The sequence below is a fragment of the Bifidobacterium pullorum subsp. gallinarum genome (genome assembly GCF_000741215.1).
Classification (GTDB): Bacteria; Actinomycetota; Actinomycetes; order Actinomycetales; family Bifidobacteriaceae; genus Bifidobacterium; species Bifidobacterium pullorum_B.
On the sequence record NZ_JGYX01000001.1, the window covers coordinates 286,299 to 343,969 of the forward strand.

Consider the following 57,671-nt stretch of genomic DNA (forward strand, 5'->3'; position numbering starts at 1 on the left):
AAACGGCGGGAGGCCTCGGACGGGGTCTTGTGACGGCGGGCGGAGCGCGCGATCGACACCTGGTCGAAGTGCGCGGCCTCCAGCAGGATGTTCTTGGTCTCGGCCGTCACCTCGCCGTACAGGCCGCCCATCACGCCGGCCAGACCGATGATGCGCGATCCGCGCTCACCGTTCGGGGAGTCGGTGATCAGCAGGTCCTCCACGCTCAGCTCGTGGTCCTTGCCGTCCAGGGTGACCAGATGCTCGCCTTCGCGGGCGCGTCGCACCACGATCGGGCCTTCGAGCTTGTCCATATCATAGGCGTGCATCGGCTGGCCCAGATCGAGCATGACGTAGTTGGTCACGTCCACGGCCAGCGAGATCGAACGCACGCCGGCGCGGATCAGGCGGCGGCGCATCCAGTTCGGCGTCTTGGCGGACGGGTCGAAGCCGCGGATGGCGCGGGCGTAGTAGCGGTCGCAGCCGGGCACGCCGTGAATCGGGTTGTCGTCCTCGATCGACACCTCGATGTCCGTGGGGGTGCCGGGTTCCAGACCCTCGGCGAGCGGGGTCTTCCCGTCCAGCGCACTCACCGGATCGACGTAGGCGGCGCCGGTGGAATGGTGGTATTCGCGGGCCACGCCGCGGTACGAGAGCGCATAGCCGCGATCCGGCGTGATGTTGATCTCCAGCAGCGGCTGGTCCAGATGCAGCAGGTGCATCGCGTCGTCGCCGGGCTTCAGGGCCTCGTATTCGGCGGGGGTGAAGCCGTACTCGCGCAGCAGGATGATGCCGTCATGGCTGTCGCCCAGACCCAGCTCGCGTTCGGAGGCGCACATGCCGTTGGAGATATGGCCGTAGGTCTTGCGCGGTTCGATGCGGAAGTCACCGGGCAGCACGGCGCCCGGCAGCGTGACGACGACCTTCTCCCCGGCCTTCATGTTCGGGGCGCCGCACACGATGCCGCGGGGCACCTTGTTGCCGTTCTCGTCGACCTCGTTGTACTCGTCGCCGACGTCCACGTGGCACCAGTTGATGGTCTTGCCGTTCTTCTGCGGCTCGGGCGTGGCGTCCACCACGTAGCCGACCACAATCGGACCGGTCACCTGGGAGGCGTGGATCTCCTCCTCCTCCAGGCCGACCTTGACCAGGTCCCTGGCCAGCTGCTCGTACGTCAGATCCTCGGGGACCTCGACATGGTCCTTGAGCCAATCAATATCAACCATAGGCATGGGCTTCTCACTCTCCCATCACGAATTGCTTGCTGAATCGCACGTCGCCCTCGACCAGGTCGTGCATGTCGTTGATGTCATGGCGCAGCAGCAGCGTGCGCTCGATGCCCATGCCGAACGCGAAGCCGGTGTACACGTCCGGGTCCAGGCCGGCGGACTTCAGCACGTTCGGGTTCACCATGCCGCAGCCGCCCCATTCGAGCCAGCCCGCGCCGCCCTTCTTGTCCGGGAACCACAGGTCGAGCTCGGCGCTCGGCTCGGTGAACGGGAAGTAGCTCGGGCGCAGACGGGTCTTGGCCTCCGGGCCGAACATGGCCACGGCCAGCTTGTCCAGCACGCCCTTCAGGTCGGCCATGGTCAGGTGCTTGTCCACGGCGAGCGCCTCGCACTGGTGGAACACCGGGGTGTGCGTGGCGTCCAGCTCGTCGGTGCGGAACACGCGGCCCGGCGAGGCGATGTACAGCGGCACGCCGTATTCGAGCAGCGCGCGCACCTGGTCGGACGAGGTCTGTGTGCGCAGCACCATGTTCGAGCCCACGAAGCCCGCGGCGTCACGCGCCTGCGAACCCTTGACGTAGAAGGTGTCCTGCATCTGACGCGCCGGATGGTCGGGGCCGAAGTTCAGCGCGTCGAAGTCGAACCATTCGGTCTCCACCTCCGGGCCGGAGGAGATGCGCCAGCCCATCGAGATGAAGAAATCCTCCCAGTCCTCCATGACCTTGGCCAGCGGATGGCGCGCACCCAGCGGCTTGCGACGGATCGGCAGCGTCATGTCCACGGTTTCGGAGGCCAGCGCGCGGGCCTCCTCCTGGGCCTTCAGCTCGGTCTCCCTGGCGCCGAACGCGCGGCCGAAATCGGCGCGCAGCTTGCCCATAAGCTTGCCGGCGTCCTTCTTCTGGTCGGCGGGCAGCGCGCCGATGGCCTTGCTGGCCTGCGTCATCGCCGAATCGGCGCCCGCATACTGCGTCTTGATGGCTTTCAGTTCCTCCGTGCTGGAGGCGTTCTCTATCCTCGCGATGCCTTCGGCGACCGCCTCGGTCACCGCCTGAGCATCGAACACCGCTTGTTGTGCCACGAGCTCCCTTTCCTGCGTCTTCCTACATCGTCAACCGCGCGGCAAACCCGCAAAAGCGCGATTTACCGGCGTTTTACGACTTTACATTCTCCCAAAGCGACTCGACATAGCCATGCTCATCAGCATGACGGCAGCGCTCGTGCCCAGATTCAGCGACTCCGCCCGGCCGTAGATCGGAATCGAAACCACCGTGTCCGAACGCTCCAGCACGTCGTCCGGCAGGCCCCGCGCCTCGTTGCCGAACAGCACCGCCCGGTCGGTGTCGCGGCCGCCGTCACCGCCCAACAGTTCGGGCAGCGGCACCGGACGATTCCCGGGCGTGCCGTACACGTCGGCAGCCGTCACCGCCAGTCCCCGCTCCGAGCACCATGTGAAGAATTCCCCGGTGGTCATCGTCAGCACCGGCAGGTGGAACAGCGAGCCGGCCGTGGCACGGATCACCTTCGGGTTGAACATGTCCACGCACTCGTCCACGAACACGACCGCCGCACAGCCCGCGGCATCGGCCGCGCGGATCACCGTGCCCGCGTTGCCCGGGTCGCGCACCTGCCAGAAGGCCGCCACCAGTGATGGGTGTCCGCCCGAACCTCCGACTCCCGGCGTTTCGGGGGCGGTGCCGGTCATCGCATCCCTTGTGGCCTGCATGTCCCCCACCGCCACGATGCCCTGCGCGTCACGGCTCATCCGCTCGACGACCCCGGCGCTGCACAGGTGCACATAGACGCCGTGGGACAATGCCTCCGCCACGATCGGGGCCAGCAACGCCGACACCGGGATCCCCTCGCATGACTCGTCCGGCATCCGCGCGTAGCCGTGCCGGGCGAGCAACGCCATATCGGTATGCCCGGCGCCGTCCGAATCGTCGACAGCCACGTACACGTCACGCACGACCTGCGGCACGCATCGCACGGCCTCGCGCACGGATTGCGGTCCCTCGATCACATACTGGCCGGTTCTGGCCCGGGACCGCCGGTTGGACAGATCCGCCACCCGGCGCACCCGTTCGGACTTCAGGTTATCGATGATGGTTCGCTGCATCGGCATACCCTCCACCCTACAGCCCGGCATGGCGTGGCCCGGTATCGCGCCGGGACGCGTGTCACCGACGATGGAACGGCGTGCGGCCTTCGGCGTCGTCGGGACCGGCATACGGCATACGCATGTACAGCACCCAAGTGCCGTCCTCCTCGCCCACGGACATCACGCCGCCGAGGGATTCGATCTCCTCCCGGTGCAGACGCAGGCCGTTGCCGCCGGGCAGATCCAGGATGTCATCGATGTCGTCGCTGGTCTTCCGCTCGTCCGGAATCGGATTCATCTCCACGAGTTCGAGATGGCGTTCGCCCAAGGTGATCACCATGTTGTAGGCGTTCTCGCCGCGCACGGAATGCCGCATGATATTGGTGAACGTCTCGTCGATCATCGCCAGCATGCAGGATTGCCGTACGCTCGCATCCTTGCCCGAGAACGGTGTCGGGGCGCCGTTATGGTCGATCACGCGCACGTCGCCGTGGATACCGGACTCGGACAGCCGGCGTTCCCATACGCGCACGCGCTCGTTCAGCCGCTCCTGCGGTCCCTCATGCGCTCCGTCCGGATGCTTCTCCGCCGTCTCGGCGCTCAATTGCCGGATGACGGCATGCACGCCGTCGAGCACGCGGACGGACTGCTCGTTGATCTGATGCCAGGCCTCATGCTGTTCGGGATCGCCGCACTGACGCAGCTGCCGTTGGGAGACCCGTGCGATGTTCGCCAGATCACCGGTCACCGAGTCGTGGATCATGCGCGCCACCTTCACGCGATGCATCAGGTCCTGCGCGCGTTCATCCCGTAGCCTGAGCTCCATCAGCTTGGACCGGTTGCGGTTGACCTGGCCGAAGTTCAGGATCAGCAGCAGCAGGAACGTGAGCACCGGGGCGCTGTTCAGGGCCAGATTCCAGCTGGTGTCCGGGAACCGCCACGCCTGCACATAGATGCCGACCAGCACCGGGACCGCGGCGACCAGACCCAGACGCATGCTGGTGTCATACACCAACGTGCCCAGCATGTACGCCATGCACAGCAGCTCGCCGGAACCGTGCAGGGGCGTCAGGCAGCAGGCCACCGAGAAGTACAGGGACAGGATCAGCGAGGACGGCACGGGGAACACGCAAATCGACAGGTACAGCACGAAGAAGACCAGGGCGACGATCATGTTCAGCGCGCCGCCGGACGGCATGGCCAGGGTCTCGACCAGCTGCACCATCGCCAGCGCGCCCACCTGCCACAGGCGTGCCGGGTGCCGCAGCGGATTGATAATCATCGGCTTGGTGCCGGCCAGGTGATGGTTGTCCGGGAATTCGGGGGTCTCGTCGAGCCTCAGGACATGGGCCAGCCGGTTCAGGCCTGCGAGTTGAGCCACATCGCCACCGCCTGCCATCGCGAGTTCGCGCCGAGCTTGTGCATGGCGCGCTGCCCGTGCTTCTTGACCGTCTCCGGCGTGATGTTCAGTGTCTCGGCGATCGCCTGGATCGACATGCCAGCGGCGAACGAGTCCATGACCTCGAATTCACGGTCGGTCAGCACGGCGTTGGCGGAGGTCTGGTTCTTCAGCCGTACGTGCGCGGTCAGGGCGATCTCGAATCCCTCGCCCCACGTGCCGCCGGAGGCCACGGTGCGGATGGCGGTGACGATCTGCTGCTCATCGGACTTGCCGACGATGCCCTGCGCGCCGGCCATCGATGCCTTCTCGGCGTATCTGTCGATGGAGTAGGCGGTCATCGCCAGGATGCCGACCTTGCCGATGCGCGTACGGATGCGGCGGCACACCGAGATGCCGGACACGCCCTCCATCGACATGTCGGCCAGCAGCACCTTCGGGCGGGTCGCGGCGGTCAGGCAGTTGGTCACGGCCCGCCCGCCATCGGACGTGGTCCAGATCACCTGCATGTCGTCGGACAATTCCTCAATGCTGGCCTTCAGACTCGGCAGTACAAATCGGTCGTTGTCCACATGCCAACGGTGATTTCCCGATTCACTCGGATACCTCCAAATCACATAACTCTCCCGGAAAAAGATAGTTCTATTTGTAGCATCCGAAATATCATTCCGGCCGGTGCGGCAACGGCCGCACAAAACCGATTTACTGGCCGAGGAACGAGAAGGAACCGGTGAAAACGGCGGTAATCAGCGCAATGACGGGAATCGCAAGGCACACGCCCAGATATACCCAATCGGGTACATCCACAGTGCTGACACGCGCGTGGCTGCGCGGCCCGTCGCCGCCGAACCCGCGCGCTTCCATGGCCGTGGCCAACGTGGTCGACCGTCTGATCGACAGCACCAGCAGCGCGAAGGTCTGCGGGAGGAACGCCTTGACCTTGTTCTCGTCGCCCAGGCCGCGCGACCTGCGCGACGCGGTCAGCGCCGCCCAGTCGTCATGCAGCACGGAGAACAGCCGCATGCCGGCCAGGCCGCCGTACACGAACCGGTCGGGCAGTCTGAGGATCTGGCTGAACGCGTCGGCCAGGTCGGTGGCGTCGATGCCGAGTACGGCGATGATGGCGGGGATACCGATGGCCAGGATTCGTATGCCGGTGGCCACCGCCAGCTCGGCCGACCGGTCGGTGATGTGCATCAGCCCCCATTGCCACCAGGTCTCGCCGCCCTCCTTGCCGTACAGCAGCACGGCGAGGGCGGAGCCCGGGGCGCCGATGAAGATCGGCCAGGTGGACCTGACGACGCGCCAGGGCGTCAGCCCGATGCACCACAGGATGATGAACTCCAGCACCAGCGCCACCGTGGCCGAGACCCAATCCAAGCTCAGCAGCATCGGCAGCGAGGCCAGGAACGCGCCGATCAGCCGGTACGCGGGATTGCGGGCGGCCAGGAACGGCGAGCGGCTCGACGGCTTGGGGTCCTCGACGCGCTCGTTGACCGGGCTGACGGGGATGCGGGGGTCGGACGCGCCGGACGCCGTCCACTCCCCTGTCCGATCGGAGGGGGTGAGTTCCACCAGTCGGGCGCCGAGCGCGGTGACCAGTTCGCGGTCGTGCGTGACCACGATGATGCTCACGCCGTCGCCGCGCAGGCCGTGGATCAGGCGCACGATCTGCATCCAGGTGCGCCGGTCCTGGCCGAAGGTCGGCTCGTCGAGGATGAGCACGCGCGGAGCCGCGGCCAGGGCGGAGGCCACGGTCAGCCGCCGTTTCTCGCCGCCGGAGAGCGTGTACGGGTTCTGCTGGGCGTATTGGATGAGCCGGAACCGCGTCAGCAGTTCACGCGCGCGGCGCTCCGCCTCCGCCTCATCGCACCCGGTGCGCAGAGGCCCGAGCATCACCTCCTCCAATACGCTGCCGCGCGCGAACTGGTGCTCGGGGTTTTGGAACACGTAGGAGATGCGGGAGGCCAGTTCGGTGGACTTCCAAGCGATCGGCGCGTCGCCGTCCGCGCCCGCGGCCAGCTGGGCCGAAGCCTGCACCTGTCCGCGCACCGGTTCGAGCAGACCGGCCAGCGTCAGCGACAACGTGGATTTGCCGGCGCCGTTCGCGCCGACCAGCGCGGTGATCTGTCCGGCGGTGAAATCGAGGTCGATATGCTCGGCGATGGCCTTCCCATCGCGGCCGATGGACAGATCCCGCGCGGACAGCAGCACCTGGCCAGTACCGACGGACGGATCGTATGGCGGCTCATCGTCGGTGTGGATGCGGACGATCTCGTCCTCGGGACGGCGGTATCGCTCCGGCAGCCAGATGCCGAGTTCGGCGAAGTCGAGTCCGGGATCACGGAACACCTCGTCCGGGGTGCCGTCGGCGACGACGACCGTGCGTTTGAATCCGCCGCGGTCGACCTCCTCCTCATCGCCTTGCTGGGCGATGCGGGCGGACTGCTGTTCGTCGGTCTCCAACCCGAGCACCACCACGCGGTCGATCATGTCGATCCACGGTCCGGCGCGGTGCTCGACCAGCACCATCGTGGAATGATAGGTGTCGAGCACATCGCGCACCGCGTCCACGACCTGGGTGACGCCGTCGGGGTCGAGGTTCGCCGTGGGTTCGTCGAGCAGCAGCACGCCCGGACGCATGGCCAGCGCGCCGGCCAGGGCGAGTCGCTGCATCTGCCCGCCGGACAGGTGCAGGGTCGAACGGTGCAGCTGAACCCCTTCCAGTCCCACCGCACGCAGACCGTCGCGCACCCGCTGCCAGATCTGGTCCCGCGGCACGTTGAGGTTCTCGGGACCGAACGCCACGTTGTCGCCGAGCCGCTGGAAGATCGCCTGCGCATCGGGGTCCTGCAGCACCAGGCCGATGCGGCCGCGCGCGCGGGTGACCGGCACGTCGTCAACCAGCACGCGGCCTTCGGTCACGCCGCCCTCCGCGTCGGTGGTCAGCATCGTGCCGTCGGCCGTCATCTCGGTGCGTTCCGCGTTCTCCTCTCCCCCAAGCAGACCCGCGGCGCCTTCGAGGATCGTGGATTTGCCGATGCCGGACGCGCCGAGCAGCAGCACACGCTGCCCCGCCTCGATGGTGATGTTCAGCCCCCGTACGGCGAAATGCCGGCGCGAGGCGTGACGGTACCCCCAGTTCTCGAAGCGCAGCACCGCGTTGTCGGTATGCGTTGCGTCATGATTCGCCGACGCGGGATCGGTTCCCTGTCGCGCGGTGTCGATGCTCAGCTGTTCGTCCACGATTCCCCTTGAAAGTCCTCGGCCGCATAGGCGGCGGTTCATACGACGCTGACGGCGCGGGCGTTGCGGCCCGCGCCATGCGTCAGGTTCAGCGGCCGCGCACCTCGCGACCAGAGGCGAACTTGTCTAGCGCACCGGTTTTGGCGAGCGCGATGTACAGGTACCACATGAGCACGCCGGCGAACACGATGCCGGAGATCACCGTGGTGAGGACGTAGACCACGCCGTAGGTCTGGAACACGTCGATGGCCTGCAGGTTGGTCAGGAAGGAGTATCCCCAGCAGGCGACGCCGGAGAGGGCGCCGGACAGGATCGTCACCGGCAGGTTCCACTTGCGGTAGGCGAAGATCAGGAAAGCGATCTCGGCGAACAGGCCCTGCACCAGGGCGATCAGGAAGGTTTCGACGCCGCCCCACATGTTGCCCATCAGCGCTTCGAGCACGCCGGCCACAACCTCGGCGTAGACGGCGGCGCCCGGCTTGCGGACGATGATCGCGGCCAGCGGTCCGGCGAACAGCCACAGGCCGTTGAACACACCGGCCAGGCCGGGGATGATGGCCTCCAGCGCGCTCCACGGCGCGGCGGTGGCGATGGCGACGACCCAGTAGATCAGGGCGCTGGCCACGCCGATCACCGAGGCGACGGCGATATCGACGACACGCCATTTCAGGACGGCTTTGGATTCGGTAATAGCAGAAGACATGCGATGTGCCTTTCTCTCCCGCGCGCCGACTTTCGGCGCTGCGTCAAGGCACGGGAAAAGAGCGACGTCCGTGCGCCGGCATTACCCGGTATACGTTCAATCGGTCGAGGTAGCCCTCATCTCAGCCTCGCCGTTCCTGCGGATGCGGGAACCGGCGGCGAAGCCCCCGTGTCGGTTTCCGACCCTACCGCATCCCCTGTCCAAAACCGTGGCACGGCACGGCTTGCGGATACGACAAAGGGTTCCGTACCACTTGCACGCGGTACGGAACCCTTCCATATGCGCCCGTCAGCGGGCGAGCTTGTCGAGCAGCAGCGCCTCGGTGACGATGTTCTTCTTCAGGCTCGGCATCGAGATGGACTCGTTCGGGCTGTGCGCGTTGGCCTTCGGATCCTCCGGTCCGGTGACCAGCACCTGCGCCTCGGGGAAGATGCGCTGCAGATCCGGGATGAACGGGATCGAGCCGCCCTCGCCCTTGTTGACCGGGGCGACGCCGAAGGCCTCCTCCATGGCCTCCAGCGCGTCCTTGGTGGCCTCCGCGTTCGGATCCATGGCCCAGCCCATGCCGTTCTCGCCGGGGGTCACGGTCACCTCGCAACCGAACGGCGCATGCGACACCAGGAAGTCGGCCAGCGCCTGCTGTGCCTGTTCGGGGCGCTGGTTTGGCGCGGTGCGCAGCGAGAGACGGAACGTGGTCTCGTGGCTGATCACATTGAACGACCCCTCGACCGGCTGGGCGTCGAAGCCGATGACGGTCACGCTCGGCTTGGTCCACAGGCGCGAGGCCAGCGAACCGGTGCCGGCCAGACGGTAGCCGGGCAGGATGCCGGCGTCGCGGCGCACATCGGCCTCGTCCAGGTCGCGCTGCAGACCGCCGACCGGCTCCTCGGCGGCGACGCCCGGAACCTGCATCTCGCCATCGCCGTTGTACATCGAGGCGATCAGCATGGCCGCGAGCGTGTTCGCGTCCAGGATCGGGCCGCCGTACTGTCCGGAGTGCACCGGGTGCTCAAGCACGCGCACATGCACATCGAGCGTGGTGTTGCCACGCAGCGACGTGGTCAGCGAGGGGATGTCGGCGGACCAGTTGCCGGAGTCGGCCACGATGATCACATCGGCGTCAAATTCGTCGCGATGCGCCTCGATGAACGGGATGAAGCTGGGCGAGCCCATCTCCTCCTCGCCCTCGATGAACACCTTGATATTGACCTTGAGCTCGTCGCCCAACGCCTTCAACGCACCGGAGTGGATGGCGATGCCGCCGCAGTCGTCGGCCGAGCCACGGCCGAACAGGCGGTCGCCGACCTGCGTGGCCACGAACGGCTCGGTCTGCCACACGCTCGGGTCCGGAACCGGCTGCACGTCATGATGCGCATACAGCAGTACGGTCGGGGCGTCCGGATCCACGATGCGCGAGCCGATGACCTCCCAGGCACCGGGGGTGCCGTCGGCGTTGTGCGCCTGAGCCACCTGGGCGTCGATACCGACAAGACGCAGCTCCTCGGCCACGAATTCGGCGGAACGGCGCATCTGCTCGCCGGTGATGCCTTCCGCGGAGATCGACTTCAACGCGATCTTGCGCTCGATCAGTTCAACGATGCGCGGCCAGTCCTCCTCAACGCGGGACCGGATCTCATCCACGTTCACGGATGCCATGTTTCTCCTTTATATCTGGGGTTCCTGGTCTTCCAGGGCGTAGTCCTCCGCCCGCCCGGCCCTCCGCGTGCGCCGCTGCCGGCGAAATGCCGACGAATGGCCGGAATCGAGCGTCTAGACGTCACCGTAACCTGCAAGCATGACATGGAACCCGTTTAAGAAGCAGGACGAGGCACAGGTGCCCGTCGAGGAATCCGCCAAGGCCGCCAAGCCCGAGCCCACCGCCGGCAAGGGGCATGCCACCCCGAAGCGCAAGGACGCCCAGGAGCAGAACCTGCGCCCGCTGGTGCCCAAGGACCGCAAGGCCAGCGCCAAGGCCGCCAAGGCGCGCCAGCGCGAGAAGGAGAACGCCGAGTACGAGGCCATGCGCACCGGTGACATCAACCATATGCCCAAGGCCGAGCGCCTGCCGTGGCGCGTGTACATCCGCGACTATGTGGACGCCCGGTTCAACCTCGGCGAGTTCTTCATCCCGGTGGCGTTCGGCATCCTCATCCTCTCGATGGTGGTCACGTTCTTCGCGCCGATGCTGTCGCTGCCGCTTATGCTGCTGCTGTATGTGTACCTGTTCGCCGCGATCATCGATGTGGTGATCATGTGGCGCAAGCTCAAGAAGAAGCTGATCGAGAAGTTCGGCGAGCGTTCGGTGGCCAAGGGCATGCGTTCCGGCTCCTACGCGTGGAGCCGCGCCATCCAGCTGCGCCGCTGGCGTCTGCCGAAGCCCAAGTACCCCAAGCGCGGTCACTGGCCCGAGTGACGGGGGAACCCAGATCTCGCCCAAATCTCACGGGCCGCCGCACGATCGCACCGCCTGCCGGTCGCGTTCGTGCGGCGGCCTTCGTCGTATCCGGGGGCGGTGTCCGCGACGGTTTCTGCAACCGTTCCTACAATGGGACACGGCACTTCATTGGTTCACTATGCTTAGGAGGCATCGATGCCGCAGACATTCGATATCGTCGTCATTGGGGCGGGTCCCGGCGGGTACGCGACGGCGCTGCGTGCGGCGGAGCTGGGGTTGTCCGTCGCCCTGGTGGAACGCGACGCCACGCTCGGCGGCACCTGCCTGAACCGCGGGTGCATCCCCTCGAAGGCGCTGCTGACCGCCGCGCACGCGATGCACACGGCGAGGTGGGCGCCAGTCACCGGACTACAGGTGCAGGTGACCGGCTTCGATTTCGGCGCGTTACGCGACTACCGGATGCGCGCCGTGGACGCGATGGTCAAGGGTCTGGCCGGTTTGGTGGCGCATCGCGGCATCACCGTGTTCCGCGGTCAGGCTTCGCTTGCCGGCGCACGTCAGGTCACGGTCACGCCCTCCCCCGGCTGTGAGGCAGTGCTGCGGTATATCAAGGCGGGAGTGGCGGAACCGGTCGGCGACTGGATGCGGCTGGATGCGGCGAACGTGGTGCTGGCCACCGGGTCCCGCCCCCGCCCGCTGCCCGGCGAACCGTTCCGTGGCGCACTGATCGATTCCACGCAGGCTCTTGAGCAGGACACGTTCCCGGATAGTGCGATCATCATCGGCTCGGGGGCGATAGCCCTGGAGTTCGCCTCGTTGTGGAGCCAGACAGGCTGCGAGGTCACGCTGCTGATCCGCAAGGACCGGGTGCTTTCCGGCTGGGACCGCCGTACCGGCATGACGTTGACCCGCGAGCTCAAGCGCGCGGGCGTGAACGTGGTGACCCGCAGCCATGTGACCGCCGTGGATACGGGGATGAATCTCGGTGCCACCGTGCATTACACCCGCGAGGGCGAGGAAGGCGAGCGGCAGGCGTACGCGCAGCTCGTGCTGGCTGCCGTGGGCCGCGATCCGGTCACCGATTTCGATTGGCTGGCGGCGGCGGGCGTGGCACTGGACGACCGGAGCTTCGTCGTCACCGATCCCCGGGGGCGCACGTCGGTGCCGGATGTCTGGGCGGTGGGCGATATCACCGCAGGTCACGCGCTGGCGCACCGCGCGTTCGAACAGGGCATTGTGGTGGCTGAATCCATAGCGGGTCTTGATCCGCGTCCGGTTGACGAGACGACGGTGCCGCAGATCGTGTTCTCCCTGCCCGAGGCCGCGAGCGTCGGCCTGACCATGGATCAGGCGAAGGCGCGCGAGGATCTGGTCGGTGTCGGAGAGACGGTGTATCCGATGATGGGCAACGCGCGCATGATGATGAGCGATGCCGCCGGCTCGCTGTCCGTGGTGACCGGCGCCGACGCCGACGACCCCGATACGCAGCGCGTCCTCGGCGTACACATGGTGGCGCCGGATGCCAGCGATCTGATCGTGGAGGCGCAGCAGCTGGTCGGCAACCGCGTGCCGCTCGCGCAGGCCGCCCGTCTGATCCATCCGCATCCCACATTCGCGGAGGCGATGGGCGAGGCGCTGCTCAAGGCCGACGGCCGCCCGTTGCACACGCGATAGACCGGTGTTGTCACCGTGCTGCTAGACTATTGGTTCTAGTGTGTCCACTCTCACAACGAAGAAGCGAGGAATGATGGCGTCCAAGGACGAGAAGCCACAGAAGAAGCAGAGTCTGTTCAAGCAGATCGCGCAGATCTACAAGTTCACGGTTGCCGACGACAAGAAGCTGCCGTGGCTGCTGGCCGGCGCCTGGCTGGCCCCGGTGGTGCTGTTCGTGATTCTTGGCCTGGTGTTCCATTGGACGTGGCTGACGTGGATCTTCGTGATGGTGATGGCCATCATGGTCGGTGCGCTGTTCGCCACCATGACCCTGACCAACCGGGCCGACAAAGTCGGCTACGCGCATCTGGAGGGCAAGCCGGGCGCGGCCGTGAGCGTGCTGAGCAACATCAGCAAGGCCGGGTTCAACTTCCCCGAACAGCCGGTGTGGTTCGACGCCAAGACCAAGGACGCGATCTGGCGCGGCACCGGCTTCAACGGCATCTATCTGCTCGGCGAGGGCGACTACGGTCGCGTGATGCGCGCGATGGACCGTCAGGAGCATGCCATCAAGGGCGTGACGGCCGGCTCCCAGATCCCGGTGTATCGTATCTGCGTCGGCACCGGCGACAAGCAGGTCAAGCTTAAGGATCTGCGCAAGACCATCGTCAAGCAGAAGGCGTATGTGCCGTCGGGCCACAAGAACAAGCTGGTCGCCAAGATCCACCCGCGTTCCCGTTTCCTGCTCACCCAGCGTGAGCTTGACATCCTGAACGACCGTCTGCGCACGCTGCAGACCAAGCAGGGTCTGGGCATCCCGAAGGGCATCGACCCGACCCGCCCGCAGCGCGTCAGCCGTCGCGCGATGCGTGGCCGCTGACGGCCGCCGGCCTTGGTACCATCCGGCATATGAAAGAGCCGCCCGATCGGGCGGCTCTTTTGCTATCCGTCCCAGTCCCGTCATTCCTCAGTTGCCTACATGGAACAGGACACGGAAACCGATCAGGCGATCGAGACGACCTCGTAGCCGGCGTCGGCCACGGCGGCGGTGATCTGCTCGTCGGTCACATCCTCCGGCACTGTGACCTGGGCCGATTTGCCCTCCAGGCTGACCGACACGTCGCTCGCTCCCGGCAGGCCCTCCAGCGCGCGGGTGACGTGCCTGACGCAGTTGCCGCAGGTCATGCCCTCGATACCGAGTGTCTTCTTCATTGTGGTACCTCCTTGTTGGTTGGTGATTGATGGTACACCGTTCTGCCGAACCGGCGAGGACGATTCGGCGGTGCGGGACGCGTCCCGGCTGGTCTCAACACTCGTCTCGAACGTCGAGATCGCAACCGTCCCCGTCATACGGTCCGCCGCCCCGTCGGGCCCCGCCGTCTCGGACCGTGCGGCATGCTTCGGTTTGAACAGGCGCAGTCGCAGCGCGTTGCCGACCACGAACACCGAGCTGAAGCTCATCGCCAGCGCGGCGATCATCGGGTTCATCCTCAGGTCGAAGGCCGCATACCAGCAGCCGGCGGCGATTGGTATGCCGATGATGTTGTAGAAGAATGCCCAGAACAGGTTCTGCTTGATGTTGCGGATCGTGGCCTGGCTCAGCTCGATGGCGGCCGGCACGTCGTTGAGGTCGCTGCGCATCAGCACGATGTCGGCCGATTCCATCGCCACGTCGGTGCCCGCGCCGATCGCCAGCCCCACATCGGCCCGGACCAGCGCGGGGGCGTCGTTGATGCCGTCGCCCACCATCGCCACCTTCCGGCCCTCGTCCTGCAGGCGGCGCACCTCGCGCTCCTTGTCCTGCGGCAGCACGTCGGCCACCACGCGGTCCACGCCCACCTGTCGGCCGATCGCCTCGGCGGTGCGGGCGTTGTCGCCGGTCAGCATGACCACGTCGAGTCCCATCGCCCTCATGCCGGCGATGGCCTCACGGCTGGTCGGCTTGACCGTATCCGCCACGGCGATCACCCCGAGCAGGCGGCCGTCGGCGGCGAAGAACAGCGGGGTCTTCCCCTCGCCGGCCAACCGGTCGCGGACATGCTCGACCGGAGCCATATCGATGCCGGATGCCGCCATCATCGCCGCGTTACCGCCCAGGCATTCCTTGCCGTCGACGATGCCGCGCACGCCCTGGCCGGGGACCTGCTCGAATCCATCGGCATTCGGGACGGTCAGGCCGCGTCGTTCCCCCTCGGCCACGATGGCCTTGGCCAGCGGATGCTCGGACGGACGCTCCAGCGCGGCGGCGACGCGCAGCAGATCATCCACAGCAACGTCGGCGCGATGGACGACGTCGGTGACGCGCGGCTCGCCCCGCGTGATCGTGCCGGTTTTGTCCAGCACGACCGTGTCCACGCCGTGCGCGATCTCCAACGCCTCCGCGGATTTGATCAGGATGCCGTTCGCCGCGCCACGTCCGGTGCCGACCATGATGGCGGTGGGGGTGGCCAGGCCCAGCGCGCACGGGCAGGAGACCACCAGCACGGACACGGCGATGGTCAGTGCGAATTCGGGCGTCTGTCCGACGGCCAGCCAGACCGCGGCCGCGACGACGGCGATTGCGATGACGATCGGCACGAACACACCGGCCACCTTGTCGGCCAGCTTGGCGATGGGCGCCTTGGAACTCGTGGCCTCGTCGACCAACCGGATGATCTGGGCGAGCGCAGTCTCGTCGCCCACCTTGGTGGCGCGCACCGTGATGTAGCCGCTGCGGCTGGTCGTGGCCCCGATGACCGTGTCTCCGACCCGCTTGTCGACGGGCACGGATTCGCCGGTGAGCGCCGACTCGTCCACCGAGGCGGTGCCGGACAGCACCACGCCATCCGTCGGGATCGATTCCCCGGTGCGGACGACCAGCACGTCGCCCGCCTGCACCTGTTCTGCGGGGATCTCGCTCTCCACGCCGTCACGCAGTATGGTGGCCCGCTTAGGGCGCAGATCCAGCAGCGCATTGATCGCATCGGAGGTGCGGCCCTTGGCGCGGGCCTCGAAGAACTTGCCGAGCGTGATCAACGCCAGGATCGTGCCGGCGCCCTCGAAATACAGATCGTGGGAGAACTGGGAGACCGTCGCCATGTCGCCGTGGCCCAGACCGAACGCGATCTTGTACAGCGCGTAGATGCCATAGACCACCGAGGCGCCCGCGCCGAGGGCGATCAGCGCGTCCATGTTCGGCGAGCGATGCCACAGACTGGTGAACCCGCCCTTGAAGTATTGCGCGTTCACCGCCAGGATCGGCAACAGCAGCAGGAACTGGGTGAAGGCGTAGATCATCGCGTTGCCGTCGCCGAGCATGATGTCCGGCAGCGGCCAGCCCATCATATGGCCCATCGCCAGGTAGAACAGGGGCACCGCGAACACGAAGGACCAGATCACGCGGCGGCGCATCGCGCGGTACTGCCGACGCGCCCTGTCCGCCGGCGTCTCCGTCTGCCCCGACGTCGCCTTCCCCGTAGCCTCCTGGACCCGGAGGGCGGCACCGTACCCGGCCTGCTCCACCGCCTGCACGATCTGGTGGCTGTTCAGATCCGACTCGTCGTACTCAACGGTCATGCTGTTCGTCAGCAGGTTCACCGACACCTGCCGGACACCCGGCAGCGCGTTGACCGCCTTCTGGACATGCGCCTGGCACGCCGCACAGGTCATGCCGGTCACGTCGTAGCGTTCCTGGGTCATCCGTCCCTCCTCTCCTTTCCAGGCCTGATATACCTCAAATTAGCATCGGATCGCCCGCTATCCGCCCTCGGCATACCCCTCTTGCGCGCCGGCACGAAACATTCCCGTAACCCAATGGGCGCATACGCGAAACCATATCTTCTACACTTGGAACTCGTAACCATCCCATGTGAAAGGAGCGGTCCAGTGACTGCAATCAAGACCAAGGCCGATGCCGAGGCGCTGATCAACCAGGAGGGCGTGGAATACGTCTCCGTCCGTTTCACCGATCTCATCGGCGTCCAGCAGCACTTCACGGTGCCCGCGAGCGAGTTCCTCAAGGATGCCTTCGACGAGGGCATGCCGTTCGACGGCTCCTCGGTGGAAGGCTTCCAGGCCATCAACGAGTCCGATATGAAGCTCGTGCCGGACGTCGAGACCGCGTACATCGATCCGTTCCGCAAGCATAAGACCCTGAACGTGGCGTTCTCGATCGTCGACCCGCTGACCGACGAACCGTATTCGCGTGACCCGCGTCAGGTCGCCGCCAAGGCCGAGGCCTATCTGAAGGCCACCGGCATCGCCGACGTGGCGTACTTCGCCCCCGAGGCCGAGTTCTTCATCTTCGACAAGGTGCGTTTCGAGAACTCGATGCAGCGCTCCTTCTACGAGGTCGACTCCGTCGAGGCCCCGTGGAACACCGGCAACGATGTGGAAGAGGACGGCACCCCGAACATCGGGTTCAAGAACCGCGTCAAGCGCGGCTACTTCCCGGTGCCACCGTGCGACCACACCCAGGATCTGCGCGATGACATGGTCGCCAACCTGCAGAAGGTCGGGCTGGTGCTTGAGCGTTCGCACCACGAGGTGGCGGGCGCCGGCCAGCAGGAGATCAACTACCGCTTCAACTCGCTGCAGCACGCCGGCGACGATCTGATGAAGTACAAGTATGTGGTCCATGAGACCGCGTTCCTGGCGGGCAAGGCCGCCACCTTCATGCCCAAGCCGATCGCCGGCGACAACGGCACCGGCATGCACTGCCATCAGTCGCTGTGGAAGGACGGCAAGCCGCTGTTCTACGACGAGCAGGGCTACGGCGGTCTGTCCGATCTCGCCCGCTGGTACATCGGCGGCCTGATCAAGCATTCGTCGTCGGTGCTGGCGTTCACCAACCCGTCGCTGAACTCCTACCACCGTCTGGTCCCGGGCTTCGAGGCGCCGGTCAACCTGGTGTACTCGGCCCGCAACCGTTCGGCCGCCATCCGCATCCCGCTGGCCGGCACCTCCCCCGCCGCCAAGCGCATCGAGTTCCGCGCGCCGGATCCGTCCTCCAACCCGTTCCTGGCGTTCTCGGCCCAGCTCATGGCCGGTCTGGACGGTATCCTCAACCACATCGAACCGCCGGCTCCGGTGGATAAGGATCTGTACGAGCTGCCGCCGGAGGAGCATGCCGGCATCAAGCAGGTGCCGAGCTCGCTCGCCGAGGCGATGGACGCGCTGGAGGAGGATCACGACTTCCTGACCGCCGGTGACGTGTTCACCGACGATCTGATCGAGACGTGGATCGACCTGAAGCGTGGCGAGATCGATCAGGCTCGCCTGGTTCCGACCCCGCTGGAATACGAGCTCTACTTCCACATCTGACCTGTAGCGTGATTCGCTCAGCAAAAGGCCCCGGCTGGATGAGCCGGGGCCTTTTGTTCGCGCGAGTACCCAATCCGATTCGCACCTATGCGAAGCCCGAACCGTAAATCATCTCACACTATGAGACAACCCGTTCGATGAACCACCGCTCGTGCGAGACGACGATCAACGCGCCCGGATAGTCGGCGAGCACTCTGGCCAGCGCCTCCTTGGAGCCCAGGTCCAGGTGGTTGGTCGGCTCGTCCATCACGATCAGTTCCGGCCGGTCGAGCAGCCCCAGGCAGAGCAGCAGCTTGCGCAGCTCGCCGGGCGAGGGGTTCTCCCCCGTCAGCAGCTTGTCCGGGTCGGCGTTCAGCTGGGCGACCGACGACAGCACCCGGGCGCGCTGCTCAGCCGGCAACCCTGTCAGTCGCGTCATCGCGCGCCGTGCGTCGTCGCTGGTCGTGTTCTGGGCGATGCTCAGCGTCCGCACGTCGGCGGCCGCCCGCAGCAGCGCCCCGATGATTGTGGACTTGCCCAACCCGTTCGGACCGGTCAGACCGATATGGTCGCGCGGACCGACGCTCAGCAACGGGATGCGCACGCCCACGATGCCTCCGGCACGGTCATGGTCGTCGCCCTCCGCCGAGACGCGCCACAGTCCGCCATCGACGTGCAGATGCGAGCATTCCCCCGCACAATCGGGAGAGCCGTCCGGACGCGGTGTCCGGTCGTCCGCCAACGCCTCGTCATCGATGGGTGTCGTGTCCCCGAACCTCACGACGCCGGGGCCGATCCGTATCAGTTCCGCACGGTGGCTGGGCGCGGCGTCCATCCAGATGTCGCCGTCGTATCGCTTGGCCGCGACGCTCAGCGATGCGGCCTTGCGTTCGGCGGCGGCGATGCGTCCATTCAGCTGGGCGTAGGCCCGCGACGCGCCGGAGTCCAGACTCGTGGCCTTGGCCAGATGCAGGGCGCCGCGCGCATCGTGATCCTTGGGGTCGATGCGTCGGCCGCCGTTGTCCCTGGCCGCGTTCGCATGCTGGACCTGCCGGAAACGTTCGGCCTGCGCGCCGCACAGCCGCTCGTGCTCGCGGCGGGCGGACCGCAGCAGCCCGGCGTCGCGCTCATCGTTGGCCCGCCGCTGGGCGTTGGCCTGCGTATAGCCGCCCTGATAGACGTTGGCCACGGTCACGTTGCGATGGCCGACGTGCCTGCGCTCGAATATCAGGCTCCGTCCGCAGGTGGCGTCGATCAGGTCCGCGTCGTGCGAGATGAGCACGCCGATGCCCCGGAATCCCCGCATCGGGGGCAAGGCGTCCGGTGGCGATGGCGGCCAGGGTCGATTTGCCGATGCCGTTGTCGCCGAGCACGGCGGTCCACCCTTGGGGGAAGGAGACCGAGATGTCCTCAAACAGCGGCTCGGGGGTACCCGGATAGGTGAAGTCGATATGGGATAGTGTCAGCATGATGGGTTGCGCCATGGTGTTCCTCTCGGGCGCGCCGCAAACGGATAGGGTCGATGGCGACTGCTGAAGGCATAGGATGGGTGCGGCGGCGCGCCACAATGCGCATCGCCATCCGCAACAGTCATCCTATCGGCTGAGCAATGTCCCGATCATCCTTCCGCTGAGCCTCCTTGGCATATGGGGAGGCCATCCGACATACCGCCCTCCAGTATATAGCCGCCGATGACGGAATCGCCAATACCGGCCGGGCCAAGCCCCTAGGCCATCAGGCGCTCGGCCACGGACTTGAAGATGCGGCCCAGGCCGTCGGTCCTCAGGGAGCCGTCCCTGTTGAGCACGGCGGGACGCCCCGACTCGCCGGTCTCACGGATCTCGGGGACCAGCGGCAGCCGGCCCATCAGCGGCACGTCATAGCCCAGCGCCCGGGTCAGCTGATCGGAGACGCGCTCGCCGCCGCCGTTGCCGAAGATCTCCAGCCGCTCGCCCTTGTAGTCGAACCAGCTCATGTTCTCGACCACGCCGCGCACCGTCATCGGCACCTGCAACGCCACCAGTCCGGAGCGCACGGCCACGTCGGAGGCGCTGGGCTGCGGGGTGGTGACGACGACCAGTTCCGCGTTCGGCAGGGTCTGCGCCACCGAGATCGCCATGTCGCCGGTGCCGGGCGCCAGGTCGAGCAGCAGCACGTCCGGTTCTCCCCACCATACGTCGGAGAGGAACTGTTCCAGGGAGCGCTGCAGTCTGGGTCCGCGCCACAGGATCGCCCGGTCGGCCCCGGCGAACATGCCGATGGAGATCAACTTGACGCCCCATGCGGTCACGGGCATCAGCATGCCGTTGAGATTGGTCGGCTGCGAGTGCACGCCGAACAGACCCGGCAGGGAGAATCCGTAGATGTCGGCGTCGATGGCGGCCGTGTCATAGCCGAGCGCGGCGAATGTGGCGGCCAGGTTGGCGGTGACCGACGATTTGCCGACGCCGCCCTTGCCGGAGGCGATGGCGAAGATGCGGGTCTTGCTGTCCGGCTTGGTGAACGGGTTCTGCCGCCGTTCCGCCTTGAGTCTGTTCACGAGCTCGGCGAGTTTGTCGTCGTCCATCGTGGAGACCTCGATATGCGGGATCAGATCGGCGTCCGGATAAGAGGCGACTGCCGCATTGATCCGATGGGTGATCGCATCCGACAGCGGGCAGCCCTCCACGGTAAGTTCCACGTGCACGGTCACGTCATAGACGCCATCCGCGGCGGGCGTGACCTCAATCGCCGGGATCATGCCCAGTTCGGTGATCGACCGCCCCAGTTCGGGGTCGATGACCTTGCTCAGCCGGTCGTAGATGTCGGCTTCGATCCGTTCCATGGCTCCTCCTCGCGTCGGCCGCTGCTTGGGCATGCTTCCACCCTAGCGTGCGATCGCACGCCATGCCAGAGCGACGCCCCGCCGTGTCGGCCAGGCCGGCGGGAGCGCCGTGCGCTGGTTCAGTCGAAGCAGTAGGCGGTCACGATCGGCTCGCGGCCGGTGGTGACGTCGGTGAAGTATTCGTACAGGCTGATGCCGAGCATGCTGCCGCCCAGGTTGACCACATTCGTGAACCCGTGCCCCTGCAGCAGGCGGACGGCGTTGTAGCTGGTCTGCGATGATCGGCAGTTCAGGTACACCGGCCGGTCGGTGGGGATCTCGTCCAGCCGCCCGCGCATCTGCGTGAGCGGGATATTGACAGCGCCCTTGAGATGGCCCTTGGCGAAGGCACCGGGTTCGCGCACGTCGATGATCGTCGCCCCGGATTCCACGAGTGCGCGCGCCTGGTCCACATGGGTCTGCCGGTAGTCGCCGCCCAGCAGGTTGCCGGCCACGAGCGCGGCCACGTTGACCGGGTCCTTGGCGTTGGAGAACGGCGGCGCGTAGCACAGTTCCAGGTCGCGCAGATCGTCCACGACGGCGCCGAACTTGATGGCCGTGGCCACCACGTCGATGCGTTTGGCGGCATCCCCCTGCCCGATGGCCTGCGCGCCGAGCACGCGTCCGGTCGGCACCTCGAAGATCAGCTTGACATGCAGCGGCCGCGAGTCCGGCATCAGCGAGACCTTGTCCTGCGGGATGACGTACGCGTAGTCGTAGCGCAGCCCCTCGCGCTCGCACTGCGCGGCGGTCAGCCCGGTGCCGGCCGCGTTCCATTCGAACACCTTGATGCAGTTGGATCCGATGTATCCGGTGTTGCGCACGGCGCGGCCGCAGATGTGGTCGGCGACCTGCCGCGCTTGCTTCTGCGCGGGTCCGGCGAGCTGGAGCATCATCGGGCGATGGGTCAGCGCGTTCGTGACCTCGATGGCGTCGCCGATCGCGTAGATGTCCGGGTCGTTCGTCCGGTAGGAGGCGTCGGTCAGGATCGCCCCGCGCCCGTTCACGTCCAGTCCGGCGTCGGCGGCGAGCGCCGTGTCCGGCCGGATGCCGACGGCCATGACGACGGCCTGTCCTTCGATTACGCGCCCGGAGGCCAGGGTCAGGTCGTTGCCCTCGCAGCGGGTCACCTGGTCGCCGACGATGAGGTTCACGCCGTGGTCGAGCAGGGCCTTGTGCAGGATCTGGACCATGTCTTGGTCGAAGGTGTTCAGGATCTGCGGTGCGGCCTCCACCAGCGAGACCTGATACCCCGCTTCGACGAGGTTGACCGCGGCCTCCACGCCGATGAACCCGCCGCCGACCACGCTGACGCGCGTCACGCCGCGTTCGGTCAGGAACGTGTGCAGACGGTCGACGTCGGTGACGGTTTTCAGCGTGAACACGTCGGCCTGGTCGACGCCGGGGATGGGCGGGACGATGGCCCGTGCGCCCGGCGAGAGGATGAGTTTGTCGTACGACTCGTCGTACTCGGTGCCGTCGGTCAGGTTCCGGACGCGGACGGTGCGCGAGTCGCGGTCGATGGCGACGGCCTCGCTGTTGACGCGCGCGCCGATGCGGTACCGTGCGGCGAAGGCCTGCGGGGTCATCATGACGAGTTTGCCGGTGCTGTCGACGGTGCCGCTCAGGCGGAACGGCAGGCTGCAATTGGAGAACGAGACGTGCGGCCCCTTGTCGAGCATGACGATCTCGGCCCGCTCGTCCAACCGGCGCAGACGCGTCGCCGCGGTGGCGCCTGCCGCCACGCCTCCGATGATCACGACCTTCATGGCAACCTCCTTGCACACCATGGGCTCATCCCGCGAGCCGACGTCTTCCTTCAGCATAACCCGCGACCGTTGGCCGTGGCGGCGACCCGCGCCGGATCGACCGATCCGGCGCATCATCTGCGGCGGTCACGCCTCGCCGGTTTCCAGCAGTCGCTTGAAGCCGTCCTCGTCGAGCATCGGCAGCCCCAGTTCCTCGGCCTTGGCGGCCTTGGATCCGGCGTTCGCGCCGACGACGACGTAGTCGGTCTTCCTGCTGACCGATCCGGCCGCCTTGCCGCCGCGGGCGATGATTGCCTCCTTGGCGGAGTCGCGCGAGAAGTCCTCGAGCGAGCCGGTGACCACCACGGTCTTGCCGGTCAGGGTCTGCGGCAGGTCGTTGGTCTCCACAGTGGTGCCGACGCCGGCCGCGCGCCACGCCTTCAGGATCGCGCCGCGCCAGTCGCCGTCCTCGCGTGCCGCGGCGAACCAGTGCACCACCGATTCGGCGATCTCCGGGCCGATGCCGTCGATCTGCGAGAGGTCCTCCGCGGTGGCGTTCGCGATCGCGTCGAGCGAGCCGAACGCGGAGGCGACCAGCCGCGCGGTGGGCGGGCCCAGGCGTCGGATCGACAACGCCACGAGCACGCGCCACAGGTCCGCATGTCGGGCCTTCTCGATCTCGTCGAGCATCTTGCGCGTGTTCTCCATCGGCCTGGTGATGATCGGCTGGACGCCCGTCCCCTTCGTCTCCGTGCGCACGACAACCGCATCGGATGGCACGTCGTACCCCGGATACGTCGTCGCCCCTGCGCGGTCGGCGCGGCTCTCCGCATCCGTCGGCTCCCCGGTATACCCGTCCGTGTTTTCCGACGCGCTCTCCCGTTCGGCCAATTGTTTGGCGGTGAGCTTCCGGGCGGGGGCCGGCGCGGTCCAGAACGCCTCGGTCTGGTACCACAGTCCGCTGCCGCCGATGCGCTTGCGCACCTTCTTGCGCGCGCCGTTCGCTCCGACGCTTTCGCGCACCTCGATGATCGGGATCTCGCGCCAGACGCGCACGTCGCGCAGGTCGTCCACGTTCAGGTCGAACAGTCCGGCCTCGCTGGTCAGCACGGGGGTCTGCGCCGGCGGCAGCGTCAGACCCGGAACCGGCTCGTAGTCGGCCGGTTCCTCGCCGGGCGCCACCACGATCTCGTGCCGGGTCCCGCCCAGGTGCGGGGCATACAGCTCCACCGCATCGGGGCGGTTCTCCTCGGGATTGGTCAGGGCGATGGCGCTCTGATCGCCCAGGTGTTCGATGTCGAAGGCCTTGCGCGAGGCCAGGTTGATGATGCGTTCGGTCAGCTGCGCCGGGCAGCTCTCCACATTCGGGCAGCGAATGTCCTTGTCGCCCTCCTTGGCCGGGGCGAGTCTGGCCCCGCAGGAGGGGCAGCGCTCCGGCATGACGAATTCGCGCAGCCGCTCCTCGCGCCCTTTGCGGCGTTCCAGCACCGGTCCGACCAGTTCGGGGATCACGTCGCCGGCCTTGCGCACGACGACCGTGTCCCCGATGAGCACGCCCTTGCGTTTGACCTCGAAGGGGTTGTGCAGGGTCGTGCGGGCCACGGTGGAGCCGGCCACATGCACGGGTTTCAGGATGGCGACCGGCGTGACGCGGCCGGTGCGGCCGACCTGCACGGTGATGTCGAGCAGTTCGGTGTTGACCTCCTCCGGCGGGTATTTGTAGGCGACCGCCCAGCGCGGGGCGCGCGAGGTGGCCCCCAGCGCGCGCTGCAGCGCCAGGTCGTCGACCTTGACCACGATGCCGTCGAGCGCGTGTTCGATGTCGCCGCGGTGTTCGCCGTAGTAGTCGATCATCTCCAGGACCTCGTCGAAGGTGGAGACGGTGCGGTTGTGCGGGGAGACGGGGATGCCCCACTTGCGGTACAGGTCGTAGGCCTGCGACTGGTCGGCGATCTCGTCGTGCGAGCCGGCGGCGCGTCCGGCGCCCCAGTCGAGTCGGCCGATGCCGTGCGCATAGAAGCTCAGGCGACGCGTGGCGGTGATGCGCGGGTCCTTCTGCCGCAGCGATCCGGCCGCGGCGTTCCGCGGATTGGCGAACGGCGCACGTCCCGCGTCCGCGTTCTCATCGTTCAGGGCCCGGAAGTCGTCCCACCGCATGAACACCTCGCCGCGGATCTCCACGAAGTCGGGGACGTCCGAGGAATCGCCGCCCAGGGTCTGCGGGATCGAGGCGATGGTGCGCACGTTCAGCGTGATGTCCTCGCCGGTCACACCGTCGCCGCGGGTCAGTCCCTGTTCGAGCACGCCGCCGCGGTAGATGAGGTTCAGCGCCAGGCCGTCGATCTTGACCTCGCAGCTCATCGGCAGCGCCCGGCCCTCGGGCCAGTCCAGGTCGCGGCGCACGCCGTCGTACCAGTCACGCAGCTCCTCGATCGAGAACACGTCGTCCAGGCTCATCATGCGCGAGGGATGTCGGACCGAGGCGAACTCGTTCGAGAACGTGCCCCCGACGCGGTGCGTGGGCGACTGCGGCGAATCCAGCGAGGGGAACGCCGCCTCCAACGCCTTCAGGCAGCGCATGCGCGCATCGTAGGCGGCGTCGGAGGACACCGGCGCATCGTCGATGTAGTAGGCGATCTGGTCGGACTCCACCCACGCGGCCACCTTGGCCCACAGCCGGGCCGCATCGTCCGCGTCCAACGCGGACGCATCCAGCGCGGACAGCCGCATCGCGTCCGCGTCGTTCGCCTGCAGCGCGCCGATCCAGGCCTCCGACCCGGGGGCGAACGCTGCGGCGCCGGTCGGTACCTCCGCTTCGGCCGGCGTCTGCTCCGAGCCGTCGACAACGTCGAAATCCCACGCCAGCTGTTCGGATTCAGGGCTGGAAGGCGTCCTGCTCATCGTTGCTCCCCGCGTCTAGACTGTTCGATACTCATTCGATTCTAACGACCCCCGGCCCGCCGGACGGCACCGGAAAGCCGCCCGACGTTCAGGAACTCAGGGAGCGCAGGAACTGGGCCTGAACCACGTCGATGCCGTCATGGCCCGTGTCGTCCATGCGCGCCGCCGCCACGGACAGCGTGCGGGCCGGCACGAACATGCCCTGGTCCACGCATACGCGGGCCGCCTTGCGCACGATCGAGGCGACCTCGGTGTGCGGCCATACCGGCAGGCCATGGTCGGCCAGCGCCTTGGCCGCCTCCTCCACGCCTTCGGGCACGTTCAGGCACTGCGAGTGGGCCCGGGCGAGCAGCTCGTTCAGCTCGGCGTCCAACGCGCCGATCCGACCCGGCGCGATGCGCTCGCTCATCAGGTAGGCGGCCGCGGCCACCTCGAACTGGTCGCGCATCCATTCGGCGTAGGCGAACCGGTAGTAGGCGAACGCGGCGTCGTCGCGGTCCAAGGCCACGCGCAACGCGTTCAGGCAGGCGGCGCGCGCCGAATCCCAATCCTCGTTGCGAGCCAGCTGCACGGCCAGCTTCATGTGCGACAACGAGTAGGCGGGCGCGTAGGAGACCATCGCGTTCAGATGCGGCAGCGCCGCCTCCACGCCCTTGAGCTGGGAGAGGATGTCGGCCAATTCCATATGCGTGTAGAACACGTTGTCCGGGATGAGCACCGTGCGCTCCCCCGGCGTGGCGAACAGGCGGTTGTACACCACGCGCTCCGCATACGAGTTGAAGTACCGGGGCACGCCGTCCACCGCGGCGAACAGCGATTCGACATGCGCGAGCGCCGCTTCGGCCGTCCCGATCGCCTGCTCGGCGCGGCCGGAGAACAGCAGGTCTCGCGCCTTGAGCCGTTCGGCGTCCAGGTCGGACGACAGGCTGAACTCGAAATCGGGGGTGTCCGTGCCGTCGATCAGGGCGCTGGTCACCTGCGGGGCCAATGCGGTCAGTTCGGGGTCGTCGATGCGTTCGATCAGCGCCATCGCCTGCTGCGCCTTGGCCACGGTCGGCATCGAGCCGTCCGCGGCGAGCCGGTGGAACTCCGCCACGCCGCGCTGCAGCAGGTCGGCGCGCTGGATCGACAGGCCCGTCACGTCACGGGTGCCCAGGATGCGGGCCACGGGCCTGGCGAACACCGCCTCGGCCAGTTCGGGCTCCTCCTGGGATCCGACCGGGGAGAACCGGCTGTCACGCAGGTCGAACTGCGCGTCCACCGGCCGCAGTCCCCCATCGACGTCGACGTCCAGCACCGCGTCGAAGCGCCGGTAGGTCTCCAACGGATGGTTGAGCCCGTCGCGGCGCAGCAGCGCGAGGAAATCGTCGCGTTCGAACGTGACCGTCACCAGGTTGCGCACGGTCGGATTGCGCCGCAATGCCTCCAGCGGATCGCCGTCGCCCCCGTCGTCGGCGATGTCGGTGGCCTCCGCCACGCCGCTGGCGTCCTGCACATCCTCGGGCGCGGCGAACATCATCTCGTCGATGTCCACGCCGCGCATCAGGTCCTCGAACTGCGCGTCGATATTCGACTCGTCCGCCTGTTGCGTCTCCTCGCCCTCCGCCGCCGGATGCTGGCCGGGGGCGTCGACGGCGTCGGGCTGCTCCAGAGGATCGTCGGATTGCAGGATATGCCGGCGCGCGGGGTCGCCGTGCACATCGCCGTCCTTCGGATCGCCCTTAGCACCGCCCAGCCCGGCCTCCGAGGTGCGGATGCGTTCGAACATGTGCAGCGCCTGGCTCATCAGTTCGCTGATGGCGCTGTCCTGTTCGGCCACGGCCTCCTCCAGGCCGATCGAATCGATGTGCAGCGACACCCGTCTCACACGGCTGTCGGCGCCGAAGCTCAGTGCGGCGATCATCAGACCCACGCGCAGGTTGTACGCGGAGCTCATCGCGGCGCGCTGGTGCTCGTCGATCGCCACCCAGCCGTGCCGGTCGGCGTCATACCGGCTTTCCGGCATCATCGAGGCGCCGGCGGTCGTGAACGCGATGGCCACGTTGCCCTCGGCGAGGTTCGAGCGGATCTCCGCGTCGAACCGGTACGGCAGGCGCAGCCGGCGCAGCAGCAGCGACATGGTCTGCCGGTACACCCATTCCGATCCGTCGGCGTCCGTCGGCTCGGACCCCTGCCCGGGTTCGTGAGCGGTCTGCGCGGGGTCGGGGTGCTTCGCGCCGATCTCGACGGCGAGGGAGCGCGCCTCCTCCACCAGTCGCACGACCGCGGCGATGCCGTCGTCGTGCAACGGGTCGATGTCGATGTCATCGCCGTCGGCGTTGTGCAGGGCGATGAGGGCCGGATCGTGGAGCAGCGCCATATCAATCTGCGCGGCCTGGGCCCGGGTGACCGTGTCCTCCGTGGGCTGCAGGCCCAGGCGGGCGTTGCGTTCCAGCCAGGCGCTCACCGCGGCGAACCGGTTGAGGTTGCCTTCGATCTTCAGGGATTTGAGCACCGGGCCGAACGTCATCGTGGCGTCCCATGCGAAGAAGTAGCACCCGGAATAGGTGGAGGTGTACAGGTGCAGCGGTTCGGCGCCGTGCACGGCCTCCAGTCCCGTCGTGGCGTCCAGCACGCCGGCCTCGCGCATCAGGTCGGCGAAGTGGTCCTCTAGCCCGGAGGCGCGCAACCCGTGTGCGCGGGCCTCCATCGTGTCGCGCAGGGAACGGCGGATCGCCCCCATCGGCGCCTCGCGGTTGAGCCTGCGGAAGATGTTGCCCGAGCCGAATCCCAGCAGCAGCCCCTGCATCTGCGGCAGCATGTACGCGGCGAAGAACGCGATGGCGATCGCGTCACGGTATTCCAGGTCGCGGCGCATGGACTCGGGCAGGTTCGCGCGCATCTGTTCGAGCGTGTACCGGTTGCCGGATTTCAGCCATGCGGCCAGCCACATCATCCGCCCGTGCGCGTCACGCCCCACGACGCCGCCGCGGATCGCCCGACGGTTCCCCCGGTTCCGGCCACGCCCCGGAACAGGCGGCAGCGCCACTTCCTCCTCCCGGCTGAACATGAACCGGGGCTCCATGCCGTGGGTGTCCATCCTCGGATCGTCGCCCACGAACACGCGCCCCTGCGCGTCGGCGAGCGCGATCTGGCAGAACCGGTCACGCCCCACGAACACGCCGAGCGAAAACGACCTGGACCCGTCGCCGGGCAGTTGCGCCCAGCCCAGGCGCAGCTTCTCCGGCACGCCGTCGAAGCCGTCGAACAGCCGGCGCTTGACCAGCGGCGTGAGCGTCATCGCCTGCCGCTTCAACTCCCCCAGCATGTCCTCGGGCGAGCGGACCGCCTTGTCGAAGGCGTTGCCCTGCGGCGCACCATGCGGGCGGTTCCCCGTTACGGAGCCGGCCAGGGTACGGAGCATCTCAAGGACCGTGCGCACGCCATGACGCGCCCGCGCAAGGCCGTGCGATCGGGAGTTGAATGAAGACATGGTTGTCATTCTCCCAATTCACTCAGACATGAAGCCGTTAGAATAATCGGGTGAACTCTTCCCGACACCGCCGCCCGTTGCTGGCCGTTCTGATCGTGGCCGTGGTCATCGCCTGCCTGGAATGCGTGGCGGCCAACCTGCCGTTCTGGACCACGTTGGCCGCCAGTACGGACACGGCGTCGGCGTCGAATGCCATGGGGCCGGGCCTGGAGCGCCGCGAGGACGGCATGCTGGTGGTCACCGACCAGACCCGGGCGTATCTGGATGTGCCCGCCGACGGCACGTCCTCCTATATTCGCATCGACCCGGTGCCCGGGGAGGTGCTCGCGGCGGCGGACGCGGCGGACGCCCCCTATCGGACGGTGTACGTGCGCGCCGACGGCGACGGGCATGCGGGACGGATGACCTCGGTGGCGGTCAACGCGCCGCGCTCCCTGTATCTGAAGGTGCGGGCGAATGACACCGTGCGGCTGTGGATCGCCGAATCGGCCGGATCGGCGGTGCCGATCGCCGCGGTTCATGCCAATGTGCGTGTGCCGTTCTCCTTCGATTGGCTGCGCGTGACCGTGATGGCGGCGATTGCGCTGCTGGTGGCGTTGTGGCGGCCCGGTTCGCGGCTGTGGCGGATCACGTTGGATCCGTCGAGTCGCAGGCAGCGGCTGGCGTTCGCCGCGGTGATGGCGGCGGCCGCGGCGGCGACGCTGGTGCCGGTGGCCGTGCAGCTGTCAGCGCAGTTGGCCTCGGATCCGACCGCGCTCAGTTTCAGCAAGCCGAACGCGTACACCTATGACTTCGAACAGTACGGCCGGGTGGCCGACGCGTTGATTCATGGGCGCGTATGGGTGGATCTGCCGGTGGATCCGGCGTTGCAGGCCGTGGACAATCCGTACGATGCGGCCACGCGCAGCCGGCTGCTGGCCGATGGCGTGCAGCTGTTCTGGGATTACGCGTATTACGACGGGCACTGGTACTCGTATTTCGGCGTGCTGCCGGCGGTGCTGCTGTTCGTGCCCTATCAGCTGGCCACGGGGCGGATGCTGCCGTCGGGCGCGGCCGAGCTGGTGCTGATGCTCGGCGTGCTGGTGTTCGCCTGTCTGCTGACGATCCGTCTGATCCGGCGTATCGCGCCGCACACCTCGCTGGCCGCCACGTCGATGGCGATCGTGTTCGTGCTGGTGGGGTCGAACGCGCCGTACCTGTGGTTCCGCACCAATTTCTACTCGATCCCCTGCGCCGCCTCGCTGCTGCTGTCCACGCTGGGGTTGTGGCTGTGGCTGGGGGCCTCGATGCCTCGCCGTCGTCCAGCACGGCCCGACGACGCGCCGTTGAAGCTGGGGCATCTGGCCGGCGGGGCGCTGTGCATCGCCGCGAACCTGGGGTGCCGCCCCACGTTCGCGCTGGTGGCGCTGCTGGGGATCCCACTGTTCTGGCCGCAGCTCAAGGCGCTGTATGCCGGTATCCGGCAGCGGTCGATCGGCGTGTGGCAAGCGCTGCGTATGCCGTTGGCGGTGCTGGTGCCGGCGGTGTGCATCGTGCTGCCGCTGCTGGCCTATAACGCCGCCCGGTTCGGTTCCCCGCTGGACTTCGGCAACAGCTACCAGTTCACGGTCACCGATATGACGCGCTTCACGCCCGCGCCGGACACCTTCCCGCTGCTGATGGCCTACTATCTGTTCCTGCCGCTGCGGTTCACGGCAGGGTTCCCGTTCCTGGCGCTATCGCCCACGCCGCTGCCTTCCTGGGCGTATGCGGAGGAGATGATCGGCGGCCTGTTCATGCTCTGCCCGCTGCTGATGCTGGCCTTCGTGTTGCCGTTCCTGCGCCGCCGGCTGCGCGGCAGCGGCTGTTGGGGCCTGCTGGCCTGCGGATTGGCGCTGGGGCTGGCGCTGCTGGCGTTCGACGCGTGGGAGGGCGGCCTCGGTTGGCGGTATATGATCGACTTCGCCTGGCTGCTGGCGTTGGCCGCGCTGCCCGCCTTCCTCGTCATCACCGGCGCCGTGGACTCCCACGCTCCGGCGCTGCGACTGCGCCGTCTGCTCATCCTGCTCATCCTGCTGGCCACCCTCGCCGTCACTCTCCTCGGGTTCTTCGTACCCGGGCGCGACGACGCCCTCATCGGAGTGAACTCCGGGTTGTACCACACCATACGCTCCTGGTTCACACTGCTCTGACGGCGCTTCCAGCCGCGTATTGGACAATCGCGGGCGATTCGTCAGGTTATCGGCGTATAACAGTGCCACGTATCCAACACATCAGTCGTCATGTCTAGGAACGGAAGGCCAGTCATCCGATGAGCCGTTTCACCACACGCCTGCACCCCCGTACGCTGCGCTGGATCCTCGCCGCGATCGCGGTCATCGTCGTCGCCCTGCTCTGCCTGCTGCCGCAGCCCGACGTCACCGCAACCGTCCGACAGACCCGCATCGAGCGGCTCAACGCGCTGATCGAGAACGTCTACACCGCCGATTTCCAGCAGATGCGGCAGGAACAGCTCATCGCCGAACGTGACGAGGAGCCCCGCACCATCGACGACATCTACGTCAAGGACGACCCCTACGCCACGAATACGCGCTCGCTGTACGTCTATTTCACCACCGAACAGCCGGCGACCGTCAGCTACACGGTGGCGGCCGAGGGCTACCCGGACTTCTCCGCGGACGCCTACGAGGGCGTCGACGGGGCCACGACCGAGCACGAGTTCCTGGTGCTCGGCCTGCTGCCCGACGTGACGAACACGATCACGCTGACCATCACCGACGAGACGGGCGGCACCACCGAACGCGTCATCGAACGTGAGGGACTGGGCCTGCTCGGCACCGAGGAGGTGCGGCTGGAGCAGCCGGTCCAGCCGGACGAGGGCGCCGATCTGGGCAACGGCCTGTACGCGATCCTGGGCAACGACAGCGACGATCAGGACTTCATGTTCTACTACGACGCCAACGGCGTGCTGCGCGGCGAGGTGCCGATCCTGTTCTACCGCAGCCATCGCCTGCTGTTCGACGACGACGGCCTGATGTGGTTCTCCGCGTCCACCGAGAAGATGGCGGCGATGGACCGGCTCGGGCGGCTCGTCAAGATCCTGGACCTGGGAGACAGGTACATCCTGCACCACGATTACGCGTTCGACGCCGACCAGAACCTGGTGCTGCTGGCCACCGAGCTCAACCGCAGCGACGGTTGCGTGCAGGACCAGATCGTCAAGCTGGACACGGACACCGGCAAGGTGACGCCGCTGCTGGACATGGGTGACATGTTCCCCGAATACAAGATGTCCACCGACCACGCGGGCATCGACGAGTCGGATCTTTCGGCGACCGGCAAATGGGATTGGATCCATTTCAACACCATCCAGATGCTGCCGGACGGATCGGCGCTGCTGTCGGCGCGCGAGACCTCCACCATCATCAAGATCGACGATCTGGAAGGCACGCCGACGCTCGGCTACATGATCGGCGAACCCTCGGTATGGGCGGGCACGCCGCAGGAGGATGACTTCCTGACCAAGGTGGGCGACTTCCCCGACACCGGCGGCCAGCATTCGATCACCTACGTGGACGATCCGGCGCTGTCGGACGGCCAGTACTATCTGTACATGTTCGACAACAACTACGGTTCGGCGCAGACGCGGCCGGATTTCGACTGGACCGTGATCGACGGCATCGTGACCAAGTACAGCATCGCCACCGAGGGGGCCTACTCGCAGTACCGTCGGTATCTGGTCGACGAGAACGCCGGCACCTACACCGAGGTCAACGCCTTCGACGTGCCGTATTCGCCGCTGGTCAGCTCGGCGCAGGAGCTCGATGGCGGGCGGGTGCTCATCGACTCCGGCCTGCAGGGGCTGTTCGGCGTATACGACGAATCGACCGGGGAGCTGCTAGCGCAGTACCGCATGAAGCTCAACACGAGCTACATCTACCGGGTCTACGAATACGACTTCAAGGGCTTCTACTTCGCCTGATCCCGCAATCCTGCACATTCACGCAACCTTGCGTCGGTACAATGGTCGCCTATGGGATTGTTTGACGCTTTGATGGGCCGCAAGCCGACCGCCCCCCGCTCCGAGTGCGCTCACGTTCACGCTGGCCGATGCCGGATACACGTACGATGACGGCAATGTCGGTCTGGAACCGACCTCGTTGACCATCACCGAGCGGCGCGTGGCCGTCATCGGCCTGAACGGGTCCGGCAAGACCACGCTGCTCAAACTGCTCGACGGCGCACTGACCGCCACGAGCGGCACCGTGAACATCGCAGGCGGCGAGGAATCGCTGGATCCCGCCGTCAAGCGCGACCTGAAACGCATCGAGGCCATCGTCGGCCGGGTGCGGCGCGAGGAGATCCCGAACAGCTACTACAAGGCGGCCACCATCGCCGAGGCCATCGACGAGGCGCTGAAGAAGCACAAGGTGCCCGAGTCGGAACGGCAGGCGATCATCGGCAACCTGTTCGCCCATTTCGGTCTGGCGGATGTCTCGCGACAGCCCGCCTCGGCGCTGGATTCCGAGAAACGGCATCTGCTGGCCATCGCCTCCGCGCTGAGCTTCTCCCCCGCGGCTATTGTGGCCGACGAGCCGACCAAGGGTTTGGACGAGATCGGCACCGCGCATGTGGCCAAGGCCCTGTTCGGATACAACAAGCAGGTCGTGTTCGCCACGCATGACACCGAGATGATCGTGCGCCCCGAATACGCCATCGACCGCACGCTGGTGCTCGACGACCACCGCATCGTGTTCGATGGCGCGCCGGCGGACGCCGTGGCCTTCTACAACGATCTGGTCCGAGCCAAGTTCGAGGCCGCCAAGGCGCAACGGTAACCGCACTGGTATATCCCGCCGGACCATGCCGTCGGATGGGTTACGCCATCATATCGGCCACGGTATCCAGCACCGCGCGGATATTGCGTGCGAACTCGTCGGGCTCCGGCAGCAGCGAAACCGCCAGGTACCCGTTCGACGCCATATCGAAGAAATATCCCGGCTGGCCGGTCAGCCGATGGTCGGCGATCATCCGCAGCACCAGCTCGTTCTCATCGATGACGGACGGCACGCGCAGCAGCACGTTCCAGCCGCCCTCCGGTCGCAGCAGCGAGGTCACCCCCAGCGGATCATCGGCCAGCAGACGTCGGAGCGTGGTCAGATTGCCGAGCACGCGTTCCCGCACGCGCATGGTCTGCGCGGGTGCGGCCTCCAGTAACCCGGCAATCCGCCCGGCGATGATATCGCTCATCGGCAGGTAGTCGTCGGCGATGACGTCGAGTCGGCGCATCGCCTCAGCGACGTCTTCCGCCGGGCCGGACACCTGGATCCAGCCAACCTTGGCGTGCGGGGCCGCCAGCATCTTCGAGAATCCGTCGAGCGCGAAGGTGAGCACGCCCGGCTCCCCCGCCAGCCGCGCGTTGCCGTCGAACGGCTCCAACGCGTAGTCGTAGAACACCTCGTCGGCGATCAGCGCCACGTCATGCGCCCGGCACATCGCCACGATGGCCTCACGTTCCGCCGGTTTGACATAGGAGCCTGTCGGATTGTTCGGGTTGATCAGCACCAGCGCGCGGATGCGGCCGCCGTCCGCGCCGTCAAGCAGGGCTTCGAGTTCCGCCGTGTCGATGAACCAGGAGCCGTCGTATTGCAGCTGGTATTCGATCGTGTCCACGCATTCCAGGCGTGCGATCGATTCGATCAACGGATAGCCGGGTTTCGGCGCGAGCACCGCGTCGCCGGCGTCGCACAGCAGCTTGATAAGCCACGAATACGCCTGCGATGTGGAGCTGAGCAGATACAGATGGTCGGGATCGACGGGGCGGATGCCAAGACCGGCGACATCATTCCGGTGCGTGGTGTCGGCTGCATCCGCAATGTCCGAGCGGACACCGGCGTTGTCCGCATGGCGGATGTCCGTCTCACGTGGACCGTCCGACGACCTCCGGGTCAGGAACGCGGCCAGCGTCTCGCGCGCCGTACGGTCGCCGCGCGGGTCGGCGGCGTACGTTCCCGGCACCTGCACCGGGGCCAGGCCGTGGCGTGTGGGATTCGAATCGTTCAGCTTACCGAGGGCGATGCCGTTGCGGCGCGCCACGGCCTCGGCCTGGGCGATGGGATTGGGTTCGCTGATGTCGACACGGGATGAGAAACGCACGACTCCACTGTACACGCCGCGACCGGCAGCCGGCAGCCGGCAGCCCTGATTCAAGCCCTATGATGCAGCATCGCCAACTCACTGCGTCCAAATGATAACGCCGCCCCTTCATCCGGGACGGCGTTATCATCAACGTTCAGTGAGGAACGTCACTGCTTGGTGCTGGCGAAGTACGCGGCACCGACGATGCCGGCCTCATTGCGCAGCTTGGCGGGAACGATCGGGGTCTTGATGTCGATGTACGGCAGGAACTTGTCGCTCTGACGGCTGACACCGCCGCCGACCACGAACAGGTCCGGGTTGAAGTACTTCTCCATCAGGCCGTAGTACTTGGTCAGGCGCTTCGCCCACTTCTTGTAGCCGAGGTCCTCGCGCTCGCGCACCGAGGAGGCGGCGTACTTCTCGGCGTCGCCCTTGCCCTTCGGCAGTTCGATATGGCCGAGCTCGCTGTTCGGGATCAGCACGCCGTTGTAGATCAGCGCGGTGCCGATGCCGGTGCCCAGCGTGGTGGCGATGACCAAGCCGTTCTGGCCCTGCGCGGCACCGTACTGCTGTTCCGCCAGACCGGCCGCGTCGGCGTCGTTGACCACGACGACCGGACGGCCGCAGGCCTCGGAGAAGACGGCGGTCACATCCACGCCGATCCAGGACTGATCGAGGTTGGCCATGAAGTCCAGCGGCCTGCCGGGCTTGATCGGGGCAGGGAATGCGATGCCGACCGGTGCGGTCTCGGGCACCTCGAAGTGCTCAAGCTGCTGACGCACGATGGCGGCCACCGCTTCCGGGGTGGAGACTTCCGGGGTGAGAATCTTCAGTCGCGGTTCGGCGAACTCGCCCTTCTCCAGATTGACGGGTGCGGCCTTGATGCCGGAGCCGCCGATATCCACGCCAAACGCCTGTGCTGTTTCAATCATCGTTGACCTCTCTCGTAGAAGGTTTGGTGGTTAACCCGGTACCCGCATTCTATCGCGTGCCCGCACCGACACGCACGCCAACACACCATGCAATGCAAACGTATGCACGAACTGTCGTTCCAGCGACATAATCGGTCCGCCTCCGAGCCGGGAACACGATGAAAGGGGCACCGGCCCGGCGATAGGATCAACCGTTGGCGAAACGCATCGCCAGCGATGCCGGCGCGCGATAATGGAACCATGGCAGAACATACACAACTGATCGACGCGATCAACATCCGCACATCCATCCGCTCCTACGACCCCGACCCGATCGACGACGACACGGCCCGACAGCTCGATATGACCATCGACGCGGTCAACATGCTCGCCGATGCGCACATCCAACTGGTGTGCGACCAGCCGGCCGTGTTCGCCGACGCCAACGCCTCCGGACACCTGAACAACGCCGCGAACTATCTGGCCGTCGTCGGCCCGAAGGACGACGACGGGGCCCGCGAGCGCGCCGGCTTCTACACCGAACGCGTGGTATTGGCGGCCACGTTGCGGGGCCTGGGCACCTGCTGGGTCGGCGGCAGCTGGGACCGCAGCGAAGCGGCCCGCCATTGCCAGCTGTCCGCCGGCGAGGAGCTGTATCTGGGCGTGGTCATCGGGTATCCGGAACGGCACTTCGACCGCATGGCGAAGAGCTATACCGAGCTGGCCGCGATGCGCGATGCGCACCGCGAGTCGAAGACCTACGAGCAGTTCACCGCGCCGATGGGCGACGAGGCGCGCGCCGCGGCGCCCGACTGGTTCAAGGCCGGCGTGCAGGCCGCGATGAAGGCGCCGAGCGCGATGAACCGCCAGCCGATCGTCTTCTCATACAACCCCGACGACGACACCGCGGCGGCGATGATCGACCCGAATGTGTAAAGCGGTCAGGCGCTCAACGATCTGGGCATCGCCAAGCTGCATTTCCAGATCGGCGCAGGCTCCGGAACCTGGGCGTGGGGCGACGGAGGGTTGTTCATTCACCGGTAAGCGGAGGCATGGGCTGCCAGGTGGGGTCGTGCAGCAGCTTGCGCGAATCCCACCAGCCCTTGGCGATCTGCACCAGACCGGTGCGCAGATGCTCCCGGTCCACGGCCACCAGGCGGATGACCTCCTTGGCGGCCGTGGCCAACGTGCCCACGGCGAACAGGAACGGGCGGAAATCGCCGTATGCCATGAAATACCGGGCCATGTACCCGCGGTTGCGCATGATATGGTACCGGTTCATATCCGATGTGGAGTTCAGCTGGCGCACGCCGGCGATATCCCAGTTGCCGATCTCGCGCGTGCGGCGCAGCACCACGTCCGGCACGACGATCGGATTGGTGACCTTGCTGGCCCGATACCCGTACATCGTATCGTCCCAGTAGATGAAGAACCGCGGATCGGGCAGGCCGATCCGTTCCACGATCCGCCTGCTGAACAGGCCTCCCTCGAAGCACAGCGTGTTCATCACCCGATACCCGGCCTTGCCGAACGCGGCCGGGGCGATCGGGTTGGGGATGCCCAACGGCACGATGAACTGGTACTGCCAGTAGAACGGACCGCCGTCGTAGTCGTATCGGCTGCCCTGGATGACCTCGTGGCGCTTCGTCCATTTCGCCAGCTTCTCGATGCCGTCCGGCAGCACGGCCACATCGTCGTCCATCACCCAGAACCAGGCGGCGCCCAGCTCGTACGCCTTCTTCACGCCGGCCGAGAACCCGCCCGCGCCGCCGAGGTTGTCGGATTGCGGCGCATACACCACGCGGCCCCCGTTGCCGCTCAGGTCGGGCACCGTATCGCCCCACTGGCGTTTGACATCGGCGGCGAACCCCTCGACCATGCCGCGCGTCTCGTCGCTGTGCTCGTTGTCCACGATGATGATGCGCCACGGCGCCTGGGTCAGGTCCAGCAGCGACTTGAACAGGGTGTGCAGCAGCTCCTGCCGCTTGTAGGTCACCACCACGATCGCCAGCTTCTCGATCCCCGGCTTCTCGGCATGTCGCGCCTGCGAGCTGTTCTTCTTGCGTACAGTCATGTCCTCCATTGTTGCACCCACCGTCGCCACCGGGCAACCGTCGCGCGCATCGTCCGGCATGCGGCCGCACCGCCGCCGTTCGTCCCGCGGTGGCTGTACGAATGGAAACGCAAGTTTCAGGGAAGGTGCAATTCCTTACTGGCGGTAACGGCGCAACCGGGGTTCATAACGGTGGCCGCCGGAGCCCGCGACCCGCGAATGCGGCTGATCCGGTGCGATTCCGGAGCCAACGGTTACAGTCCGGATGGAAGAAACGAGGTGCTCGCATGAGCGTGTCTTCGCATACCGATACCCATTCCACATCTGTCCCGTCCGCGTCGTCCGCTTCGACGCATGCCACCGGCGTGGCCGATTCGGGACGCTGGTCCACGCGCCGCATCGCCGTGTACGCATTGTTCGTCGCGTTGTCGATGGCGGTCAGTTTCATCGAGTTCCCGCTGATTCCGGGCGTGCCGTGGCTGAAGTACGACCCGTCCGGCATCGTGTGCCTGGTGGCCGGCTTTGCGTACGGTCCGGCCGCTGCGGTGCTGGTGAGCGTGCTCGGCTTCGTGCCGCATGTGTTCGCCGATCCGTGGGGTTCGCTGATGGCGATCGCCGTGGCGCTGGCGATGAGCGTGCCCGCCGCGCTGGTCTACCGCCGGCTGCGCACACGCCGTGGCGCGCTGATCGGCATCATCGCGGGCGCCGTGGTGGCGCTGGTGGTGGCGATCATCGGCAATCTGCTGGTCACGCCGATCTACGCGGATATGACGGTCGAACAGGTGGCGGCCATGATCGTACCGGCGCTGCTGCCGTTCAACCTGGCCAAACTGGCGGTGCACGGCGTGGTGACGTTCCTGATCTACAAGCCGATCTCGAACCTGCTCAACCGATGACCGCGCAGCCGACCGACGACGTCGCCGTGGCGTTGCGCGGCGTCCGTTTCAGCTACGGCAACGGGGCGACCTGGGCGTTGGACGGCGTGGATCTGACCGTTCAGGCCGGCGAGCGCGTGTACATCGTCGGCCCGAACGGTTCGGGGAAGTCCACGTTGTCGAGGATCGTCGCCGGGCTTGCGGCCCCGGACGCGGGCACCGTCACGGTGCTGGGCGAACGGGTGTTCGACGGCGATGCCGGCCCGGATCCGGATGCCTACCGCCGGGCGCGCCGCGGCATCGGCGCGGTGTTCCAGAATCCCGAGGACCAGCTCGTCACCACGGTGGTCGAGGACGATGTGGCGTTCGGCCCGGAGAACCTCGGCATCGCGCATGACGACATCGGCAGGCGCATCGCCGAGGCTCTGCAAGCGGTCGACATGACCGAGTCGCGAGCCGCGGATCCGACGGTGATGAGCGGCGGCCAGCAGCAGCGCATCGCCATCGCGGGCACGATGGCGATGCATCCGGCGATGGTCGTGTTCGACGAGCCGACCGCCATGCTGGACGGGGCCGCCCGGGCCGAGGTCATGGCGGTTCTCGACAGCCTGCAGGCGCGCGGCGTGACCATCGTGCATATCACCCACCATGCCGACGAAACGCTGCGGGCGGATCGCGTCATCCGCATGGAATCCGGGCGGATCGTATCGGAGGGGCGCCCGCGTCGGGACGACGCCGCCCGGGCCGCTTCAGCCGACCAACCGCACCCGCCCGCCGACGGCGGCGACGAACCGCAACCTGATTCCGAACCGATCATCGACGTCGAGCATGTCTTCTTCACGTACCCGGGCCAGACGTCGCCGGTGATCGACGACCTGTCGCTGAACATCGCACGCGGCGAGACCGTGGCGCTGATGGGGCACAACGGCGCGGGCAAGACCACGCTGGCGCGCCTGCTGTGCGCGCTGGAACGGCCGGACGACGGATCGATCACCGTGGCGGGGGTCCCGGTCGCGCTCGCCCGCGGCGGCCGACGCACCACCGCACGAGAGCGCCGATCAGGTACAGCCGGAACCGGTCATGTGCGGAAACCGCGTATGGCCTCCCGTACGCAGCGACGGGCGTTACGCCGGCACGTCGGCTATGTGATGCAGCATCCGGAACGGCAGCTGTTCGCCGACACGGTGGCGCAGGACGTGGCCTACGGGCCGCGCAATCAGGGGCTGCCCGAGGCCGCGGTGCGCGAGCACGTCGAATGGGCGTTGCAGCTGCTGCGGATCGGCCATCTCGCCGACCGTTCCCCCTTCGCCCTGTCCGGCGGCCAACAACGGCTGGCGGCCATCGCCGGCGTCCTCGCCTGCCGGCCGGATGTGCTCATCATGGACGAGCCGACCGCGGGGTTGGATGCCCGGGCCAGCGCACGGATCCATGATCTCGTCCGCACGCTGCGCGCCCAAGGCGTCACCGTGCTGGTCATCACGCATTCCGCCGCCGAAGCCGCGGCGATAGGTGCCCGGATCATCACCATGGGGCAGCCGCCGCACACGCAGTCCGCCCGCACCGGCGCGGAAGGCAGCGGACCGTTGGGAACCCTGGATCCACGGGTCAAGATGGTGACGTTCCTGGTGTTGATGTTCACGGCGTTCGCCATCTCGAACGCGTGGCAGCTGGGGCTGGCGGCCGCGCTGACCGCGGGGATCATCGCCGTCGGCAGGCTGAACCCGTTGCGGCTGCTCACCGCGGTGCGGCTGATCCTGGGCATGCTGGTGGTGGTGGGACTGCTCAACCTCTTCTTCGCGCGCGGCGGCGACGTGCTGGCCGCATGGGGACCGCTGACCATCACGACGGGCGGCGTACAGACCGCGGCGCTGTACACGCTGCGATTCGCGCTTGTCATTGTTCTGGGCGCGGTCATGATGGCGACCACCACGCCAACCGCGCTCACCGATGCCATCGGGTCGCTGCTCTCACCGTTGCGGCGGTTCGGCGTGCATACCCAGGAGATCGCCCTGGTGCTGAGCCTGGCGCTGCGGTTCCTGCCCACACTGGCGCGCGAGGCGCATGCGGTCATCGACGCGCAGTCGGCGCGCGGCGGCGACATCGAAACCGGCTCCCCGGCCAAACGACTGCGCGCGCTGACCGCGATTGTGGTGCCGGTGTTCGCCGGCACACTGCGCCATGCGGACAATCTGGCGCTCGCCTTGGACGCGCGCTGCTATGAGGAGGGCGCGCATCGCACGCACTGGCGGCGGATGCGCGTACGCCGGCGCGATCTGCTGTTCGTCACCGTGGCCATGCTCTATCTGTTCGCCCTGATGGCGCTTCAGATGCCCTGACCGGTTCAGGGTATCCCCTGATGGCGAAGTACGGCGCCCGGTGCGTATGCTTAAGACATGAGACTCTTAGGTAACATCCTGTGGATCCTGCTGGGCGGCCTGTTCATTGCAATCGTCTGGGCGCTGGTCGGTCTGGTGCTGTGCATCATCATCATCGGCATCCCGCTGGGACTGCAATGCTTCAAGATGGCCACGCTGACGCTGACGCCGTTCGGCAAGACCGTGGACTACGGCGGCGGCATCGGTTCGACGCTTGTCAATATCGTGTGGGTGATCCTGGTCGGCTGGTGGATGGCGCTGGGCTATGTGGCGGCGGGTTTGGTGAACTGCATCACCATCATCGGCATCCCGTTCGGCCTGCAGTCGTTCAAGATGGCCAAGCTGGCCCTGTGGCCGTTCGGCGCCGAGATCCGCAATCTGTGATTCATACGCCATAGCGCGGGCCGTGCTCGGCTACACTGGTTTCCATGAGCAAGACACTACGTAGCATCGGTGCCGCGTTGTGCCTGACCGCCGCCCTGTCCACCGCACTGGGCGGCTGCGTCGGCCGCGACGACGCCACCGACGAGATCCTGCACCGCCTCGATACCATGCAACGTGAGATCGAGGACCTCCGGGCCGGTTCCACCGGCTCGTCCGCCAGCGACGGGACCACGTCGTCCGATTCCGGAACGGCCACGGATGGCGGTTCCTCCGCTTCGACCCAAGCTGCGCCGACCGATCAGGCCGGGTTCGAAGCGGCGATCGCCGATCTGGAGTCCCGTGCGTCCGACGCGGTGGCCACCGCCGATGCCGTGGCCGTGCCCTCCGCCCCCGCCGACCGTCCGCAGGCGTATTTCGACGCCACGCGACCGTTGGAGGCGTTGGACGATGAGATCGACCGACTGGACGACCAGATCGAGGACGCGCACCGGGCCAAGACCATCGACCGCAACACCATGTGGTCGTTGGAGGACCGGCTGGACGTCGTCGACGATCAGATCGATCAGGCCAAGGATTCGCTCGAACGCCGCATGGGCATCAACGACTGACCCGACATCGCCGCAGCCGGCACGGCATGATCATCCCCGGCTCATGACCGTGGCCCGGTGAACCATCCGATACGGTTCACCGGGCCGCATCGTGCCGGGAGGCATCGCGCACGGTCAGCGGTCCCATTCCGGCTTCCACGAGTAGTGCATGTCATAGGCGCTGGCCCAGAACATGTACTCGTTCTCCACGCCCGTGACGAAGATGTCGATCAGCTCGCGCTTGCGCTCCTCGGACAGGTCGGCGACAAGGCGCTCGATGTGGTCGATCAGCCACACCGACCCCTGCCAGAACTCATCGGTCTTATACATGTCGACCCAGCTCTTGTACGGGTTGGCATCCAAGGTGTCGGCGAACTCGCGGGCCAGACGCTGCCCGTAATCGGCATACACCCACGCGCAGGGCAGCACGGCGACGAGGATGTCGACCAACGGCTTGGCATAGGCGATGGAGAGGATGTTCGACGTGTAGGCGCGGGCGAACGCCGACTGCCGCACGTCGAGCATCTCCTGTTCGCTGATGCCGTAGCTGGCCATATACGCGCGATGCACGCTGCTTTCCACGGCGAAGATGTTCGACTGCACCTGCGCCATGAACGCCATGATCTCCGGGTCGTCGGTTTTGGTGGCCGCCAGCGCGTGGACCTTGACGTACTCGGTCAGGTATCGGAAATCCTGCAGCAGGTAGAACGCGAAGCGTTCGCGCTTCAGCGTGCCCTCGCCGAGTTCACGGATGAACGGCTGCCGGTAGCCCTGCTCCCAGACCAGGTCGGCGGCCTCGCGCATCCGCTGTGCGAACGGCGGCACATGCTCCGGGGTCATGGTGGCGATGCCGAATGATGATACGGCGGTGTCGGTCATATGATGCCTCCCTACGATGGTGTTAACCAACAGGTTCCAAGGGTCAGGTCCGAAGCCTTTCTCAACCCAAACGGGTTCCCCTGCATACCATCAGTATTATGGCATGCCACTAGGTACAACCGGCGGCCGTCGTATGTCCGAGTCGTTCGAAGCCATCCAAGACCATTCCCCAAACCATGAATCCGCCGCCACGATTCTCCGCACCTTCGCGTACCGTGGATGGTCGGTTCACCGACGTGCAGTCGCATCAGGCAGAGGATGAAAGCGAGTCTTACATGGCATTGACGAAGAAGCAGATCAAGCAGCTCAAGGCGCTGGCCCACCATCTCAATCCGATCATCCAGGTCGGCAAGAACGATCTGTCCGATGCGGCCGTCAAGCAAGCCGACGAGACGATCGAGAAGCGCGAGCTCATCAAGTGCGATGTGCTGGACGGCTCCGGTCTGACTGCCAAGGAGGCCGGCGAGGAGCTGGCCGAGCGTCTGGGTGCCGAGCTTGTGCAGGTGATCGGCAACCGGTTCGTGCTGTACCGCGCCTCGCGCCGCGACGATATCGAGAAGATCAAGCTCGTCCGCGGCTGAACCGCCCGTATATGATTCCGGCTGGCGGCGACGCCACCCGTACAATGCGGATGGGCCGAACCGCCGCAAACGCCGTACGTTACGGATACGGCGTTCATACCCTAAGCTGCGCCAGCTCCTTGCGGATGGCCAGCATCTTGCCGTAGGCCGCGTTGCGCTGTTCCGTGGTTTTGGCCCTGCCGTGCGCCGCTTCGGCCTTGGCATACTCGGCCGCCAGGAAAACCGCCCGTTCACGCGCCGCAATGCGCTTGTCGATGTCGGAGCCGTCCACGTCGTCGGCGATGACCTGCGCGCACAACGAATCCCACAACTCCTCCATCGTGGCGCCGTGCACCGTCAGATGCGCGTCCGTCGCCGGCCTCCATACTCCGGCATGAACCTTGGTGATCGGCGTATGCCCGGGCTTGACCGGCACATTCCGGCGGACGGCGAACGCGCACTGCTCCACGTCGGATTCGACGGTCTGCCCGCTGGCGGGATCGGTCAGGGGGCCGCCGTCGCGCACGCAGACGAACACGATGCCGCCGGGCCTCTGTGCGGCGATGTGGTCGATCACCTCGACCGGCACCGCTCCCCCGCCCGGCACATGCAGCCCCAACACCAGAATCTCCGGGAACCGTCTGCTCTCGGTCAGCCCCGTGTTCGAGGACCGCAGAATCGCCAGCATCGCGATCGATTCAAGGTCGGTGGTGAACCGCTGCCTGAGTTTGGCCGACACCGGCCCACGGCCGATGAACATCTGTTTGGGCAGCGCGCCCTTGGCGTCCGGGACGGTCGCCTTCAGCGGCAATCCCAGTCCCGGCGCGTTCAGTGATCCACAGGATGCGGCACCCGCCATCGACTTACCTCCTTGTTTGCGGTAGCGTTACCGCACATCGTAGCGCAGCCTCGACGTCCGGGCCCGGCATGTCCCAAATCCGCGCCGAGGATACGCCCACGGGAAAAGTCCCGTGTCCTTGGAGGCCGCCCCGCCCGTTTCCCGACTATGCTGGATGCATAATCCTCCGCAGCACAACCGATACCAGGCAAGGAGCGTGGCATGGGCGTTCAGCGCACGCCGAAGGGGTTCGCCGTCGTCGACTTCGAAACCACCGGCATCAATCCGATGGGCGGCGACCGCGCCATCGAGGTCGGCATCGTGCATGTGGCGCCGGACGGCACGCTGGAGGACGAGGCGGAGACGCTGATCCGCGTGCAGCGCGATCTGGGTGCGCAGAACCTGCACCACATCCACGCGGCCGATCTGATGGATGCGCCTGATTTTGCGGGCATCGCCGCGGAACTGCGCGATTGGCTCGACGGTTACGTGTTCGTGGCGCACAACGCGGTGTTCGATTCCCGATTCCTCAACGCCGAATACAACCGGATCGGCTACACCACGCCAGTGGACCGGACGACGTCGATCTGCACGCTGCGGCTGAGCAACCGGTTCCTGGGACTGCGCAGCCTGGACGACTGCTGCCGTGAACTCGGCATCCGCAACACCGACGCCCACAGCGCCCTCGGCGACGCGCATGCGACCGCGCTGCTGCTCAGCGGGTTCCTGCACGGCATTCCCGATTGGGAGGGATGGAGGCCGGCGTTGCGGCTGGCCGCCGAACTGGAATGGCCGCGTATCGAGGAGCGGCCGCATCCGTGGGTGCCGCGCCAGAGCCATGCCGCGCACCGACCGGTCTCACCGTTCCTGAACCGTTTGCAGTCGGGCAACCCCGGTGCGGCGCGGTATCGGCACCATGATGCGGCGATGCTGGACGCCGCAGCCGACTATGTGGCGCTGCTCGACAAATGCCTAATCGACGCGCGGCTGAGCGAGCATGAGAAGAACGCGTTGGTGGACACGGCACGCGAGTTGGGACTGACACGCGAGCAATGCCTGCGCATCCATGAACAGTATTTCGCCGACGCGGCCGACGAAGCGTGGATCGACGGGCGTCTGACCGATGACGAGGAGCGTGAGCTGCGGCAGGTGGGCGCGCTGCTGTCGATCGAGCCGGACATGATCGACCGTGCGATAGCCGTTCCACCGTTCTCCGACGCCGCCACCGGGCGGCACGCGCGCCGGCACTCCCCTGCTGCGCCGCATCATGACGCCGACGATGTTTCTTCCGTTCAACCGGATTCCGGTGCATCCCCGGACTCCGGCACATCCGCGGATGCACCCAATCAATCCCGCATCCCCAACAAGCATCGCAAGGATCGCAAGGATCGGAACAGCACACATCACGGCCGCCACCGTTCATCGGCGGACGCCTTCAGTGGCGACGCGCAGCACGACGTCGTCTTGGGCAGGCCCGTGGTCCGCTCCACGACGCCGGCGCCGATGTCCGGCCGCGGACATGGCGGCAACGGAGGCGTCCGGTTCCGGCTGCATCGCGGCGACCGTGTGGTGTTGACCGGGGCCATGGAACGCTCCCGCGACGAGTGGATCTACACGCTGGAGGGTCTGGGACTGGTGGTGTGGCCGACCGTGACGATGCAGGTGAGTCTCGTCATCGCGGCGGATGTCGATTCCGAATCGACGAAGGCGCGCAAGGCCCGCGAATACGGCATCCCGATCGTCGATGAGGCGTGGCTCGACCGAGCCATCCGCAACGGTCTGATCGAGGACTAGCCGAAAACGCCGCACGCTTCCCGACCACAACCCATGGCCGTATGTCGAACCGGCCCACCATCGAAGGACTGGCATGACCACACGTAACACCCCAACCTCCCCGCACCCCACGTCCCGGCGCGGCGGCCTGCGCGCATTGCTCGGAGAGATGTCCGCCGAAATCCGTGCGCATCGCAGCACGGCGCTGGTGTATGTGACGCTGCGCGTGCTCGTCATCGTGACGATGGTGCTCCAATTCCTCAACGGCAACTATGAGAACGTGTTCCTGTGCCTGCTGACGCTGGTGCTGTTCCTGGTGCCCGCGTTCGTGCAGGTCACGTTCAAGGTGGAGCTGCCGTCCACGTTGGAGATCATCGTGCTGCTGTTCATCTTCAGCGCGGAGATTCTCGGCGAGATCAGTTCGTTCTATGTGCTGTTCCCGTTCTGGGACGTCACGTTGCACACGTTGAACGGATTCCTGGCCGCCGCGATCGGATTCTCGCTGGTGGATCTGCTCAACCGCAGCGACCGGGTGAAGTTCGACCTGTCACCATTGTTCCTGTCGATCACCGCGTTCTGTTTCTCGATGACGATCGGTGTGCTCTGGGAGTTCTTCGAATTCGCGATGGATCAGTTCTTCGCGCTGGACATGCAGAAGGACACAATCGTGCATGCCATCCATTCGGTGACGCTCGACCCGACGAATACGAACACCACGGTCACGATCGACGGCATCACCGATACGATGGTCAACGGCGTCGACCTGGGTGTCGGAGGATACCTCGACATCGGTCTGATCGACACGATGGAGGACCTGATCGTCAACTTCATCGGTGCCGCGGTGTTCTCGGTCATCGGGTTCCTCTACGTGCGTTCGCGCGGGAAGAGCACGGTGCTCAGCAGGTTCATTCCGTACCGCAAGCACGGGCGGACGATCGAGGACTGGAACAATCCGGCGAACGAACCGGCCGGGATGACACGGACGCGGATGAGCTGGCCGAACAGGTTGATGCGGCCGAGCACGCTGTGGAACCGGATACACGCCCATAGGCGTGGTACGGTACGAAACGATTGATTCGTGGTCCATCGTGTTCCGTACCAGGCAACGGTTTCGAACTCACTTTCATGACGAACCTCGCCTGCTCGGTCCTGCCGCAACCCGCGCGATACGACGACAGCTACAGGGCGGCGCAAAGCCTCGGATCCATGACCGCTGGCCGCCGGGCCTCAGCAGGTTATATAGTGGCCTCAACGCATACAGGAAGGGCGGATTCATGGCCATCGACGCATATGAGATACGACTGGGCAAGGTGTTCTCCACCGACTACCGGTTCATCATCCCCTCATTCCAACGTCCCTATTCCTGGCGCCGAGAGAATATGCTCGAACTCATCGGCGATCTGGAGGACGCGGCACGAACACCGGAGCGCCCCTACTTCCTCGGCTCGCTGATCCTGGTCAAATCCGGTGGCAACGGCAGCCGCGCACAGGAGCGCCAGTACCAGGTCATCGACGGCCAGCAGCGCCTGACCTCACTGTCCATCCTGATCGCCGTGCTGCGCGACCTGGAGACCGATGAGGAGTTGCTGCGTGATTTGGACGCGCTGCTGCTGGAGCAGGGCAACAAACTGCAGGGTATCAAGGCCGAGCCACGACTCACGTTGCGAGAAAAGGACGCGGACTTCTTCCGCGAGTACGTGCAGGAGAACAATCTGGAAGGCCTGTTCGCGCTCAAGGACACCGAGCTGACCTCCAACGCGCAGCGCAACATCTATGAGAACACCCGTGCGGCCTACGATGAGTTCTGCAATCGCAGCACGGACGAACGGCGGGCCTTCGCCCGCTATCTGGTGGACGGCGTGTGCATGATCATCGTCAGTACCGACGATCTGGCCGGAGCGCATCGCATCTTCAACGTCATGAACGTGCGCGGCCTGCCGTTGACCGCGCAGGACATGCTCAAGGCCAAGGCCATCTCATCGTTGCCGCCCGCCGATCGCGACGACTACGGTAAACGTTGGGACGACGCCATCGACCTGTTGGGAGAATCGGCGGAACCATTCTTCGATACGCTGATCACAATCATCGATCATGGCGATATGAGGCATGGTGATTCGAGCCCATTCGCAGCCGGCGCCTTCGACCGGTACTTCAATACACATCCGGCGAACGAGTTCGTCGGTACCGTACTGGAACCCTACGCGCATGCCTGGCTGCACGTCACCCGACAGGCGCAGGATCAGCTTCCCGAGCCCGTCTCGGAAGCCATTCAGACGCTCTGCGACTACGGCGACGCCACCGAATGGTACCCAGCCGCCATGTGGATCCTGGTTCACAAACTCGACGTACAGGCGGTACACGTACCTGCACCCTCACCCAGCGACGACCAGATCACCGCCGTTTCGGCCATGCTCCGTGCTTTGGAACGCGTCACAGGCGTCGATAATCTCATCAACGCCACCAGCAGCGCACGCAAGGCACGGGTCGCGCGCATCGTGGCCGACCTGGATTCGGGAACGCCCGCGCAACAGTCCGCGGCGTTATCGGTCAACGACAACGAACGCCATCGCGCACTCCTACGGCTGCGCGGCGAACTGTACATGAACCCGAATCTCAAGAAAGTCCTACTGCTGCGTGCCAACGATCAGCTCAACGGGAGCCGTGTAACGCGTCCACGCGCCCTGTACCCCGTCAGGATCTTGCCGGAGCGAATCGGTCCGACCTCGTCGTTTGCGGCATGGCCGGAGTCCATCCGTGACCATTGGGTGGACCGAATCGGCAACCTGGCATTGAGTCAGACCAATGAGACGAAGATGGAACAGCTCGACGGTTTCTCCTCGCGACGAGACCGGATTCTCTCACAGTCCGGAGCGCGCCGATTCCCATTGTCGGAGCAACTGGCAGACATCCAGGAGCTGACGCCGGAGACGCTCAACGACCGACAAAATACCACGGTACGACTCATCGCGCAGTATTGGGATATCCAGTTCGACGCGGACCATACCGATCTGACCGCGGTCAGCGAGGAACGCCTGGCCCGCGGCAACGGCTCCCCATCCCGAGGTTCCAAACGCATCACCATAGCCCAAGTGGTGGAGGCTGGATTCCTGTTGCCGGACGAACGCCTGGTGTGGAAACGTCCACGTCTGGGCGAGGAATGGTACGCCACCGTCACCGGCAACGGCACGCTCCGACTCGACAACGGCCAGGAATACGCCTCGCCGTCGGCCGCGGTCAAAGGGGTCACGGGCAAAAACGGCAGCAACGGTCTGGCCGTATGGCGGCGTGTCAGCGACGGAAGCAAGCTCGCGGACATCTGGAAGGCGTTCCGCATGAGCCATCAGGCCTGACGATTTCGCAGCACAGCGCATGCAGGGAGGATGACGTCATGGGATTGGATATTGTTCGCGGCGACATCACCACTATGGCGGTGGACGCCATCGTGAACGCCGCGAATCCGCAACTGCAGATGGGCGGCGGCGTGTGCGGGGCCATCTTCCGCGCCGCAGGAGCCCGTCGACTGCGGGAGGCATGCGACAGGCTCGCACCCATCACAACCGGCGAAGCCGTCATCACCGATGGATTCAGTCTGCCCGCACGATACATCATCCACACGCCCGGTCCCGTGTGGCGCGACGGCACGCGCGGCGAGGAAGACCTGCTTCGGGCCTGCTATCGCAACAGTCTGGCACTGGCCGCCGAACACGGCTGTGCCAGCGTCGCCTTTCCGTTGATCTCCGGCGGCATCTACGGGTATCCGGTCGCGGACGCGATCCGCATCGCCCTCGAGGAGATGCGCGCATTCCTTATGGACCCCGCGCACGCCGACATGACCGTCATCCTGGCGCTGTTCGACGAGACCACCTACGGCCTCGCACGGCATATCGACGAGCGGTACCCCGGGAGGGCGTCATGATCAACAACAGATGACAAACGCCAACGGTCCGGGGTCATCGGCGTCGCGCCAAGTCCGCGAGCTTCTCACCATTCGCCTCGGGGTCCCCGGCAGCTCCGACCAGCGTATCGAAATTCGCCAACTCGACCTCCGCTCCCGCAACGCCATCCGCATCCTGAGTCCGCCCGGTCAGATGAAAGCCCATATGCTCGTAGAACGCGCAGGCGCGTGACCTTCAGCGCGAATGCCGGAGTGATGGCGTCGACCAGCTCCTGCGGCAGCATTCCCGAATATGTCTCCCGCCACGTCCGGGCATGGATCTCGGCCTTTTGCTCAAGGAAGTTGGCCGTAAGATGCCTGATGCGAATTCCCTTCATGGGAGCGATTCTACCCGTTGTCCCGTCCGGAATCGTCCGGCATACCGCAGCGGCCGATTCACGGTTTTGACGGACTCGAAACCGTGAATCGAAATCACGCAGAACCACAAACATCCACACAACCCAATCGGCGTGATTCCGCCATCATGCAGTCCGAACCGAACATGATGGCAATTCACAGTTTTGTGAAGACCAAAACCGTGAATTACCTCACCGTATAAATAATCACATTGGCCTCAACCCCACCCATACTATCGCTTGACAGTAGTATCGCATTGCGATAGTATACGATGGCATGCGAACACGAGGCCAAGCACTCCATGAGTATCTCTACGGAGGCCCTTATCCGAGAGGCTTTCCGACCGGACTGGAAAAACAGGTGAAACGCAAACTGCAAATGTTGAAAGCCGCGCACGCGCTCCACGATCTGAAAGTACCGCCGGGAAACAGATTGGAACCGCTGCAAGGCAACCTGCTCGGACATTGGAGCATCCGCATCAACCAGCAATACCGACTCATCTTCCAATGGGACGACGACACCAAGGAGGCATACGATGTCTATTTCGACGACTACCACCACTGATCAATTCCTCAGCACTCCAGGCGAGATTCTGAAAGAGGAATTCCTCGAACCTTTGGGAATCAGCAACTACCGCCTCGCCAAAACCATCGGCGTGGGGGAAACCGCAATCGGAGAAATCGTTCGAGGCAAGCGAACCATCAGCACGGCCATGGCATACCGTCTGGCGGCAGCGCTTGGCACCACTCCGGAATTCTGGATGAACCTGCAGCGAGACTACGACTTGCTCAGCTTCGACACCAGTACCCTCGGCGATATCAAACCTCTGATTCACGCATAAGTTTGAGAGACAACGTCATGACGCGACCATTGACCATCGCATTGCTGCAGATCAACCCGACCGGCACGCTGGACGGCAACCTAGCCAAAGGCATCCTGGCCTGCCGCCGTGCCGCGGAACTCGGCGCGGACATCGCACTGTTCCCGGAGATGTGGAGCAACGGGTACGCGCTGCACGGCCGGCCCGTCGAGGACTGGACAGCCGAGGCGGTTGACGTGGACGGCGACTTCGTCAGCGCGTTCGGCGAGCTGGCCCGCGAGCTGAACATGGCGATCGGCGTGACGCTCCTGGAACGGTACGAGGGCGACCCGCGCAACACCTTGGTGCTCTTCGACCGGTTCGGCGAGCGCCAGCTCGTTTACGCCAAGGTGCACACCTGCGACTTCGACGTGGAACGCCACCTGACGCCGGGGCATGAATTCCCGGTATGCGTGCTCGACACCGCCGTCGGCCCCGTGCGCGTCGGCGCGATGATCTGTTTCGACCGCGAGTTCCCGGAGAGCGCCCGAATCCTCATGCTCAACGGCGCGGAACTCATTCTGGTGCCCAACGCCTGCCCGATGGAGATCAACCGACTTGCGCAGTTGCGTGCGCGCGCCTACGAGAACATGACCGCGATCGCGACCTGCAACTATCCGGATTCCGTGCCGGGATGCAATGGCAACTCCACCGTGTTCGACGGCGTGGCCTATCTGCCCGACGGCCCCGGCGAGGACGGGTCCCGGGATATGTGCCTGCTGCAGGCAGACGGCACCGAAGGCGTGTTCGTCGCCAAGCTCGATCTGGATCAGCTGCGGAAATACCGGGAATACGAGGTGCAGGGCAACGCCTATCGGCATCCGGAACTCTATGGGATGCTATGCAGCGGGGCGGTCGACCCGCCGTTCGTCAGGCCGGACCGACGTGTCGTCCCCATGCCGGAACGCGGTTAGGAGACTAGCAGGCGCATCACCTGTTCGGCGGTTCGCTCCAGGTTCCGCGAGGCGCCGGCAAGCGCCTCCTGCAGGGACACGGCTCCGGGTTGGATGCCGAACACGGCGGCGAAGCCCAAGGCGTTCAGTTGTTCGACGTCCTCCCCGATGCTGCCGGCGAGTGCGATGACGCGGCATGACGGAGCCACTTCACGCACCGCGCGCGCCACGCCCATCGGTGTCTTGCCGTATTGCGTCTGCCCGTCGATGCGTCCTTCGCCGGTGAAGCAGTAGTCGGCACCGACCGCCCGCTCCTTGAGTCCGACGGTTTCGACAACAAGATCGATGCCGGAACGCATGGTGGCGTCCGTGAACGCAAGGAACCCCGCGCCGAGTCCGCCTGCCGCGCCCGATCCGGGGATTATGCCCACGCTGCGACCGGTATCGCGATGGATGACCGCCGCATAGTGCGACAAAGCTTGGTCGAGTTGTTCGACCATGGCAGGCGTCGCGCCTTTCTGTGGTCCGAAGACTGCGGATGCGCCGTCGGGGCCGGCCAGCGGGTTGGTGACGTCGCTGGCCAATATAATCGGCGTGCGCGTAACGCGCGGGTCGAGACCGGTGCAATCGATGCGGTCGAGGTCGGCGAGCGCCGCTCCCCCGCCCGGCAGGTTGCGACCGTCGGCGTCGAATAATCGGACGCCGAGAGCCTGGGCCATGCCTGCGCCGCCATCATTGGTGGCGCTGCCGCCGAGTCCGACGATGATGCGTTCCGCGCCGCGGCCGAGCGCGTCGAGGATCAGTTCGCCGACGCCGCGCGTGGTGGCGTGCAACGGGTCGGGCGCGGTGCCGACGAGGTGCAGTCCCGCGGCTTCGGCCATCTCGATGACGGCCGTCGTGCCATCGCCGAGGATGCCATATGTGGCGGCGACCGGTTCGCCCAATGGTCCGGTGACGCGGGCCAGGATCAGGCGACCGCCGGTGGCGTCGACCAGGGCGCGGACCGTGCCTTCGCCGCCATCCGCCATGGGGATGGGGATGATGTCGACGTCGGGAGTCACGCGCCGCACGCCGCGTTCGATGGCGTCCGCGGCCTGCCGCGCGGTCAGGCTGCCCTTGAACGAATCGGGCGCGATGACGATCTTCATGGATTCCATGCTCCCCCTGCGGTGCGACAGCTGCAGCATTGCGGTTTGACGGTTCCGGGAATGGAAACGGTTATCCGCTGATACCATCGAAGAGCACGAATCGGAAACGGATGGGAGTTGATGATGATCGTTCGCACCGCATCGGTGGATGAGCTGCCGCAGATTGAGGCGATGTACGCCGCTATCGTGGATGCGATGCAGAACACGCCGTTGGACGTGTGGTGGCAGATGGGATCGCATCCCTCGCACGAGATGCTGTTGGACGCCGTGTCCGACGGAAACCTGCTGGTGGCGGTTGACGACGGGCATGACGATGCCGACGATACCGCCGCGGAAACGGCGAATCCCGTGCTGGGCGCCTGCATCCTCAACGGGGTTCAGGGCGTGGATTACGGAATCATCGACTGGGATGTGCAGTGCGATGTTACAGAGGTCAACGTGCTGCATCTGCTGGGGGTTTCACCCGCCGCACGAGGCCGCGGCGTGGGACGTGCGATCATCGACGAGGCCTCCGCAATGGCGACGGAACGCGGTATGAAATCGCTGCGGCTCGACACGTTCGACAACAATGCGCCGGCCATTGCGCTGTACCGTTCCTGCGGATTCACCGACCATGGCGTGTACGAGATCCACGTAGGTCGCGGGCTGATTCATGCCTCGCATCTGATGGAGATGGATCTGCGATAGATTCACACACGTCGTGCAGCATTCCGCGCGATATGGCGTGCCAGCACCATTGCTTAGACCAAGGCTGTGCATCCGAATTGTATGCCAACTTCGATATAGCAGTCATGCTATATTCGATACATGGCGATGATTGACGATTTGAAGCAGGAGCGCATTCGCCGCGGGCTGAGTCAGGCGGCGGTCGCGCATGCGATGGGCACCACACAATCGGCCTTGTCACGCGCAGAACATGGCGGAAACCCAACGCAAAATTTCCTGCAGCGGTATCGGGAAGCTCTGGATACCTACCCCAGTTCCAGCACACTGGACATAGAGACCATTCGACTGCTGGTCAAAGATATTGCCCGGCGTAACGACGTCGCCGAATTGTATGCGTATGGATCGTTTGTGCAAGGCTGCCCCCGGCCAGATTCCGACATCGACCTGTTATACCGCAAGAACGCCGGTACTGAACACGGCCTATTCGAAACCGCGCACCTTAAGGACGAACTGGAATCGGCACTTGGCAGGACCGTGTCGCTGCTCTCCTTCGACGCACTGGAACACAAGGCCGCTCACAGCCGAGCCAGCAAGCGATTCCTGGAACACATCCGCCCCGATCTGGTGCGTGTAGCATGAACGCCCAACCCCACACCGATCAACGATTCCGCGACGAAACCACGTTGCTGCGCCTGGTGGAGCATCTCAGCTTTGCGGCTGCAGATGCAGCCAAGGCACCATCTGCAGCCGATCTGGAAGACAACAGGCCGCTGCTGAACTCAGTGGCCATGGAGCTTATCCAAGCCCAGGAAGCAGCGAACCAACTTTCCGATGCGTTCATCTCCGAAATACCCGACCTACCCTGGCCGCAACTGCGCGGATTACGCAACATCATCGTCCATGAATATGACGCCATCGACGCCGACGAGCTCTATCGCACCGTCACCGTCGATGTCCCACATCTCATCGAATTGCTGCAACCGATTGTTGACGACATCGAATAGCCGATGCGCGCTTCGCAGCGCCGCTCCTCGTGGTCGTGGGTCAGCAGGCGGGCGAAGTACTTCTGCCCCTCAAACCATAAGCCGGTCAGCCTGCAATTATCGGCAGCCAGCAGGATGCCGCCGAGCGGAGACGCGTAATGGCTGATGTACTGCATATTCCCGGCATAACAATCGGCACGGATGGGCGAGCCTTTGATCAAGGTTCGCACTACTTCAAGATACAAATTACGACCCGTCGATTTTCGCAACTTTGAATGGTGAGCCGCTAAGTAGTGCGACCCCTGTTCCAGAATCTTCCACTTGTTCATCAATCAAGCATTCCACAGAAGCGCTACTGGCGACCATCCACCCCTTAGCGGCTCTCCCAGGAGGATTCCTTCGCCGTCTGCAGCAACCGACAATCCGGTGTAATCTCGATAGCCACACGCCAGAGACAGGGCTTGTAGGCTAAATTCGGCCATCACGCAAACCGCTTACACGTATAATGAAAGACATTAGAGACACAAATGCAAAAGAGAAGAGTCATGACTACTTCAAAGAAGAGTGCGCCCCCAGTCATCAGAAAAGGCGGCAAAGCAGCCGCTTTGCTGGGAGCGGCCGCCACGCTTTTACAATTTGTGACGCCGGAAATGATTGAAAGACTCACACTGTGGCTGAAGCAGATGAATCTTTCGCAACGGTTCATCGACTTGATGGAAAAGCTGTCCAAGCTTCCACAGCAAGCAACACCATTGGAACGAATTCAACTGCAGTGTGACGCCGTCGAAGAACTCATCGAATCCCGAGCCACCGAATTATCCGATGATGCGCCGATTACGCAATGGCGTGACGAACTGAACAAAATCAGACGAGGTATCGAGCTTATCAGCAAGGCTTCTGTCAGCGATCGGAAAAAGATTAAAAAGCTACAGCAAAGGTCTAAAAAATTACTGGACAGTGTATTCAACGCAGCAATCAACTAGAGCGACTTGGATTCATATCACGAAAAAAGTAAGGACAATCAGTGAACGGTGACATTCAACTCATTGCCGATGACTATGGACTTATGGTGTTGGGCGATTCAACCGACATTACGCAGTTCCTTAAGGAACAGGGATTGGAATCCCGAGATGTCAATATCAAGGCATCACAGATTGCTTCTCTCTTCGGGGCTTCGTTAGATGCGGCTGCCAACATTGCTCAGCTATCCGGCCGATGGGTACAGCTTTCGGAAGAAAGTGTCGGTAAGATTCAGGAATTCGGCCTTATTCAGAGCAATACCACAGGATTATTCACCGGTGTCATTGGTCAAGGCGGATACAGAGGCATCAAAGGAAACGTGCAATTCGTCAACGCACCCGGAGCCGTCAACCCAATGATGCTATCCAATGTCGGTACGTTAATGACACAGCTCGCATTACAACAAATGATGGGGCAAGTTACCGACTACCTTAAGGTCATTGACCAAAAAGTCGACGATATTCTCCGCGCACAAAAAGATTCAGAAATTTCCAAGATGGTTGGCGCGGGATTGGTTATCGCAGAAGCGATGTCCGAACGAGAGCAGTTCGGAGGCGTTTCCGAAGTCACTTGGGCTGGTGTGCAGGACACCAAACAAACATTGGCCGCAGCTCAGGTCTACGCGTTACGTCAACTAGACGCGTTCGCAGATAAACTCGAACGAGCCAAAGATGTCAGCAAACAAGCGAACATAATGAAACGCGGCATCGGCGATGTCAGTCAATGGATTGCTATACTAGCGAGAAGTTTGGAACTACAAGATGGGTACAGCATACTCAAACTTGACCGCGTACGGGATACTTTCCCCGAAGAGCTCATGCGTCACCGGAAGGTAGAACTCGATAATCAACAACAACGCATGCAATTGGTATCGAGCACCTTCACGAATCTGAACCAACGCATCCGTACCATTTCAGGGAAAGCCAACAAACAAGTGCTCCTGCACCCTTTCGATTCCCACGTGGTCATCAACAGCGGCAACACCATTGCCTCGCAAATCAACGATTTCAACGAAGCTCTCGGCATTGCTGCCACTGAGCAATCCATCAAAGCCAAGGAATGGATCGAAGCGGCGGTCGACGCTCGTGATCTGGTCATCGAAAAAGGCGCGGAAGGCGTTAAAGCCATCTCGAGTTTCGGTTCCAATGTAGCCAACCACATTCACCATTCCGCGCAGGACGCTGCCCGTCAAGTACACGACGGCGCAGAAACAGCCGGAGAAGCAATTTCTTCCGCAGCACAAACAGCAGGAAGCGTTATTGGAAACACAGCCGACGCCGCAATACACGGCGGAGAACAAGTAGTTTCCTCCATCGGAAAAGGGGCGGAGGCCGCTGCCGAAGGAACGGCCTCCGCGATCAACGCAACAGTTCGTGGGGCGAACGATCTCATCGACAATGCCGGCAAAGTCTTGAATTCTGCTGGACAAGCAGCAGCAGACGCTGCAAGCGATACCGTCGACGCCGCAGGTAAGGTCTTAAACGATACGGGTA

The 57,671-nt window shown here is 65.3% G+C and carries 45 protein-coding genes, 1 pseudogene and 2 riboswitches (2 of these 48 cut by a window edge); of the genes and pseudogenes, 25 read left to right on the top strand and 21 right to left on the bottom strand.

Going from position 1 to position 57,671, the window contains the following annotated elements; all coding sequences use genetic code 11:
- The 8 genes from pheT to BIGA_RS01395 all read right to left on the bottom strand — a co-directional run.
- On the bottom strand, window positions 1-1,211 hold the start of the coding sequence (pheT, locus tag BIGA_RS01360) for a phenylalanine--tRNA ligase subunit beta (RefSeq protein WP_033505852.1). It extends 1,399 nt beyond the left edge of the window; the window shows 1,211 of its 2,610 coding nt (coding positions 1-1,211); the start codon lies at window positions 1,209-1,211; the stop codon falls past the left edge of the window.
- Window positions 1,212-1,218: 7 nt separating this feature from the next.
- Window positions 1,219-2,286 (bottom strand): phenylalanine--tRNA ligase subunit alpha, encoded by a 1,068-nt coding sequence (gene pheS / locus BIGA_RS01365; protein ID WP_033505854.1) that lies wholly within the window; start codon window positions 2,284-2,286, stop codon window positions 1,219-1,221.
- 81 nt (window positions 2,287-2,367) lie between these two features.
- Window positions 2,368-3,330, bottom strand: coding sequence for a TrmH family RNA methyltransferase (locus tag BIGA_RS01370; RefSeq protein ID WP_033505935.1), 963 nt, complete (start codon window positions 3,328-3,330; stop codon window positions 2,368-2,370).
- 55 nt (window positions 3,331-3,385) lie between these two features.
- Window positions 3,386-4,687, bottom strand: coding sequence for a sensor histidine kinase (locus tag BIGA_RS01375; RefSeq protein ID WP_033505855.1), 1,302 nt, complete (start codon window positions 4,685-4,687; stop codon window positions 3,386-3,388).
- Window positions 4,666-5,277, bottom strand: coding sequence for a LuxR C-terminal-related transcriptional regulator (locus tag BIGA_RS01380; RefSeq protein ID WP_033505857.1), 612 nt, complete (start codon window positions 5,275-5,277; stop codon window positions 4,666-4,668). The genes BIGA_RS01375 and BIGA_RS01380 overlap by 22 nt, the downstream gene beginning before the upstream one ends.
- A gap of 130 nt (window positions 5,278-5,407) precedes the next feature.
- Window positions 5,408-7,864: an ATP-binding cassette domain-containing protein gene (locus BIGA_RS01385; protein ID WP_033505936.1), complete on the bottom strand. Its 2,457-nt coding sequence runs from the start codon at window positions 7,862-7,864 to the stop codon at window positions 5,408-5,410.
- Window positions 7,865-8,039: 175 nt separating this feature from the next.
- Window positions 8,040-8,654, bottom strand: a complete 615-nt coding sequence (locus BIGA_RS01390; protein ID WP_033505859.1) for an ECF transporter S component — start codon at window positions 8,652-8,654, stop codon at window positions 8,040-8,042.
- Window positions 8,655-8,942: 288 nt separating this feature from the next.
- On the bottom strand, window positions 8,943-10,310 hold the full coding sequence (locus tag BIGA_RS01395) for a dipeptidase (protein ID WP_033505860.1): 1,368 nt from the start codon (window positions 10,308-10,310) through the stop codon (window positions 8,943-8,945).
- A gap of 139 nt (window positions 10,311-10,449) precedes the next feature.
- Here BIGA_RS01395 and BIGA_RS01400 point away from each other — a divergent pair, with 139 nt between their 5' ends.
- The 3 genes from BIGA_RS01400 to BIGA_RS01410 all read left to right on the top strand — a co-directional run bounded on the left by BIGA_RS01400 (window position 10,450) and on the right by BIGA_RS01410 (window position 13,582).
- A complete protein-coding gene (locus BIGA_RS01400) occupies window positions 10,450-11,067 on the top strand; it encodes a DUF3043 domain-containing protein (protein WP_033505862.1) in 618 nt (205 codons plus the stop codon).
- A gap of 177 nt (window positions 11,068-11,244) precedes the next feature.
- A complete protein-coding gene (locus tag BIGA_RS01405) occupies window positions 11,245-12,723 on the top strand; it encodes a dihydrolipoyl dehydrogenase family protein (protein WP_033505864.1) in 1,479 nt (492 codons plus the stop codon).
- A gap of 73 nt (window positions 12,724-12,796) precedes the next feature.
- On the top strand, window positions 12,797-13,582 hold the full coding sequence (locus tag BIGA_RS01410; RefSeq protein WP_033505938.1) for a DUF4191 domain-containing protein: 786 nt from the start codon (window positions 12,797-12,799) through the stop codon (window positions 13,580-13,582).
- Between the two features lie 122 nt (window positions 13,583-13,704).
- Here BIGA_RS01410 and BIGA_RS01415 read toward each other — a convergent pair whose 3' ends face one another.
- A complete protein-coding gene (locus BIGA_RS01415) occupies window positions 13,705-16,380 on the bottom strand; it encodes a heavy metal translocating P-type ATPase (RefSeq protein ID WP_033505865.1) in 2,676 nt (891 codons plus the stop codon).
- A gap of 186 nt (window positions 16,381-16,566) precedes the next feature.
- Here BIGA_RS01415 and glnA point away from each other — a divergent pair, with 186 nt between their 5' ends.
- Window positions 16,567-18,003: a type I glutamate--ammonia ligase gene (gene glnA, locus BIGA_RS01420; protein WP_033505867.1), complete on the top strand. Its 1,437-nt coding sequence runs from the start codon at window positions 16,567-16,569 to the stop codon at window positions 18,001-18,003.
- Window positions 18,004-18,121: 118 nt separating this feature from the next.
- On the opposite strand, the gene BIGA_RS01425 is transcribed toward glnA, so the two are convergent.
- From BIGA_RS01425 to BIGA_RS01445, 6 genes are all read right to left on the bottom strand, one after another.
- Window positions 18,122-19,177 carry an ATP-binding cassette domain-containing protein gene (locus tag BIGA_RS01425; protein ID WP_237744010.1) on the bottom strand — a complete coding sequence of 352 codons (1,056 nt, stop codon included), beginning with the start codon at window positions 19,175-19,177 and terminating at the stop codon, window positions 18,122-18,124.
- Window positions 19,110-19,466: an ATP-binding cassette domain-containing protein gene (locus BIGA_RS10185; protein WP_337588866.1), complete on the bottom strand. Its 357-nt coding sequence runs from the start codon at window positions 19,464-19,466 to the stop codon at window positions 19,110-19,112. Before BIGA_RS10185 ends, BIGA_RS01425 begins: the two co-directional genes overlap by 68 nt.
- Before the next feature lie 242 nt (window positions 19,467-19,708).
- Window positions 19,709-20,806: an Mrp/NBP35 family ATP-binding protein gene (locus BIGA_RS01430; RefSeq protein ID WP_033505870.1), complete on the bottom strand. Its 1,098-nt coding sequence runs from the start codon at window positions 20,804-20,806 to the stop codon at window positions 19,709-19,711.
- Window positions 20,807-20,925: 119 nt separating this feature from the next.
- On the bottom strand, window positions 20,926-22,614 hold the full coding sequence (locus BIGA_RS01435) for an FAD-dependent oxidoreductase (RefSeq protein ID WP_033505939.1): 1,689 nt from the start codon (window positions 22,612-22,614) through the stop codon (window positions 20,926-20,928).
- 126 nt (window positions 22,615-22,740) lie between these two features.
- On the bottom strand, window positions 22,741-25,494 hold the full coding sequence (gene ligA, locus BIGA_RS01440; RefSeq protein ID WP_033505872.1) for an NAD-dependent DNA ligase LigA: 2,754 nt from the start codon (window positions 25,492-25,494) through the stop codon (window positions 22,741-22,743).
- Between the two features lie 88 nt (window positions 25,495-25,582).
- Window positions 25,583-28,897: a tetratricopeptide repeat protein gene (locus BIGA_RS01445; RefSeq protein ID WP_033505941.1), complete on the bottom strand. Its 3,315-nt coding sequence runs from the start codon at window positions 28,895-28,897 to the stop codon at window positions 25,583-25,585.
- 119 nt (window positions 28,898-29,016) lie between these two features.
- Between BIGA_RS01445 and BIGA_RS01450 the strand changes: the two genes are divergently transcribed.
- The 3 genes from BIGA_RS01450 (at window position 29,017) to BIGA_RS01460 (ending at window position 33,783) form a co-directional block, all read left to right on the top strand.
- Complete coding sequence (locus BIGA_RS01450; protein ID WP_237744011.1) at window positions 29,017-31,137, top strand: glycosyltransferase; 2,121 nt, start codon at window positions 29,017-29,019, stop codon at window positions 31,135-31,137.
- A 119-nt stretch (window positions 31,138-31,256) separates the two neighbouring features.
- Entirely contained in the window at window positions 31,257-32,927 is a 1,671-nt protein-coding gene (locus BIGA_RS01455) for an aryl-sulfate sulfotransferase (RefSeq protein WP_033505876.1), read from the top strand.
- 121 nt (window positions 32,928-33,048) lie between these two features.
- Window positions 33,049-33,783: an energy-coupling factor ABC transporter ATP-binding protein gene (locus BIGA_RS01460; protein ID WP_051916987.1), complete on the top strand. Its 735-nt coding sequence runs from the start codon at window positions 33,049-33,051 to the stop codon at window positions 33,781-33,783.
- Between the two features lie 40 nt (window positions 33,784-33,823).
- Here the strand turns inward: BIGA_RS01460 and BIGA_RS01465 are convergent, their stop codons facing one another.
- On the bottom strand, window positions 33,824-35,101 hold the full coding sequence (locus tag BIGA_RS01465) for a pyridoxal phosphate-dependent aminotransferase (protein WP_033505879.1): 1,278 nt from the start codon (window positions 35,099-35,101) through the stop codon (window positions 33,824-33,826).
- A 149-nt stretch (window positions 35,102-35,250) separates the two neighbouring features.
- Window positions 35,251-36,015, bottom strand: coding sequence for a polyphosphate--glucose phosphotransferase (ppgK, locus tag BIGA_RS01470; protein ID WP_033505880.1), 765 nt, complete (start codon window positions 36,013-36,015; stop codon window positions 35,251-35,253).
- 240 nt (window positions 36,016-36,255) lie between these two features.
- On the opposite strand from ppgK, the pseudogene BIGA_RS01475 reads away from it, so the two are divergent.
- Window positions 36,256-37,038, top strand: a pseudogene (locus BIGA_RS01475) (nitroreductase family protein).
- Here the strand turns inward: BIGA_RS01475 and BIGA_RS01480 are convergent.
- Window positions 37,025-38,068, bottom strand: a complete 1,044-nt coding sequence (locus tag BIGA_RS01480; RefSeq protein ID WP_051916988.1) for a glycosyltransferase family 2 protein — start codon at window positions 38,066-38,068, stop codon at window positions 37,025-37,027. The pseudogene BIGA_RS01475 and the gene BIGA_RS01480 sit on opposite strands and share 14 nt — an antisense overlap.
- 108 nt (window positions 38,069-38,176) lie before the next feature.
- Window positions 38,177-38,328: riboswitch (FMN riboswitch) on the top strand.
- 6 nt (window positions 38,329-38,334) lie between these two features.
- On the opposite strand from BIGA_RS01480, the gene BIGA_RS01485 reads away from it, so the two are divergent.
- From BIGA_RS01485 to BIGA_RS08870, 4 genes are read left to right on the top strand one after another with little or no spacing between them, the layout of a single operon-like run.
- A complete protein-coding gene (locus tag BIGA_RS01485) occupies window positions 38,335-38,943 on the top strand; it encodes an ECF transporter S component (RefSeq protein ID WP_033505882.1) in 609 nt (202 codons plus the stop codon).
- A complete protein-coding gene (locus tag BIGA_RS01490) occupies window positions 38,940-41,258 on the top strand; it encodes an energy-coupling factor transporter ATPase (RefSeq protein WP_033505883.1) in 2,319 nt (772 codons plus the stop codon). Before BIGA_RS01485 ends, BIGA_RS01490 begins: the two co-directional genes overlap by 4 nt.
- A 57-nt stretch (window positions 41,259-41,315) precedes the next feature.
- Complete coding sequence (locus BIGA_RS01495; RefSeq protein ID WP_033505885.1) at window positions 41,316-41,681, top strand: YccF domain-containing protein; 366 nt, start codon at window positions 41,316-41,318, stop codon at window positions 41,679-41,681.
- 44 nt (window positions 41,682-41,725) lie between these two features.
- Window positions 41,726-42,289, top strand: coding sequence for a hypothetical protein (locus BIGA_RS08870; RefSeq protein WP_152595952.1), 564 nt, complete (start codon window positions 41,726-41,728; stop codon window positions 42,287-42,289).
- Between the two features lie 114 nt (window positions 42,290-42,403).
- Here BIGA_RS08870 and tenA read toward each other — a convergent pair whose 3' ends face one another.
- A complete protein-coding gene (gene tenA / locus BIGA_RS01505) occupies window positions 42,404-43,147 on the bottom strand; it encodes a thiaminase II (RefSeq protein WP_051916990.1) in 744 nt (247 codons plus the stop codon).
- Window positions 43,138-43,239, bottom strand: a riboswitch (TPP riboswitch). (Overlaps the previous gene by 10 nt.)
- A gap of 183 nt (window positions 43,240-43,422) precedes the next feature.
- Between tenA and yhbY the strand changes: the two genes are divergently transcribed.
- Window positions 43,423-43,728, top strand: a complete 306-nt coding sequence (gene yhbY, locus BIGA_RS01510) for a ribosome assembly RNA-binding protein YhbY (protein ID WP_033505947.1) — start codon at window positions 43,423-43,425, stop codon at window positions 43,726-43,728.
- Window positions 43,729-43,822: 94 nt separating this feature from the next.
- Here yhbY and BIGA_RS01515 read toward each other — a convergent pair whose 3' ends face one another.
- On the bottom strand, window positions 43,823-44,566 hold the full coding sequence (locus BIGA_RS01515; protein ID WP_033505887.1) for a DUF4391 domain-containing protein: 744 nt from the start codon (window positions 44,564-44,566) through the stop codon (window positions 43,823-43,825).
- A 201-nt stretch (window positions 44,567-44,767) separates the two neighbouring features.
- Here BIGA_RS01515 and BIGA_RS09785 point away from each other — a divergent pair, with 201 nt between their 5' ends.
- From BIGA_RS09785 to BIGA_RS01550, 7 genes are all read left to right on the top strand, one after another.
- Window positions 44,768-46,339 (top strand): exonuclease domain-containing protein, encoded by a 1,572-nt coding sequence (locus BIGA_RS09785; RefSeq protein ID WP_081929311.1) that lies wholly within the window; start codon window positions 44,768-44,770, stop codon window positions 46,337-46,339.
- 148 nt (window positions 46,340-46,487) lie between these two features.
- Window positions 46,488-47,393 carry a hypothetical protein gene (locus BIGA_RS01525; protein ID WP_237744026.1) on the top strand — a complete coding sequence of 302 codons (906 nt, stop codon included), beginning with the start codon at window positions 46,488-46,490 and terminating at the stop codon, window positions 47,391-47,393.
- A gap of 199 nt (window positions 47,394-47,592) precedes the next feature.
- Complete coding sequence (locus tag BIGA_RS01530) at window positions 47,593-49,668, top strand: GmrSD restriction endonuclease domain-containing protein (RefSeq protein ID WP_033505888.1); 2,076 nt, start codon at window positions 47,593-47,595, stop codon at window positions 49,666-49,668.
- A gap of 38 nt (window positions 49,669-49,706) precedes the next feature.
- Entirely contained in the window at window positions 49,707-50,234 is a 528-nt protein-coding gene (locus BIGA_RS01535) for a macro domain-containing protein (protein WP_081883127.1), read from the top strand.
- Window positions 50,235-50,987: 753 nt separating this feature from the next.
- On the top strand, window positions 50,988-51,173 hold the full coding sequence (locus BIGA_RS09790; RefSeq protein ID WP_237744027.1) for a type II toxin-antitoxin system RelE/ParE family toxin: 186 nt from the start codon (window positions 50,988-50,990) through the stop codon (window positions 51,171-51,173).
- Entirely contained in the window at window positions 51,145-51,450 is a 306-nt protein-coding gene (locus BIGA_RS01545; protein ID WP_033505890.1) for a HigA family addiction module antitoxin, read from the top strand. The genes BIGA_RS09790 and BIGA_RS01545 overlap by 29 nt, the downstream gene beginning before the upstream one ends.
- Before the next feature lie 17 nt (window positions 51,451-51,467).
- Entirely contained in the window at window positions 51,468-52,382 is a 915-nt protein-coding gene (locus tag BIGA_RS01550) for a carbon-nitrogen hydrolase family protein (protein WP_033505891.1), read from the top strand.
- Here BIGA_RS01550 and BIGA_RS01555 read toward each other — a convergent pair.
- Window positions 52,379-53,509: a glycerate kinase gene (locus tag BIGA_RS01555; RefSeq protein WP_033505892.1), complete on the bottom strand. Its 1,131-nt coding sequence runs from the start codon at window positions 53,507-53,509 to the stop codon at window positions 52,379-52,381. The two genes, BIGA_RS01550 and BIGA_RS01555, sit on opposite strands and share 4 nt — an antisense overlap.
- 120 nt (window positions 53,510-53,629) lie before the next feature.
- Between BIGA_RS01555 and BIGA_RS08875 the strand changes: the two genes are divergently transcribed.
- The 5 genes from BIGA_RS08875 to BIGA_RS01580 form a co-directional block, all read left to right on the top strand.
- Entirely contained in the window at window positions 53,630-54,196 is a 567-nt protein-coding gene (locus tag BIGA_RS08875; protein WP_051916991.1) for a GNAT family N-acetyltransferase, read from the top strand.
- A gap of 120 nt (window positions 54,197-54,316) precedes the next feature.
- Entirely contained in the window at window positions 54,317-54,814 is a 498-nt protein-coding gene (locus BIGA_RS01565; RefSeq protein ID WP_237744012.1) for a helix-turn-helix domain-containing protein, read from the top strand.
- The gene (locus BIGA_RS01570; RefSeq protein ID WP_033505894.1) at window positions 54,811-55,179 is read left to right on the top strand and encodes a HepT-like ribonuclease domain-containing protein; all 369 of its coding nucleotides are present in this window, start codon (window positions 54,811-54,813) and stop codon (window positions 55,177-55,179) included. Before BIGA_RS01565 ends, BIGA_RS01570 begins: the two co-directional genes overlap by 4 nt.
- 524 nt (window positions 55,180-55,703) lie before the next feature.
- Window positions 55,704-56,141: a hypothetical protein gene (locus BIGA_RS01575; protein WP_152595953.1), complete on the top strand. Its 438-nt coding sequence runs from the start codon at window positions 55,704-55,706 to the stop codon at window positions 56,139-56,141.
- Window positions 56,142-56,182: 41 nt separating this feature from the next.
- Window positions 56,183-57,671: the 5' portion of a hypothetical protein gene (locus BIGA_RS01580; RefSeq protein ID WP_051916992.1), read on the top strand. It continues 113 nt past the right edge of the window; only the first 1,489 of its 1,602 coding nucleotides appear in the window; its start codon is at window positions 56,183-56,185; its stop codon lies beyond the right edge, outside the window.

What these genes read in the sequence shown, in the direction of transcription:
- BIGA_RS01370 (WP_033505935.1), bottom strand. Translation starts at nt 3,330, where the DNA reads ATGCCGATGCAGCGAACCATCATCGATAACCTGAAGTCCGAACGGGTG.
- BIGA_RS01390 (WP_033505859.1), bottom strand. Translation starts at nt 8,654, where the DNA reads ATGTCTTCTGCTATTACCGAATCCAAAGCCGTCCTGAAATGGCGTGTC.
- BIGA_RS01395 (WP_033505860.1), bottom strand. Translation starts at nt 10,310, where the DNA reads ATGGCATCCGTGAACGTGGATGAGATCCGGTCCCGCGTTGAGGAGGAC.
- BIGA_RS01400 (WP_033505862.1), top strand. Translation starts at nt 10,450, where the DNA reads ATGACATGGAACCCGTTTAAGAAGCAGGACGAGGCACAGGTGCCCGTC.
- BIGA_RS01405 (WP_033505864.1), top strand. Translation starts at nt 11,245, where the DNA reads ATGCCGCAGACATTCGATATCGTCGTCATTGGGGCGGGTCCCGGCGGG.
- BIGA_RS01410 (WP_033505938.1), top strand. Translation starts at nt 12,797, where the DNA reads ATGGCGTCCAAGGACGAGAAGCCACAGAAGAAGCAGAGTCTGTTCAAG.
- BIGA_RS01415 (WP_033505865.1), bottom strand. Translation starts at nt 16,380, where the DNA reads ATGACCCAGGAACGCTACGACGTGACCGGCATGACCTGTGCGGCGTGC.
- BIGA_RS10185 (WP_337588866.1), bottom strand. Translation starts at nt 19,466, where the DNA reads ATGGCGCAACCCATCATGCTGACACTATCCCATATCGACTTCACCTAT.
- BIGA_RS01430 (WP_033505870.1), bottom strand. Translation starts at nt 20,806, where the DNA reads ATGGAACGGATCGAAGCCGACATCTACGACCGGCTGAGCAAGGTCATC.
- BIGA_RS01435 (WP_033505939.1), bottom strand. Translation starts at nt 22,614, where the DNA reads ATGAAGGTCGTGATCATCGGAGGCGTGGCGGCAGGCGCCACCGCGGCG.
- ligA (WP_033505872.1), bottom strand. Translation starts at nt 25,494, where the DNA reads ATGAGCAGGACGCCTTCCAGCCCTGAATCCGAACAGCTGGCGTGGGAT.
- BIGA_RS01445 (WP_033505941.1), bottom strand. Translation starts at nt 28,897, where the DNA reads ATGCTCCGTACCCTGGCCGGCTCCGTAACGGGGAACCGCCCGCATGGT.
- BIGA_RS01455 (WP_033505876.1), top strand. Translation starts at nt 31,257, where the DNA reads ATGAGCCGTTTCACCACACGCCTGCACCCCCGTACGCTGCGCTGGATC.
- ppgK (WP_033505880.1), bottom strand. Translation starts at nt 36,015, where the DNA reads ATGATTGAAACAGCACAGGCGTTTGGCGTGGATATCGGCGGCTCCGGC.
- BIGA_RS01480 (WP_051916988.1), bottom strand. Translation starts at nt 38,068, where the DNA reads ATGACTGTACGCAAGAAGAACAGCTCGCAGGCGCGACATGCCGAGAAG.
- BIGA_RS01485 (WP_033505882.1), top strand. Translation starts at nt 38,335, where the DNA reads ATGAGCGTGTCTTCGCATACCGATACCCATTCCACATCTGTCCCGTCC.
- BIGA_RS01490 (WP_033505883.1), top strand. Translation starts at nt 38,940, where the DNA reads ATGACCGCGCAGCCGACCGACGACGTCGCCGTGGCGTTGCGCGGCGTC.
- BIGA_RS01495 (WP_033505885.1), top strand. Translation starts at nt 41,316, where the DNA reads ATGAGACTCTTAGGTAACATCCTGTGGATCCTGCTGGGCGGCCTGTTC.
- BIGA_RS08870 (WP_152595952.1), top strand. Translation starts at nt 41,726, where the DNA reads ATGAGCAAGACACTACGTAGCATCGGTGCCGCGTTGTGCCTGACCGCC.
- tenA (WP_051916990.1), bottom strand. Translation starts at nt 43,147, where the DNA reads ATGACCGACACCGCCGTATCATCATTCGGCATCGCCACCATGACCCCG.
- yhbY (WP_033505947.1), top strand. Translation starts at nt 43,423, where the DNA reads ATGGCATTGACGAAGAAGCAGATCAAGCAGCTCAAGGCGCTGGCCCAC.
- BIGA_RS01515 (WP_033505887.1), bottom strand. Translation starts at nt 44,566, where the DNA reads ATGGCGGGTGCCGCATCCTGTGGATCACTGAACGCGCCGGGACTGGGA.
- BIGA_RS09785 (WP_081929311.1), top strand. Translation starts at nt 44,768, where the DNA reads ATGGGCGTTCAGCGCACGCCGAAGGGGTTCGCCGTCGTCGACTTCGAA.
- BIGA_RS01525 (WP_237744026.1), top strand. Translation starts at nt 46,488, where the DNA reads ATGTCCGCCGAAATCCGTGCGCATCGCAGCACGGCGCTGGTGTATGTG.
- BIGA_RS01530 (WP_033505888.1), top strand. Translation starts at nt 47,593, where the DNA reads ATGGCCATCGACGCATATGAGATACGACTGGGCAAGGTGTTCTCCACC.
- BIGA_RS01535 (WP_081883127.1), top strand. Translation starts at nt 49,707, where the DNA reads ATGGGATTGGATATTGTTCGCGGCGACATCACCACTATGGCGGTGGAC.
- BIGA_RS09790 (WP_237744027.1), top strand. Translation starts at nt 50,988, where the DNA reads ATGTTGAAAGCCGCGCACGCGCTCCACGATCTGAAAGTACCGCCGGGA.
- BIGA_RS01545 (WP_033505890.1), top strand. Translation starts at nt 51,145, where the DNA reads ATGTCTATTTCGACGACTACCACCACTGATCAATTCCTCAGCACTCCA.
- BIGA_RS01550 (WP_033505891.1), top strand. Translation starts at nt 51,468, where the DNA reads ATGACGCGACCATTGACCATCGCATTGCTGCAGATCAACCCGACCGGC.
- BIGA_RS01555 (WP_033505892.1), bottom strand. Translation starts at nt 53,509, where the DNA reads ATGAAGATCGTCATCGCGCCCGATTCGTTCAAGGGCAGCCTGACCGCG.
- BIGA_RS08875 (WP_051916991.1), top strand. Translation starts at nt 53,630, where the DNA reads ATGATGATCGTTCGCACCGCATCGGTGGATGAGCTGCCGCAGATTGAG.
- BIGA_RS01565 (WP_237744012.1), top strand. Translation starts at nt 54,317, where the DNA reads ATGGCGATGATTGACGATTTGAAGCAGGAGCGCATTCGCCGCGGGCTG.
- BIGA_RS01570 (WP_033505894.1), top strand. Translation starts at nt 54,811, where the DNA reads ATGAACGCCCAACCCCACACCGATCAACGATTCCGCGACGAAACCACG.
- BIGA_RS01575 (WP_152595953.1), top strand. Translation starts at nt 55,704, where the DNA reads ATGACTACTTCAAAGAAGAGTGCGCCCCCAGTCATCAGAAAAGGCGGC.